Consider the following 51,970-nt stretch of genomic DNA (forward strand, 5'->3'; position numbering starts at 1 on the left):
TCCTCGGCGATGAGGGCGCCCGCAGCGAGGTCCCACGGGTTCAGGCCCCGCTCGTAGTACGCGTTCAGCTGCCCGGTGGCCACCGAGCACAGGTCGAGCCGAGCGGGCCTCCAGGGAGAGGCACCGCTCGGTTCCGTGAGCGCAGCCTGTGCGAACATCACGAATTCATAAAGGATAACCACGGCCGGCGGGATCCGGCCAGAGGCCGCCGCGCACAGGCGCGATCGGGGCACGACCCGCGGCGAGCCCCGGCGGGATCCTGCGCCGATCCGCCTCTCGGCGCACGGAATCCTTGTCGGCCCGGCCTGGGAGAGCGGTTACACCTCGTCCGCGCGCAGGCGGCGCAGCAGATCCTCCAGCTCGGCGAAGAGAGGATCCGGTGCCGCGATGAGCAGGCCGGAGCCGAAGGGCGCGCCGTCGAGTCCCGCGACCCGCGCGCCCGCCTCCTCGGCGATGAGGGCGCCCGCAGCGAGGTCCCACGGGTTCAGGCCCCGCTCGTAGTACGCGTTCAGCTGCCCGGTGGCCACCGAGCACAGGTCGAGCGCCGCCGAGCCGATGCGGCGGATGTCGCGGACCGAGCCCAGGAGCTCCTGCACCACGGCGCCCTGGCGCATCCGGCGGCCCGCGTCGTAGCCGAAGCCGGTGCCCACCAGCGCGAGCGAGAGGGAGGAGGGAGCCGAGACCTGCAGCACGACTCCGTCCCGCTCGGCTCCCCCGCCTCGGCTGGCCGTGGTCACCTCGCCCGTCGCTCCGTTCACGACCGCGCCGGCGAGCGCGGTCCAGGTCGCGGGATCCGGCTCCCCCTCCACCACAGCGATGCTGACCGCGTAGGAGGGGATGCCGTAGAGGTAGTTGACGGTCCCGTCGATCGGATCGACGACCCAGGTCAGCCCGCTCGTGCCGCCCCCCGACCCCGACTCCTCGCCGAGGAAGCCGTCGTCCGGACGCGCCTCGGCCAGGCGCCGGCGGATCAGCTCCTCGACCTCCCGGTCCGCGGCCGTCACCACGTCCTCCGGGGACGACTTCGACGCGGCGATCTCGACACCGTCCTGCCGCCGCTGGCGGGCGAGGTGCGCCGCCTCGACGGCGATCGAGCGGGCGATGGCGAGGAGGGGGGCGTTGTCGCTCATGGCCCCAGCCTAGGGATCGGGCCCATCATGGGGAGATGAGCACCCCTATCGCCCTCACGGGAGCCACCGGAGCCGTGGGCGGTCGCGTCGCGCGCGAGCTCGCCGACGCCGGTCACGCCCTCCGCCTGCTGGTCCGCGACCCGTCCCGCGCGCCCGAGCTCCCCGGGGCCGAGGTGGTGCGCTCCTCCTTCGCCGACGCGGGCGACTCGCTCGAGGGCGTGCGCCTCCTCCTGATGGTCTCCGCCTCCGAGAACGAGGAGCGCCGCGCCGAGCACCTCGCGTTCGTCGACGCAGCCGCCGCCGCGGGTGTCGAGCACGTCGTCTACACCTCCTTCGCCGGAGCCGCACCCGACGCGGTCTTCACCCTCGCCCGAGACCACGCGGCCACCGAGGACGCGATCCGCCGCTCCGGCATGGGCTGGACGTTCCTCCGCGACAACCTCTACCTCGACTTCCTGCCCGCGATGCTCGGCGAGGACGGCGCGATCCGCGGACCCGCGGGATCGGGCCGGGCCGCCGTCGTCGCGCGCGAGGACGTGGCACGCTCGGCCGCGGCGGTCCTCCGCTCCCCCTCCGAACACCGCGGAGCCGCCTACGAGCTGACCGGGCCCGAGGCCCTCACCCTCGACGAGGTCGCCGCGACACTGACGGCGGCGGGCCGCCCCGCCGTGTACGTCGACGAGACCCTCGGGGAGGCGTACGCGTCACGCCGCCGGTGGAACGCACCGGACTGGCAGCTGGACGCCTGGGTCAGCACCTACTCCGCGATCGCCGCCGGACAGCTGGAGCACGTGTCGGGCGACGTCGAGCGGCTGACCGGACGGCCGCCGCTCTCCCTCGCGGGGTTTCTGGAGCAGGAGGCGCGGGTCTGAGTCGATGGCGCGGGCCGGGCCGACAGCGCGGGCCGGGCGACCGCGGAGGCCGGGCCGACGGCGTGCGGGGTGCGACGGGACGAAGACGCCGGGCCCGGCGATCCGCCGGACCGGTGCTCCCCCGGAAAGGCACTCCGCCGGAACGGCGATCCCCCGACATGCGGAACGCCCCGCGCATCTCGTGATGCCGGGGCGTCTGCTGGGTGTTCCTGCTCGGTGGCGAGTGAGGGATTCGAACCCCCGAAGGCTACGCCGTCTGATTTACAGTCAGATCCCTTTGGCCGCTAGGGTAACTCGCCGTGGCGCACCCGACCGCGTGTTCACAACCGGAGGCGCTCAGCAAGGATACCCACGCGACCGGCGGATCGGAAATCGGTGCCGCGAGGCCTCTGTCCGCCTCCGCCGCGTAGCGGGACGCCGCCTCCGCGACCTTCCCCGCGTAGCTCCCGGCCGGGTTGTAGGCCGCGATCGCCGCCCGCCATCCCGACTCCGTCGAGAGGTCGCCGCCGGCGTCGCAGAGGTACCGGGCGGCGGTCACCGCCTGCTGGTCCACGTTCTGCGGATCCCATCCGCTCGACGCCCACGCCATCCACGTCGCCGGGATGATCTGCAGCGGACCCATCGCCCGGTCGACCTCGGCGTCGCCGTCCAGAGCCCCGCCGTCGTTGTCGGGGACCCGGTCGAAGCGCGCTCCGTCCAGGCGCGGACCGTAGATCGGCTCCGTCGGCCGCCCGTCCTCGCCCAGCTCGCCGCCGTCGATCGTGCCGTGCCTGCTCTCGACGTAGCCGATGCCGGCCAGGGTCGCCCAGTCCAACCGGCAGTCGGGGTCGACCGACGCCGTGAGGAGGGCCGTGCCCGCGTAGGCGGTGAGCGCACGCAGCGGGATGCCGCTCCCCTCGGACGCCGAGCCCAGCCACGCCTCGTCGGCGAGCAGTCGCACCGGCGTCGCCGCGGCCTGCTCGGGATCCTCCAGCACGACGGGGTCGGCCGCGACGGGAGCGGTCGCCGCGGGAGGGACGGTGGACAGGCCCTCCTCGACCGTCAGCGCGGGCGGCCGCTGGCCGCAGCCGGCCAGGAGGAGGCCTGCGAGCGGGACGAGGACGAGAACGGGGAGGCGGCGCACCCCTCAGAGGTACCAGCCGCGCCTGGGGCCGGGCTCCGCCACGCCTGAAAGCTAAACTCGGAGCCATGGCAGATTCAACGTTCGACGTCGTCAGCAAGATCGACAAGATGGAGGCGGACAACGCCCTGAACCAGGCCCACAAGGAGGTCGAGCAGCGCTACGACTTCAAGAACGTCGGCGCCTCGATCGCCTGGAGCGGCGAGAAGATCCTGATCAAGGCCAACACCGAGGAGCGGGCGAACGCCATCCTCGACGTCTTCCAGTCGAAGCTGATCAAGCGCGGCATCAGCCTCAAGAGCCTCGACGCGGGCGAGCCCTTCGCGTCCGGCAAGGAGTACCGGATCGAGGCCACCCTCAAGGAGGGCATCGACCAGGAGCACGCGAAGAAGATCAACAAGCTCATCCGCGACGAGGCGCCGAAGTCGGTCAAGTCGCAGATCCAGGGCGACGAGCTCCGCGTCTCCTCGAAGAGCCGCGACGACCTCCAGGCGACCATGGCGCTCCTGCGCGGGGCCGACCTCGAGCTCGACCTCCAGTTCGTCAACTTCCGCTGAGGAATGACGCACACGGGAGCACGCGCGTGACCGCCGGAATAGACGAGCCCGACCGGCGGGGCCGCACCGGACTCGACCGGGAGGGCCTCGACCTCGTCGGGAACCCCGACGTCGTCGTGAAGGAGGTCACCCTCCTCTCGAGCGACTGGTACGTCCTCCGCACCACCCGCTTCGACTACCGGCACCGCGACGGCAGCTGGACCAGCGAGCAGCGCGAGACGTACGACCGGGGGAACGGCGCGGCGGTCCTGCTCTACGACGCCGACGCGCGCACCGTCGTCCTGATCCGGCAGTTCCGCTACCCCGCGTACGTGAACGGCGACCTCGACGGGATGCTCCTCGAAGTGCCCGCCGGTCTCCTGGACGAGGACGGGCCCGAGGAGGGCGCCCGCCGGGAGGCGTCCGAGGAGACCGGACTCGAGGTCGGCCGGCTCGAGCACGTGTTCGACGCGTTCATGAGCCCCGGCTCGGTCACCGAGAAGCTGCACTTCTACGCCGGCCGCTACCGCGCGGGCACCCGCAGCGGAGCGTTCGCGGGACTCGCCGACGAGGGCGAGGACATCGAGGTACTCGAGCTCTCGTTCGACGAGGCGCTGACCCAGATCGGCGTGCAGATCGTCGACGCGAAGACGATCGTGCTCCTGCAGTGGGCGGCTCTGTCCGGCCCGTTCTCGCGCTGACGCGCGAGCGTCGCGGCTGCGAACGCGTCAGCGCGCGTACTCGGCGAGGGCGCGTCCGGTCAGCGTGTCCGCCGCCGCGAGCCCGACCGGAGTCCCCTCGAAGACGATCGTCCCTCCGTCGTGCCCGGCTCCGGGCCCCACGTCGATGATCCAGTCCGCGTGCGCCATCAGGGCGCGGTGGTGCTCGATCACCACGACCGAGTTCCCGGAGTCGACCAGCCGGTCGAGCAGTCCGAGCAGCGTGTCGACGTCCGCGAGGTGCAGGCCCGTGGTCGGCTCGTCGAGCAGGTAGACGGATCCGGACGAGGCCATGTTGATCGCGAGCTTGAGGCGCTGACGCTCGCCCCCGGACAGCGTGTTCAGCGGCTGTCCGAGAGTGAGGTAGCCGAGACCGACGTCGACGAGACGGGCGAGCACCGTGTGCGCCGGTCCGCTCGCGAAGAACTCCGCGGCGTCGACGATCGGCATCGAGAGCACCTCGTGGATGTTCCTCCCGCGGAGGCGGTACTCGAGCACCTCAGCGGTGAACCGCTTGCCGTCGCACTCCTCGCAGACCGACGAGACCGTCGCGGCGGGGCCCAGCTCGGTGAAGATCATCCCGGCCCCCTTGCAGACGGGGCAGGCGCCTGCCGAGTTCGCGCTGAAGAGCGCTGGTCTCACACCGTTCGCCTTCGCGAAGGCCGCCCGGATCGCGTCGAGGACCCCGGTGTAGGTCGCCGGATTGCTGCGCCGCGAGCCGCGGATCGGCGACTGGTCGGCCACCACCACGCCCGGCCGACCCGCGAGCGAGCCGTGCAGGAGCGACGACTTGCCCGAGCCGGCGACTCCGGTGACGACGGTCAGCACGCCCAGCGGGACGTCCACGTCGACGCCGCGGAGGTTGTGCGTGGAGGCCCCGCGGATCTCCACCGCCCCGGTCGGACGGCGCACGGCCTCCTTCAGCGGGACGCGGTGACCGAGATGACGGCCCGTCAGGGTGTCGGACGTGCGCAGCTGCGCCACCGTCCCCTCGAACCGCAGCTCGCCGCCGTGCGCACCGGCCCTCGGACCGAGGTCGACCACGTGATCGGCGATCTCGATGATCTCCGGCTTGTGCTCGACCACCAGGACGGTGTTGCCCTTGTCCCGCAGGCGGCGCAGCAGCTCGATCATCCGCGAGACGTCGTGCGGATGCAGACCCGCCGTCGGCTCGTCGAAGACGTACGTGACGTCCGTGAGGCTCGATCCCAGATGCCGCACCATCTTGACCCGCTGCGCCTCACCGCCCGAGAGGGTGCCCGACTCCCGATCGAGCGACAGGTAGCCCAGCCCGACCTGGACGAGGGCGTCGAGCGTCCCGAGGAGGGTCTCGACGATAGGAGCGACGGACGGCGCCTGCAGCCCGCGGAGCCACGCGGCGAGGTCGGTCGCCTGCAGCGCGGCGCACTCGGCGATGTTCCGGCCCCCGATGCGCGACTCCAGTGCCGCGCGGGTGAGCCGGCCGCCTCCGCACTCGGGACAGGCGGCGAAGGTGGCCACCCGCTCGGCGAAGGCGCGGATGTGCGGCTGCGCCGCCTCCTTCGCCAGGTAGAGGCGGGTGACCTTCACCAGGAGGCCCTCGTAGGTCATCGTCATCCCGGCGATGGCCATCTTCGTGGCCGGACGGTGGAGGAACGCGTCCATCTGCTCGGGCGTGAAGTCGGCGATCGGCACATCGGCCGGATAGAGGCCCGACTCGGCGAGGCCCTTCCAGTACCAGCCGCCGACGACGAAGTTGGGGATCGCGTCGAGAGCGCCGCCCTCGAGCGACTTCGAGCGGTCGATCAGCGCGTCGAGGTCGATGCTCGACACCCGGCCCGTCCCCTCGCACCGCGGGCACATCCCCTCCGGCAGGTTGAAGGAGAACGCACCGCTCGTGCCCGCGTGCGGATCGCCGATCCGGCTGAAGAGGATCCGCAGCATCGTGTACGCGTCGGTCGCCGTGCCGACCGTGGACCGGCCGTTCGACCCCATCCGCTCCTGATCGACGACGATCGTGGCCGACAGTCCGTCGAGCGACTCCACGTCCGGGCGAGCCGGCGACCCCATGAACTGCTGCACGAAGGCGGAGTAGGTCTCGTTGATGAGGCGCTGGGACTCGGCCGCGATGGTGCCGAAGACGAGCGACGACTTGCCGGAGCCCGAGACCCCGGTGAACACGGTGATCCTCCGCTTCGGAATGTCGACGTCGATCCCCCGGAGGTTGTTCTGGCGCGCACCGCGCACCCGGATGACGTCGTGGGGCGCGGCCGTGGTCATGCTGTCTCCGTCCAGAGCGGTGCCCGAATCCTAGAGGAGGCGCAAGGCGTCCACGCCGGAACGACGAACGGCCCTCCGGACTGCACCGGAGGGCCGTTCGGAGACCACGCGTCAGAGCGCGACCGGCTCCGCCCGCGAGATCGCGATCATGTCCTCGCGGGGAACGACCTTCACGCGCGCACGGCCCTCGGGCTCGCCGAGCGCCATCTCGTGCTCGTCCAGCCGGTGCCAGCCGTCGAGATCCGTGTAGGCGATCTCCCGCTCCTCGAGCAGGGCGACCACGGCCGCCTCCTCGGGGTGCTCGGGCGTCCACCAGGACGCCTGGTCGTTGAGCACGTGCGCGACGGTCTCCATGGCGTCGGACTTGGTGTGCCCGATGAGGCCCACCGGTCCGCGCTTGATCCAGCCGGTCGCGTACACGCCGTGGACCTGCTGGTCCTCGTCGTCCAGGACCTGGCCCTCGCGGTTCGGGATCACGCCGCGCATCTCGTCGAACGGGAGGCCGTCGAGCGGCGAGCCGAAGTAGCCGACCGCGCGGTACACGGCCTGGACCGGGACCTCGCGGATCTCACCCGTGCCGCGCACGCCGCCCTCGCCGTCCGGCTCGGTGCGCTCGTACCGGATCGCGCCGACCCGACCGGATCCGTCGTCCACGAACTCGAGCGGCTTCGCCCAGAAGTGCAGGTGGAGACGACGCGAGGCGCTCCCGACCTCACGGGTGCGCCACTGGTTGAGCACCCGGTTGATGACCATGACCTGCTTGTTGGTCGCGATGGCGGCCTCCGAAGCGGGATCGAGGTCGAAGTCCTCGTCGGCGACGATCATGTCGACGTCGCGCAGCTCGCCCAGCTCGCGCAGCTCCAGCGGCGTGAACTTCACCTGAGCGGGACCGCGGCGCCCGAAGACGTGCACGTCGGTGACGGGAGAAGCCTTCAGCCCCTCGTAGACGTTCGGCGGGACCTCGGTGGGCAGGAGGTCCTCGGCGTGCTTCGCCAGCATCCGCGAGACGTCGAGCGCCACGTTGCCGTTGCCGATGACGGCGACGGAGGACGCCTCCAGCGGCCAGGTGCGCGACACGTCGGGGTGGCCGTCGAACCAGCTGACGAAGTCGGCCGCACCGTAGGAGCCCTGGAGCTCGACACCCGGGACGTCGAGCGGAGCGTCGCGGACGGCGCCGGTCGCGAAGATCACGGCGTGGTAGTGCCGCTTGAGATCCTCGAGCGTGATGTCGGTCCCGAAGTGCACGTTGCCGAAGATGCGGATGTCGCCCCGGTCGAGCACCTCCCGCAGCGCGGTGATGATCCCCTTGATGCGCGGGTGATCGGGCGCGACGCCGTAGCGGACCAGGCCGTAGGGCGCGGGCAGGTGCTCGAACAGATCGATCGAGACGTCGTACTTCTTCTCGGCCTTGATCATGAGGTCGGCGGCGTAGATGCCCGCGGGACCCGCGCCGACGATGGCCAGCCTGAGCTTGGTCATTGCGTTCCTCCTGCCGGGGCGCCGCAGCGCACAACCGGTCTCATTCCTGCGGCGCAGGGCGCGCCGCGACGATCGGGGTCAGCCGTTGCGCTCGACGACGGTGTCGGCGAAGCGCGTCAGCGCCTTGCGGACGGAGCCGTCGGGCAGCGGAGCGAGGGCGGCGACGGCCTCGTCGGCCCACCGGTGGGCCTCGGCGAGGGTCTGCGCGGTGACGTCGTGATCGCGCAGCTGAGCGATGGCGTCCGAGATGTCGGCGCTCTGCTCCTCCGTGTGCGCGATGGCGTCGTTCGAGCGGCTCACATAGCTCTCGATGCGGGCGAGGAGAGCCGCGGCGTCCCTGTCCGAGGAGGCGCGCTCGCGCAGGCGCAGGATCGGCAGCGTCGACACGCCGGCGCGGATGTCCGTGCCGGGGTTCTTGCCGGTCTCCTCCGGCTGGGGAGAGAGGTCGATGACGTCGTCGACGATCTGGAACGCGACGCCGATCTTCTCGCCGAAGACGCGCATGGCCTCCTCGTACTCCTCCGGAGCCTCCGAGAACGCGACTCCCGTGCGGCCCGCCGCGGCGATCAGGGACCCGGTCTTGTCGGCCAGGACGGACAGGTAGTGCTCGACCGGGTCCTCGCCGTCGGTCGGGCCGACCGTCTCGTGCAGCTGCCCGAGGACGAGCCGCTCGAACGTGTCGGCCTGGAGCCGGATCGCCTTGTCGCCGAGCTCGACCATCAGCTGGTTCGCGCGGGCGAAGAGCAGATCGCCCGTCAGGATGGCCACGTTGTTGCCCCACACGGTCTGCGCCGACGGGACGCCGCGGCGCTTCTCCGCCTCGTCCATGACGTCGTCGTGGTAGAGCGATGCGAGATGCGTGATCTCGATCGCCTGCGCACCGAGCAGGACCTGCGGCGTGTTGCCGCGGCCCAGCGACGCGGCCAGGAGGGTGAGCATCGGGCGCACGCGCTTGCCGCCCGCCTCGAGGAGGTACCGGGTGGAGACGTCGGCCACGGCGTCCGCGAAGGACAGCTGCCGGACGAGACCCTCCTCGACCTGCTCCAGACCCGCGTCGATCGTGCGGGCGAGAGCCCGGTCCGACGAGGAGGAGAAGATGCGCTCGGAGAGGCCGAGCTGCGCCGTCAGAGACGGGCTGCGACGGGCGACGGGCGCAGTGGCGTTCACAGGGAAACCCTAACGTCTCGGCCTGTGCGGACCCCGGTCGTCATCGGGTCGCCGCGATCGGCTTGACGCCGCGGTGCAGCGCCACGATGCCAGCGGTCAGATCGCGGTAGGCCACGCGCTCGAAGCCCGCCGCGCGGAGCCAGGCGGCGACGACGCTCTGCTCCGGCCAGGCCCGGATGGAATCGCCGAGATAGTCGTACGCAGGATTGTTCGACGACGCGAGGCGCACGACGGCGGGCATGACCGTCGACAGGTAGAAGTCGTACGCGGCGGCCAGCGGAGCGATCGGCGGAGTCGAGAACTCGCAGATCACGACCCGGCCGCCGGGCTTCAGCACACGCAGGAACTCGGCGAGCGCCGTCCTCGGCTCGGCCACGTTGCGCAGACCGAACGAGATGGTCACGGCGTCGAACGACTCGTCCTCGAACGGGAGGTCCATCGCGTCGGCCTGGACGAACTCGATCCGGTCGTTGCCCGCCTGACGGCGACGGCCGACGGCGATCATCCCCGGGGAGAAGTCGGCTGCGACGACCTGGGCGCCCGACCGCGCCAGCGACGCGCTCGACGTTCCGGTGCCGGCCGCGATGTCGAGAATGCGCTCACCGGGAGCAGGGTTGACGGCGCGAGTCGTCGCGATCCGCCAGAGCCGGTCGTTCCCCACCGAGAGGAGTCCGTTCACCAGGTCGTAGGCGGGAGCCACGGTGTCGAACATCGAGGCGACCTCGTCGGGCCGTTTGGTGAGGTCTGCCTTCGTCACGATCCGCAAGTCTACGGCGAGACGAGGGACGGCGGCTGTGCATCCGCCGTCCCGCGCCCGGTCGGCGCGCTCCCCCCTGGGGAAGCGCCGGGACCGCCCCGCTCCGCCTCGCGCGGCGGCCCCGGACCGGATCACGGTAGCAACGGAGCCCTGCGCCCCGAGCCCCGCGGCATGGGACGTTTCATCCTCTGGCGCGGGCGTACCCTGCTGAGGTGACGCTCATCGGCGCTGGAACCCCCCTGCTGCGTGCGGAGACGACTCCACTGGACTCTCCGCCGTCGCTCCTCTCCCACTCCGACCCGAGGCGGCCCCTCCTCTGGCAGCGCGACGGCGCCGGCCTCAGCGGACGCGGCGAGGCCCTGCGCCTCGAGTTCTCGGGCCCGGAACGGCTGCGGGATGCGGCGGCGGCCTGGCGTCGGCTCTGCGACGCGGCGACGGTGGAGGACCGGGTCGGACTGCCCGGGACGGGGCTGGTCGCGTTCGGGACCTTCGCTTTCTCGAGCCGATCCGAGGCGACGAGCGTGCTGATCGTGCCGCGCACCGTGATCGGGACGCGCGACGGCCGGTCATGGCTGACGCGGATCACGATCGGCGAGGCGGAGGGACCGGATACGCCGAGCGAGGAGCCGCTGGGGGCGGAGTACCACGTGCCGCTCTCGCCGGGTGCGCTGCCGCCGGACGGGTACCGCGCGGCGGTCGCTGCCGCGGTGGAGACGATCCGGGCGGGTGAGCTGTCCAAGGTCGTGATCGCGCGCGATCTGAAGGGACGGCTCCCGCCGGGGGCGGACCTGCGTCGGATGCTGGGTGCGCTCACCGAGCGGTACCCGGACTGCTGGGGCTTCGCCGTGGACGGATTCCTCGGCGCCAGTCCGGAGACGCTGGTCGCGGTCGATCGGGGCGAGATCTCGGCGAGGGTGTTGGCCGGCACGGCCGCACGAGGCGAGGATCCCCTCGCCGACGCGGACGTGGAGGCCGCTCTGCTCGAGAGTCCGAAGGACCGCTCGGAGCACGCTTTCGCTCTCGCCAGTCTGGTCCGGGAACTCGAGCCCCACACACGGGAGCTGACGGCGGGCGCCGCCCCGTTCACGCTCCGCCTGCCGAACCTCTGGCACCTCGCGACGGACGTGCGAGGAATTCTGGACGACTCCTCCAGCGCGCTCGATCTCGTCGATGCTCTTCACCCGACCGCCGCAGTGGCCGGCACTCCGACCGCCGACGCCCTTGCGCTCATCGAGCACCTGGAGCCCTTCGACCGCGGTCGGTACGCAGGACCCGTCGGCTGGATCGACGGCAACGGCGACGGCGAGTGGGCCGTCGGACTCCGTAGCGCCGAGGTCACGGCCGAGGGCGCGGTCACGGCCTGGGCGGGCGCCGGCATCGTGGCCGACAGCGTTCCCGAGTCCGAGCTCGCCGAGACCCGCATGAAGTTCCGCCCGATCACCGACGCTCTGGCCTGACGCACGTCGGGAATCGTTGAAGCCGTCGGCTACCCGCCGCTTACCCCGCCCGGTCCCCGTCGAGCCGGGGAACCCCCGGCCGTCGTCCTGCGCCCACCGGCGGACGCCCGGGCAGCGCCGGCGGTCTGGTCGTCACCCGGCGGCCGGTCGGTGTGGTCCAGTCCGCTGTGCCGTCCGGATGGAGCAGATACGTCCAGCGGTCGCCGTGGCGCACGTGGTGGTGGGCGACGCACAGGGAGGCGAGGTTGTCGGGAGTCGTCTCTCCCCCGTTCCGCCATTCGACGCTGTGGTCGGTCTCCGTCGAGGACGCCGGCCGGGTGCAGCCCGGGAAGCGGCAGGTCTGGTCGCGGAGGCGGACCAGCAGCCTCATCCTCGGCGGCGGGAGGCGGTGGCGGCGCCCGACGGAGACGACCGCGCCGGTCTCCTCGTCGGTCAGCACGGGAGTGAAGGCGGCGTCGTCGTCGATGAGCGCTCGCACCGCCTCGGCGGGGATCGGCCCGTAGCCGTCGAGCTCGGCGGCCGCCTCGTCGTCACCTGCGGCGGTGCTCGCCGCCACGGTGACTCTCACCTCGGCCCGCAGCCCGGTCGAGGGCGCCGCGGCTCCCTCCGGAGTGGTCCCCGCCACGTCCCCGTGGCAGAGCAGGTCGGCCCACGCGTCGGCGCGGAGCTGCGCCAGCGTCCGCAGATCGCGGTCCCCTTCGGCGCCGTCCCGCAGATCCCTCGCGATGCGGTCGAGCCGGGCGAGCGCTCCGACGGCCTCGGGCGCGGGGACGTGCGCGCACACCGTCGCCATGCCGTCGATCCCGGCTGTCATCCACACCCGGCGGTCCTCACGGGCGCGAGCGTGCCGCTCGGCGAGGGGCTCGTCGTGCAGCTCCTCCCGCACCCGCGCGAGGGCGTGGCGCAGCTGCCCCGGGGTCAGCGTCTCCGCGAGGTCGACGGCCCGGTCGTCGTAGGCCGCGCGCGCCGCTGCCGGGAGGGTCGCCGCGACGGAGCAGACGAGCTGGCCGGCCTCCCAGCGCATCCTGGCGTCGGCGAGCGCGGAGCGGGTCCGCGGCAGCTCCTCCATCAGGAGCGAGGCGTGCAGCAGCTCCCTGGCGGCGGTGCGCTCGGAGACCCCGAGGGCGACGGCGAACTCCGCTCGGATCGACCGTTCGACGAGGTCCGTCGCATCCTTGCTGTCCGTCGAGGAGCCTCGGGCGAACGCGTCGGGACAGGTCAGCGCCGCGCGGTGTCCCGCGTGCAGCGCCTCCGCCGCGGTCAGGAGCACCGGGGAGGCGCTCCTCGCGAGCGCCGCCGCCCGGTCGCCGAGGGCGAGGACCTCTCCTCGCACCGTCTCCGCATCAGCCATGCCTCCAGCGAAGCAGCAGCAGACGAGCTGCGGAGCTCGAACGAGGCGTCCCCGGGAGAACAGCGTCCGACGACGACCTGTGGAGGACCGACCGACCGGACCCGTGCGGACTCAGCGCTCGAGCCGGATCTCCACGATGCCCGGCCCGTCGCCCGGCGAGGTCAGCGCCTGCTCCAGCTCGCCGCGCGTCGCCGCACGACGGTGGCCCCACCCGTAGGCGCGCGCGAGAGCCTCCAGATCGGCGTTCTGCGGGGTGAACTGCACGCGGTCGAACGCATCGGGATGCGAGCTCGATGCGACCTCGAGTCCGTCGAAGATCGTGCCGCCCCCGTCGTTCACGACGACGAGCTGCACGCGCGGGCGTCGCTCTCCGGGCGGGAGGAGGAGGCCGCCGGCCTCGTGGAGCAGAGTGAGATCGCCGAGGACCGCGCGGGTGACTCCGCCGGCTCCCTGCTCGGTCGCCTGCGAAGCCACCGCGATCCCGAGAGCCGTCGAGATCGTGCCGTCGATGCCGGCGAGGCCGCGGTTCGCCAGGACGGATATCCGCTTGCCCGGCAGGGTCCCGTCGGCGACGCGGATCAGCCGCGACGCTCCGAACAGCAGCCGGTCGTGCGGCCAGGTGACCTTCCAGACCGCGGCGACGACGAAGTCGCGGGTGAGCGGTGCCCTGATCGCGGCGAGGGCGTTGCGCGCGTAGCCGCGGCGGTCCTCGACCGACATCGACCCGGCGTCGGGGACCTCGTCCAGCTCGTCGGGGTCGACCGTCAGGGCGCGGCTCGCGGACACCCAGGATCCGACCCAGGCGCGCTCGCCGCGCTCGGGACGCGGCGACCCCTCGGGGCGGACCACGTCGACGCCTCCGACGCGGCGGGCGCGCCGGCCGGGGTTGTAGAACTGCTCGCGCACGGCGTCCACGACGATCACCTCGACGTCCTCGCGCCGCAGCAGCTCGGGGACCTCGCGGGAGAGCGTCGGGTGTCCGAGCACGATCGCCCGGCGGATGCGTCCGCCGAAGTCGGGCTCGCCGAGCAGGCCCCGCCAGGCGACGACGAGTTGCGGTCCGAAGCGGGCGCCGGAGGAGACCTCGGCGAGCAGCGGCCAGTCGCCGGCGCGAGCGATCTCCTCGGCCGCGGCGCCCGCCTTGTCCCCGGCGATGACGACCGTGAGCGGCTCACCAGGGCCGGCGGTCACGACGGCACCCGGGATCCCGGATCCGACGGCGGGCGACGAGACCGGTTCGATCCGCTCCATGTCGGGCAGAGCGGAGGAGAGCGGATCGCGGAAGGAGAGGTTCAGATGGACCGGCCCGCGGCGCGCCGCGGTGACGGCACGATCGGCGAGCGCCCGCGCGTCCTCGGGCAGGGAGGCGTCGTCCGGAGCAGCGACGTCCTCGAACAGCCGCACGGCACGCCCGTACAGCTCGCGCTGCTCGGCCGTCTGGTTCGAGCGGATGCCGCGCAGCTCGTCGGGCCGGTCGGCGGTCAGGACGATCATCGGCACGTCCGAGGCGTCCGCCTCGAGCACTGCCGGGTGCAGGTTCGCGGTCGCCGTGCCGGAGGTCGTGATCACGAGCGCCGGCATCCGGGATTCGAGGGCGAGGCCCAGCGCCAGGAACCCCGCGGAGCGCTCGTCGATCCGCACGTGCAGCCGGACGTCGCCGCGGGTCTCGAGCTCGGCCGCCACCAGGGCGAGCGCCTGCGAGCGGGAGCCCGGAGCGACGACGACGTCGCGGACGCCGAGCGCGACGAAGCGGGTGAGGAGGTCGACCGCGAATCGGGTGGAGGGGGCGACCGGCCGGTGCTCAGGCATCCCGGCGGCCGGGGCCGTCGGCCTCGCCCTGCTCGTCCATGTCGGCGAGGTCGCGCTCGAGCTGGGCGATGCGCTCTGCCTGCAGGCGCTCCTCCTCGGGGTCGCGCTCGGTGCGGAGGGTGCCGAGGAAGTCGGGGTCGTCGTCCGGAGCGGTGTAGCGGCGGCCGGCGGCGCGCTGCTTGCGAGGGCGGCCGATCCAGAACCACAGTCCCGCACCGATGACCGGGAGGATCAGCACCACCAGGAGCCAGGACCACTTCGGGATCGCCCGCACGGCGTGACGGTTGCTCATCGCGACGTCGATCACGGTGTAGACCGTGAAGACGGCGAGGGCCACGAGCAGGCCGATGACGAGGCGGATCATGGACACGAGTCTACGTCCGGCACCCCCGTCGGGGAGGGTCCGCACGGACGCTGGACAGGAGGCTCCCACGGTGCTCACGGAAGCGCGTGCAGGGGCCGACGTACACTGTCCCGGTGAAACTGAGCCGCGCGGTCGTCGTCTACTCGCTCCTGCGCCTGGCGATGTTCGCCGGCGTCTTCGTGCTGGTGTACCTGCCGGCGCGCACCTTCGTCGACTCGGAGCTGACGGCCGCGGTCACCGCGGGCTTCGTCGCCGCGATCGCGAGCCTGTCCCTCTCCTACATCCTGCTGAGGAAGCCCCGCGAGCGCATCGCGGAGGCGATCTACGAGCGCCGCAAGGACGTCCCGCGCGCCCCGACCGACGACGACGTCGAGGACGCCGCGGTCGACGCGACCCGCGACGACCGCTGAGCCGGGCGCTCCCGCCGGCGAGGGCTCCCCTCGGACGCGCGCCCGCTCGCACCAGGCCCGGCGCGCATCAGCCGGTCTCCTCCGAACCCGGCCCACCCGAGCCCGCCTCGTGCGAGCCGCCGCTCTATAACGCCAGCGCCGCCCCGAGGATGACCGCGTAGGCGAGCCCGCCCAGGCTGGTCAGCTGCAGAGCCAGGATGAGTTCCTTCGCCGTCTTCGCCGTCAAGGTGATCAGGATGGCCGGCAGGATCATCAGAAGCACGAAGAGCGTCAGCCACGCCAGCGGGTAGAACAGCGCGAGGATCACCGCGATGCCGAACGGGATCAGCACGAAGCCCGTGTAGATCGCCCGGGACACGGCCGGTCCCGCGAGGACCGCGAGGGTCCGCTTGCCCGAGAGGCGGTCGGTCGGGATGTCGCGGATGTTGTTGACCATGAGCACGGCGCAGGCGAACAGGCCCGCCGCCACGGCGCCGAGCCACGACTCCTGGTTGGTGCGGCCGATCTGCACGAACGTGGTGCCGACGGTGGCGACCAGGCCGAAGAACACGAAGACGAAGAGCTCGCCGAGCCCGAGGTAGCCGTAGGGGCGGCGTCCGCCGGTGTAGAACCAGCCGGCCGCGATCGCCGCCGCGCCGACGATCAGGAACCACCACTGCCCCGAGAGGGCGGTGAGCACGAGGCCGGCGACGGCCGCGATCCCGAAGAAGACCAGGGCGACGGTGAGCACCTGGCGGGGCTTCGCCGCTCCGGAGCCGGTCAGCCGCGAGGGTCCGACGCGGTTGGCGTCGGTGCCGCGCACGCCGTCGGAGTAGTCGTTGGCGTAGTTGACGGCGATCTGCAGGGCGAGCGAGACGGCCAGGCAGAGCAGGGCGCGCACCCAGTGCCAGCCCTCGTCGACGACCTGGGTCGCTCCGGTGCCGATGAGCACGGGGGCGACGGCCAGCGGGAGGGTGCGGAGGCGGGCGCCGGCGATCCACTCGCGGGGACCGGCGGGCTTCACGACGATCGTTCGCGGGCTGCCCCCGGGGCGGCCGCTGGAGGACTTCTTCTTGCGACTCGTACTCGACACGGAGGGAATCCTACCCACCGGCCCGTCGACGCTCGGAGCCGGTCAGCCCTGCTCGGCGAGCACCTCGAGGGCGCGGCGGTCGGGCTTCCCGGAGGCGAGGAGGGGGATGCGGCCGACGGGCAGCACGACCGCAGGAGCGGCGGCGCGCCCGAGGCGGTCGGCGATCAGGGTGCGCAGGTCGGTGAGCGCGGGAGCCTCCTCCGCCGTGACGACGACCGGGACCTCGCCCCACTGCTCGTCCGCCCGCCGCACGACGACCGCGTCGGGGACGGGCCCCTCGCGGAGCACGGCCTCGACGGCGTCGAGCGACACCTTCTCCCCGCCCGACACGATCACGCGGTCGAGCCGACCGGTCACCCGGAGGCGCCCGTCGACGATCGACCCCGCGTCGCCCGTGCGGTACCAGCGCTCCCCGTCGAGCTCGAGGAAGGCGGAGGCGCTGCGCTCGTGGTCGATCGCGCCGTCGGCGTCGAGGTAGCCCTCCGCGAGGGTCGGGCCGCCGAGCAGCACCTGCCCGTTCTCGACGCGCATCCGCACGTCGTGGAGCGGGACGCCGTCGTAGACGCAGCCGCCGGACGTCTCGCTCGATCCGTAGGTCAGGCGGATGCGCGCACCGAGGGCGGCGGCGCGGTCCCGCAACGGCTGCGGCGTCGCCTGGCCGCCGATCAGGAGCGCGTCGAACGAGCGGAGCGCCTCGGCCGCGGCCGGATCGCGCTCGGCGAGGTCCAGCAGCCGCGCGAGCTGCACGGGGACCAGCGAGGAGTACCGCCGCTCCCCCGCCGGCATCGTCCGAGCGAGAGCGAGGAAGGCCGCCGCGTCGAAGCCGCCGGCCGGGAGGACGACCGGGTCGGCCTCCGCGGTCAGCGAGCGGACGAGCACCTGCAGTCCCGCGACGTAGTGGGTCGGCAGGCAGAGCAGCCAGCGTCCCGGCCCGCCCAGCTCGGCGAGGGTCGCGGAGGCGCTGGTGAGCAGGGCCGCTGTCGAGAGCGCGACCCGCTTGGGCGGCCCCGACGAGCCCGAGGTCTCGACGACGACGGCGACGCGCTGCGGCACGACGGCATCCTCGGAGGCGGTCGCAGCGCCGGGGGCGGAGACGCGGATCGCCGGGCCGCTGCCGTCCAGGGCCGCGCGAAGAGCGAGGAGGACGGCCTCGACCGTCGCGTCGACACCGGCGAGCGGGCGGGTCACCTGCGTGCCCTCCGGCTCAGAACTGCCACGGGAACGGCGACCAGTCGGGCTCGCGCTTCTCGAGGAAGGAGTCGCGTCCCTCGACGGCCTCGTCGGTGCCGTAGGCGAGGCGCGTGGTCTCGCCCGCGAAGAGCTGCTGGCCCACGAGGCCGTCGTCCACGGCGTTGAACGCGTACTTCAGCATCCGGATGGCCGTGGGCGACTTGGTGAGGATCGTCTCGGCCCACTCCACCGCGGTCGTCTCGAGCTCGGCGTGCGGGACGACCGCGTTCACGGCACCCATCTCGTAGGCGCGCTGCGCGGAGTACTCCCGCGCGAGGAAGAACACCTCGCGCGCGGCCTTCTGCCCGATCTGGCGGGCGAAGTACGCCGAGCCGTAGCCCGCGTCGAAGGAGCCGACGTCGGCGTCCGTCTGCTTGAAGCGCCCGTGCTCGGCGGAGGCGAGGGTGAGGTCGCAGACCACGTGCAGCGAGTGCCCGCCTCCCGCGGCCCAGCCGGGGACGGCCGCGATGACGACCTTCGGCATGAAGCGGATGAGGCGCTGCACCTCGAGGATGTGCAGGCGGCCGTTCCGCGCGGAGTCGATGCCCTCGGCGGTCTCGCCGTCGGAGTACCGGTAGCCGTCGCGGCCGCGGATCCGCTGGTCTCCCCCGGAGCAGAACGCCCAGCCTCCGTCGCGCGGGCTCGGGCCGTTGCCGGTGAGGATGACGACGCCGATGCGCGGGTTCGTCCGGGCGTCCTCGAGGGCGCGGAACAGCTCGTCGACCGTGCGCGGCCGGAACGCGTTGCGGACCTCGGGCCGGTCGAACGCGACCCGCGCGATGCGGCCGGAGCGGTCGTGGTGGTAGGTGATGTCCTCGAGTGCGTCGAAGCCGTCGACGGCCGCCCAGCGGTGGGCGTCGAACAGTTCGGAGACCTGCGTGCTCATGCCACGACCCTACTGATCCGGACTGCACGGCGACTCGACACCGCTCGGGCGGACGGAAGGGGACCCCGCTGACGCGGAGTCCCCTTGCCGGTGCTCGCCCCTACTTGGCGGCGGAGGTGGTGCGGTTCTCGGCCGACACCATCCAGGCGTACTGCTCGAGGCTCTGGATGATCGCGTGGAGGAGGTCCGCGCTGGTCGGGTCCTCCTCGTCCACCTGGTCGTGGACCTCGCGCATGGTGGCGGCGGTGTTCTCGAGGCGGATCGTGACCAGGTCGACGGTCTCGGCCGTGTCGATCTCGCCGTGCGGGTACTCGGGGAGGGTGGTGGTCGCGGCGACGGTGTCGCTGCGGCCGTCCGGGATCCCGTGGAGGGCGCGCATGCGCTCGGCGATGTCGTCGCTGAACTCGCGCGCGGCCTCGATGATCTCGTCGAGCTGGAGGTGGAGGTCGCGGAAGTTCTTGCCCACGACGTTCCAGTGGGCCTGCTTGCCCTGGACGTGGAGCTCGATCAGGTCGACGAGGACGATCTGGAGGCTGTCGAGCAGCTCCTTGGAGGCCTTGAAGCCCTTCTCGGCGTTCTGGCGGCGGCTGGTCTTGGCACCGGAGCCCGCGGGGGCTTCGACGTGGCGTTCGAGGGTGGTGGTCATGGACCGTTCCTTTCTCTTGCAGTGCCGGGTGCGGTGTCCCGCCCCGAGTCTGGCTTCTTCGGCTGGACGGCGCCCGCACGCGCGGGGTGCGCGCGCTGGGCGGGGCCCGTGGTTGCAGGGATCAGATCGTGGCGACGGATCCGGAGTCGACGCGGTAGTTCGAGCCGTTCACGAACGAGGCGCGGTCGGAGCAGAGGAAGGCGATCACGGCTGCGACCTCCTCGGCCTCGCCCCGGCGCTTCAGCTCCATGTACGGCCGCTCCTCGTCGAGGAAGGACGAGATCGCCTCGTCGACCGAGGTGCCCCTCTGCTCGGCGCGCTTGGACATCATCGCGTCGGTCATCGGAGTGCGGATGAACGCGGGCGAGACCGTGTTCACGAGCAGGCCCTCCTGCGCGTAGGAGCGCGAGAGGCCCTTGGCGAAGGCGAGGACGCCCGCCTTCGCGGCGCAGTAGGGCAGTTCGTCGTCGTAGGGCTGCACGGCGTCCTCGGAGGCGGTGAGCACGAGCCGGCCCCAGCCTCCGGTGCGGAGGTCGGGGAGGAACTCGCGCACGAGCCGCACAGGCCCGAGCAGATCGACCTCGAGGGTGCTGGTCCAGCCCTCGTCGTCGATCTCGTGGAAGAGGCCCTGCGCCCCCGTGACTCCGGCGCACTGCACGAGGATGTCGATCGCGCCGACCGCTCCGGCCACGCGGCGGTGCAGCTCGGCGAGCTGCTCCGTGCTGGTGACGTCGGCGGCGAAGGCGTGCAGGCGGCCCTCCGGAGCGTCGAGCCCGGCCGCGGCCCGGTCCAGCTCCGCCTGGTCCTTGTCGGTGATCACGACGGTCGCGCCCTCGGCGAGGAGGAGCTGCGCCGTGGCCAGGCCGATGCCGGAGTCGCCTCCGGTGACGAGGGCGGTGCGGCCGGTGATCCCGAGATCCATGCTGAGGTGCTCCTTGTGGGTGCGGTGCGAGGGGGTGTTGTGGGTGCGGTGCGAGGGGTTGGTACCGGTCTACGCCCCTCGGAGCCGGCCCTCAACGGGTTGCGCGGACGCCGTCGGCGGGGTTACGCGCGGCCGACCTTCTCCGGCGCCAGCTCCTCGATGGTGATGGCCGCGTTGATCAACGCGAGGTGGCTGAGCCCCTGCGGCAGGTTGCCCCAGAAGGCCAGGTCGTCGACCGCGATCATCTCGGACATGATCCCGACGTCGTTCGGGACCGTGGCGACGAGCTCGTCCATCAGGGCGACCGACTCGTCGTGCCGACCGACGCAGGCCAGGGCGGAGGCGAGCCAGAACGAGCAGGCCACGAACGGGTGCTCCTCGCCCTCCATGCCGGAGTAGCGGAACAGCAGCGCGCCGCGGCCGAGCTCCTTCACCAGGGCGTCGATGGTGGAGATCATCCGCTCGCCGCGCTCGTAGCCGCTGGGCGCGTGCAGGAGCACCGAGGCGTCCAGCTCCTCGCTGCCCGGGTACATCACGTAGGAGCCGAGCTCCTCGGACCAGCAGTGCTCCTCGATCCACTCGCGGATGCGGTCGCGCTCGAAGCGCCAGCGGTCGGGGCTGCCCGCGACCTGGCCGAGCTCCGCCAGGTGCACGGCTGCGTCGAGCGCCTGCCAGCAGCCCATCTTCGAGGAGGTGTAGTGCTGCTCCTCCTCCAGCTCCCACATGCCCGCATCGCGGTTCCGCCACAGGTCGCAGGTGGTGTCGGCGACGCGGGCGAGGAGCCGACCGGTCTGGATGTCGAGGACGTTGCCCTCGTCGACGTAGATGCGGCAGATGTCGAAGAGGTCGCCGAAGACGCCCAGCTGCAGCTGGCTCTGCGCTGCGTTGCCGGCGACGACCGGGCCGATTCCGGCGTAGCCCGGGACGTCGAACTCCTCCAGGACGGTCGGCATGGAGCCGTCGAGTCCGTAGAAGATGTGCAGGTCCGGCCCGTGCTCCTTGATCGTGCGGAGGAGCCAGGACAGCGCGGCGTGCGTCTCCTCGCGCAGGCCGAAGCGCACCAGCGCGTGCATCGTGTACGCGGCGTCGCGCACCCAGGCGAAGCGGTAGTCCCAGTTCTTGCCGCCGTTGGGCGACTCCGGGAGCGACGTGGTCGCGGCCGCGGCGATGGCTCCTGTGGGCGAGTAGATCAGCAGCTTGAGCGCGAGGGCGCTGCGCTGGACGGCCTCGGACCACGGGCCGTCGTAGGAGAACTCCTCCGACCAGTCCTGCCAGCTGCGGATGGTGCGGTCGATGCCGCGGTCGACGTTCTTCGCGACCGGGAAGTGCAGCGGCTCGTCGTGCGTGGCCGACACGACCAGGACGTGCCGCACGGCGTCCTTCCCCGCGGTCACGACGAAGGAGCCCGTCAGCTCGTCGCCGGCGCCGGAGGGTGCGTCGTCGCCGTCGGGCCCGTGCTCCTGCCCGGTGACGCCGATGGTGATGTCTCCGGCGCGGATGAGCGAGCGGCCGTCGGCGTTCTGGATCCACGGGGAGAACCGGCCGAGTCCCGTTCCGGGACGCACGGCCCACCGCATCCGCACCTCGCCGTCGACACCGTCCACGCGGCGCGCGAGCTCGGCCCACGGGAGGCGGCCCGCGATCCCGGTGACGAGCGCGTCCGTCACGCGGACGGTGCCCGACTCGGTGGTGAAGGTGGTCTCGAGGACGTTCGTGTCGCGGATGTAGGCGCGCGACACCTCGGCGGGCTCCTCGGGGGTTAGCTCGACGCAGCCGCCGGACTCGGCGTCGATCAGGGCGGCGAAGGCGGGGGTGGAGCCGAGGTCCGGGACGGGCATCCAGTCGACGCTGCCGTCCTTCGCGATCAGGGCGACCGTGCGACCGTCTCCGATCGCGGCGTAGTCGCGCAGGGGCCTGGTCGAGCGGGGTGCAGCCATCCCCTCACCGTAGGGCGCGGGCGGTGCGCCGATTCGGGCTTGCGGGCGGACGGGCTTGCTTGTAGCGCCCGGTCAGGTCGTGGCGACTCCGCCGTACTCCTCGAGGCGGTCGGTGAACTCGCCGCGGTCCTCGTCCTGGAGGACCCCGTTCGCGTACCCCGCCAGGAACGCGCCCTGCGGGTCCGGCGAGAGGCCTACTCCGTCGAGCATGTCGGCGACCAGGCCGGTCGGATCGGCGTCGAGGTCGACGAGGCCCAGCTCGATCGCGGGCACGAGGTCGGCGGAGGAGCGCGCGGTGACGATCCAGAGCGCGGCCGAGGCCTCCTCGTCCGAGAGGTCGCCGTCGAGCTCGTAGCCCGCCTCCGACCACTCCTCGGGGGTGTCGGCCACCTCGACGTCGTCGAAGCCGAGGGGCGCGAGCGCTGCGGTGAAGCGGTCGACCGCCGCCTGCCTGTCGGCGTCGGTCGAGACGTCGGCGGCGGCGTACTCGGTCGCCGAGATGTAGTCGTAGAGGAGGGAGGGCCCGCCGTAGGCGTTCTGCGACTGCTCGTAGTACTCGTCGTCGGCCGAGGTCCACTCCTCGGGGACGGCGCCCTCGACGGCCGCGACGGCCTTCTCGGCACTCGCGCGCACGTCCTCCGCGGACGGCTGGCCGAGGATCGTCGCGGCGTCGCCGTCCTGGTAGCCGGGGTAGTCGTAGAGCGGATCGGACGGGTCCCCGCTGCCGAACGGGTCGTCCGTCGGGTCGCCGAACGGCTCGGACGGAGCGCTCGTCGACGCGCTGCCGGCGGCGGAGTCGAGCGCGCCGCCCACTCCGACGGCGACGAGCGTGCCGAGCACGCCGGTGTAGACGACGCCCACGAGGAGGCTCGTGCCCAGCGCGATCCAGGCGCCCCTGCCGAGCGGGCGGTGGGAGGGGACGGAGCCCTGCGTCGGGCCCGGGGCGGGCGCGGGCGGCGGGCTCATCGGCATCTGGCTCATCGCACTCCTCCGGACTCCAACGGCAGCCTCGTCAGTCTGGCACCTCGGCGGTCGCTCGGAGGAGGGACCCCGGGGGCTTGCGCGCGCGTCGCCGACCTCCTGCGCCCGGGTGGCCGCCGCGTGGCCCCGGCCGGTGGACAATGGCCGGATGGACGACGTCGTGCCCGCCTCCCCGCTCCCCTCCCTCGGCGAGATCGACGCGGGACTCCGCGTCGTCGCTCTGCCGCTCCGCACCCGCTTCCGCGGCGTCGACAACCGCGAGATCGCGCTCGTGCGCGGCCCCGAGGGCTGGACCGAGTTCTCGCCCTTCCTCGAGTACGGCGCGGAGGAGTCGGCGGCGTGGCTCCGGGCGGCGATCGACTACGGCTGGAGCGAGCAGCCGGCACCGCTGCGCGACCGCATCCCGGTGAACGCGACCATCCCGGCCGTCGCACCGCACGAGGTCGCCGCCGTGCTCGCGAGCTACCACGGCTGCCGCACGGCGAAGGTGAAGGTCGCCGAGCGCGGCCAGACGCTGGCCGACGACGTGGCCCGGGTCGTCGAGGTCCGCCGCCTGCTCGGTCCGGAGGGCCGGATCCGCGTGGACGCGAACGGCGGCTGGAACCTCGACGAGGCCGAGCACGCCGTCCACGCCCTCGCGGAGTCCGACCTCGAGTACGTCGAGCAGCCGTGCGCGAGCGTCGACGAGCTGGCGGAGCTGCGCTACCGGGTGAAGTACATGGGCATCCCGATCGCCGCCGACGAGAGCGTCCGCAAGGCCGCCGATCCGCTCGCCGTCGCCCGGGCCGGAGCCGCGGATCTGCTGGTCGTGAAGGTCCAGCCGCTCGGCGGGACGCGCCGGGCGCTGGCGCTCGTCGCCGAGGCGGGGCTGCCGGCGGTGGTCTCGAGCGCGATCGACAGCTCGGTCGGACTCGCCATGGGCGCCGCCCTGGCCGCGGCGCTCCCCGAGCTGCCCTTCGACTGCGGACTCGGCACCGCGTCCCTCCTCGCCGCGGACGTCACGGAGCGGCCGCTGCGGCCGGTCGACGGCGGCATCCCCGTCGGCCGCGTGGAGGTCTCGGAGGAGCTCCTCTCCCGTCACGCCGTGTCGCCGGAGCGGCTCGCCTGGTGGCGGGCACGGCTCCGCGACTCCTACGCGCTGCTCTGATCGTCGGCGGCGGGCGCCGCGTCGGAGGAGCGGCAGAATGGGAGCGTCGGCCGCCGGTGCCCGACGCGTCCCCCACCCTCGAGCATCGGAGCACCGTGAGCGCATCGACCGTCCCCGTCTTCCTCGACTGCGACACCGGCATCGACGACTCGCTCGCCCTGGCGTACCTCCTCCGCTCGCCCCGGGCCCGCCTCGTCGGGATCAGCACGGTCAGCGGCAACACCGACGCCCGCCGGGCCGCCGTCAACAGCCTCGGCCTGCTCGCGCTGGCCGGCCGCGGCGACGTGCCGGTCGCCGTGGGGGCGCACCACTTCCTCGAGGAGGACTACGCCGGCGGATCTCCGCACGTGCACGGCGACGACGGCATCGGCGGGGTCGCGCTGCCCGAGGGCGGCGAGCCGGTCGACGAGGATCCGGCCGACCTCCTCCTCCGTCTCGCTCGTGAGCACGAGGGCGAGCTGCGGCTGGTCGCGATCGGCCCGCTGACGAATCTCGCGCTCGCCCTCCGTGCGCACCCGGAGATCGCGTCCCTCGTCCACTCGGTGACCGTGATGGGCGGAGCCGCGCTGGTCCCCGGCAACGTGACCGCCGTGGCGGAGGCCAACATCTGGCACGACCCTGCGGCCGCCGCCGAGGTCGTCGCGGCCGACTGGGATCTGACGCTCGTGCCCCTGGACGTGACCATGCGGCACCTGCTGACGGAGGAGGACCGCGCCGTCCTGCTCGCGTCGCCCGATCCCCTCGCGCAGGCCATCGGGCAGGCGCTCGACTTCTACTTCGACTTCTACGTCGGCCACTTCGGCGAGCGCACCGCTGCCATGCACGACCCCATGGCCGCCGCGATCGCCGTCGACGCCGTCGCCCTCACCTCCGCCCCGCGCGTCCACGTCACTGTCGACGCCACCCACGGCCCCGGCCGCGGCCAGACCGTCGCCGACCTCCGCGGCATCTACCGCGGCGTCCATCCCTCCGACGCCCGCACCCGCGTCGTCCTCGCCCTCGACGCTCCTTTCGCCCCCCACCTCATCGACGTCGTCACCGCCGTCTGACCCGTCCGAGGCCGCCCGAAGCCCGTCCGTGCCCCCGGCCGCGACACGCCCGCTCCTCGATCAGCACGCACCGACCCGGCGCTTCCGTACACGGGAACTCGACAGGCTCGCTCCGAGCGTTCGTGTCAGGGGATCTCGATACTCGCGCTGCTCACTACTCGATCAGCATGTCCCGTCGACCGCCGTCCCCCCGCCCTCCCGCGAAGCGCAGCTCCCCAGAACCCGACCGCGCAGCGGAGCGCTCCCCCACGGCGACCGCTCCCCCACGGCGACCGCACCCCCACGGCGATCGCGAAGCGGAGCCCACCCACCTCGGCGACCGCGGAGCCCACGCTGACCCGACCGCGAAGCGGAGTCCACCCACCACCGCGACCGCGAAGCGGAGCACTCCCCCGCGGCGAACGCGAAGCGGAGCCGTCCCCAGTGCGCGTCCTGGTGGGCGGTCGGCGGGGCCTGGTGGGGTCGATCGCAAGGCGGAGGCGTCGGGCGTAGCGGCGCTACGTTCGTCGCCGACAACGCCGCGAGCGGCCCCGCCAGGCCCCGCCGATCACATGCCGGTGTCGAGGCCGGAGTAGGCGTGGAGTCCCTTGAAGAACACGTTGACGACGCCGAAGTTGAACATGACGGCGGCGAAGCCGACGATGGCGAGCCAGGCGGAGGGGGTGCCGCGCCAGCCGCGTGTGGCGCGGGCGTGGATGTAGCCGGCGTAGATGGTCCAGATGATGAAGGTCCAGACCTCCTTGGTGTCCCAGCCCCAGTAGCGGCCCCAGGCCTTCTCGGCCCAGACGGCGCCGGCGATGAGCGTGAAGGTCCAGAGGATGAAGCCGAGGATCGTGACGCGGTAGGCGAGGTTCTCGAGGGTGAGGGAGCTGGGCAGGGTGCGCAGGAAGCGGAGGACCGAGCGGGGGCTGTCGCCGGAGGATTCGCGGCGGGCCTGGAGGAGCTGGGTGACCGAGAGCGCGAAGCCGAGGGCGAAGAACGCGGTGCCGAGGATCGCGACGAGCACGTGGATGACCAGCCAGTAGGACTGGAGTGCCGGCGGGAGCGGGACGACGGCGACGTAGTAGTTGACGGTCGCGATGCCGAGGAGCACCAGGACGAGGCCGGTGATGAACGCTCCGAGGAAGCGGAGGTCCCAGCGCAGCTGGACGGCGAGGAAGACGCCGATGATGATGAGCGTCCCGGTCATCGAGAACTCGTACATGTTCGCCCAGGGGACGCGGCCGGCGGCGACGCCGCGGAGGACGGTCGCGCCGAGGTGGAGCACGAAGCCGAGGAGCGTGAGCGAGAACCCGATGCGCATGGTCTTCGAGCGGGCGGGGGCGCGGTAGACCTCGTCCTCGACGCGGCTGCCGATGCGGGAGAGCGTCGCGGTGCGTCCGGAGCCTGCGGCGGCGACGGTGGCCTTGCCGCTGGCCGCGCGGTCGGCGGCGGCCGCGGAGGCGACGCGCTCCGCCTCCTGGACGACCTCGATCGACTCGCCGTCGGCCAGGGAGGCGCGGCGGGCGAGGTCGATCGCGAAGAAGACGAACGCCATGGCGTAGATGCCCATGGCGGAGGAGAGGCACAGCACCGAGTACTGCGAGAGGGTCGCGATCACCTCCTCAGGGTAATCGCTCGCCGCCCCGCCCGCCCCTTCGCGCTTGCACAGACTCGGCCCCTGCCCAGCCGGGCGGCGCCTGTGGAGGGGCCTCCGGGGCGTCCGGGAGGCGGGTCAGTCGAGCGGGGCGTGCCGGTCGGCGATCGTCCGCACGGCGCGCACCAGCTGGGGGTCCTCGCCGCGGGCGAGTCCCGCGTACTCGAGGAGGAGGCCGCCGTCGTCCTGGGCGGTCGCCTTCACCCACACGCGGCGCCGCGGGACGAACAGCGAGGTGAGGAGTCCGGCGAGCACGAGGATCGCGAAGAGCAGCACCCAGCCCTGGGTCGCGTCGTGGTGGATGTCGAACGAGGCGAAGCGCTTGACGCTGTCGGTGCCGATCCGCGTCGGGTCGGCGCCCGTGTTGTCGAAGGTCACGCTGCCGAGCCCGTTCGGGAGCTCGGCCGTGTCGCCGGGCTTGAGGGTAATTGGCGCGACGCCGGTGGTGCCGCCGGTGAGCCGGGTCAGCGAGTCGGTGTTGAGCACGTAGACGGACGTGGGCACTCCCCCGTCGAGGCCGAGGTCGCCCGCGAAGACGTTCAGCGAGAGCACGGGGTACTGCAGGTCGGGGAAGATCGACGTCGACGCCCCGGAGGCCAGCGTGTCCTGCGTCGGGTAGAAGAATCCGGTGAGGCCCAGCTGCTCGGAGAGCCCGTCCGGCACCTTGACGACGCCGACGGAGGTCAGGTTCGCGTCCTGCGGGAGGAACGGCACCGAGTCGGTGAAGATCGCCCGGCCGGAGGGATCCCGGACCGTGATCGTCGGCGCGTAGCCGTTGCCGAGGAGGTAGACGTTCGTGCCGCCGATCGCCAGCGGGTCGTTGACCTTGATCGTGCGGTCCTCGGTGCCCCCGCCGCGCTCGGAGGTCGTGACGTTCGCGGTGAAGTCGACGGGCTGGCCGAGCGCCGACTGGTTCTGCTCCTCGTACTTCACGTCGAGGCTGTCGAGGGTCAGCTGGTACGGGTCGAGCTGGCTGCTGTCGAAGAAGCGGCCGGGGTTGAAGGAGTCGTAGGCCGCGAGGTTGTTCGCGAACCCCTGGGAGCCCTCGACCAGCACGCGCTGCCCGCTGTAGCCGAATCCGCCGCCCACTCCGACGGCGACGAGGATGCCGACCAGGGCGGAGTGGAAGACCAGGTTGCCGGTCTCGCGGAGGTAGCCGCGCTCGGCCGAGACGCTCGACCAGCGGCCGCGCGGGTCGTCGTAGCGCTCGACGCGGTAGCCCGCACGGCGCAGGACGGAGTGGGCGGAGGCGACGGCCTCCTCCTCCGTCGCGCCCTCGACCTCGCGGACGGTGTAGCCGGCGAGGCGCTGCAGGCGTGCCGGGGTGCGCGGCGGCCGCGATCGCATCGCCTGGAAGTGGTGACGCGTGCGCGGGACGATGCAGCCGATCAGGGAGATGAACAGCAGCAGGTAGATGCTCGAGAACCAGGCGGAGGTGTAGGTGTCGAACGCCTGCACCCTGTCGAGCAGGGGCGCGAGGTCGGGGTTGTCGACGAAGTACTGGGTCACGCCGTTGGGGTCGGAGGAGCGCTGCGGCACGAGCGATCCGGGGACCGCCGCGATCGCCAGCAGCAGCAGCAGGAACAGCGCCGTGCGCATGCTGGTGAGCTGGCGCCACATCCAGCGGAGCCAGCCGGTGAACCCGAGCGCCGGCTGCGTGACGGTGCCGTCGGAGTCGTAGTGGTCGGCGGGGCGGAAGGAGGCGTCCTTCCTCCGCTGCGCGGCCTCGTCGGGGCGGCGCGTGCTCTCCTCGGGCTCAGATCGCCGGCTGGAAGCCATCGATCACCGCCGAGAGGGATCCGTAGACGAGGGTGTTCCAGATGCCCGTGACCATCAGGACTCCGATCAGGACGAGGGCGGCGCCGCCGAGGACGTTGACCACGCGGATGTGGCGCTTCACGAAGGCGAGCGTGCTGGTCACCCAGCTGAAGCCGAAGGCGACGAGGAGGAAGGGGATGCCGAGTCCGAGGCAGTAGACCAGGGCGAGGAGGGCGCCGCGCCAGGGCGAGCCCACGCCGTAGCTGAGGGCGAGGATCGAGCTCAGCGTCGGGCCGAGGCAGGGCGTCCAGCCGACGCCGAAGACGATGCCGAGCAGCGGCGCTCCGATCAGCCCGGTGGCGGGACGGATCCCGGGCCGGAGCGTGCGCTGGAGGAACGAGAACTGCCCGATGAAGACGAGCCCCATCGCGATCACGACGAGCCCGAGGACGCGGGTGATCAGGTCGGTGTACTGGCGCAGCCAGAAGCCGACCGTGCCCGCCGCCGCCCCGTAGAGGACGAACACCAGCGAGAATCCGAGCACGAAGAGGAGGACCCCCAGCACGACCCGGCGGCGTCCGCGGGCCGCCCGCTCGTCGGCGTCGGTGAATCCGCCGACGTAGGCGAGGTAGCCGGGCACCAGCGGGAGCACGCAGGGCGACGCGAAGGACACGAGCCCGGCCAGGAGCGCGATCGGCACGGCCAGCAGGAGCTGACCGCTGACGACGATGTCGCCCACGCCGCTACTCCTCCTCGGCGAGCGTGTCGCCCACGAGGGTCGAGAGGATCGACGCCTCCTGGAGCTGGCCGAGGATGCGCGACGCGACGCGCCCCTCCCTGTCGAGGACGAGCGTCGTGGGCACGGCGTTCGGCGGGACGGTGCCGGTGAAGGCGAGCTGCACCGACGAGTCGGTGTCGACGATGGAGGGGTAGCCGAGCCCGAAGGTCTCGGCGAAGGCGGCCGCGGTGGGGGCCTGATCGCGCACGTTGACGCCGACGAACGACACGCCCTTGTCGGCGAACTCCGTGTTCACCGTCTCGAGGTCAGCGGCCTCGGCGCGGCACGGGGCGCAGCTGGCGTACCAGAAGTTGACGACGACGACCTGCCCGGCGAGGTCGGCGGAGTCGATGGTGGCGCCGGTCTCGTCGGTGCCGGAGAAGACGATGGGGTCGCCCCGGTCGGCGGCGGCGATCTCGGTGACGGTGCCGTCCCCCGAGATGTAGCCCTTGTTGCTGCCGTTGCGGTACTGGTCGGCGAGCGGATCCTCGGAGCAGCCCGTCAGCGCGAGCGCGGCGGCCAGCGCGAGGACGCCCGCTGCGCGGAGCCGCCCCGTCCGGCGCATCAGACCGCTCCCACGTCGGTGGCCAGGCCCTGCAGGCCGGCGGCCGGGTCGGAGTAGCCGACCTCGACGAAGCCGTCCCCGCGCCGCTCGAGGGTCGTGATGCTCGAGAGCGCGCAGCGGCGCTTGCGCGGATCGTGGAAGAGGCGCTCGCCGGCGAGGGCGCGGTGGACCGTCCAGATGGGGAGCTGGTGGCTGACGATCGCGGCGTCGCCCTCCTCCGTGCTCTCCCACGCCGACTCGATCGCCGCGTACATCCGCGCCGAGATGGAGAGGTACGGCTCGCCCCAGCTGGGCTCGAAGGGGTTGCGGAGCCAGGGCCAGTGCTTGGGGTTCCGCAAGGCGGAGCTGCGCGCGGCGAGGGACTTCCCCTCGAAGCGGTTGCTCGGCTCGATCACCCGCTCATCGGTGCGGATCTCGAGCTCGAACGCCTGCGAGATCGGCTGCGCGGACTCCTGCGTGCGCTGGAGCGGCGAGGCGATCAGCGCCGTGACGTGGCGACGGCGCTCGAGCAGGTCGTCGGCGGCGGAGCGGGCCATGCGGTGGCCCAGATCCGAGAGCCGGAAGTTCGGGAGTCGCCCGTAGAGGACCCGGTCGGGGTTGAACACCTCGCCGTGCCGCACGAGATGGATCTGATCGGCAACCACGAGCGTCAAGTGTACGGAACGCGGCGTGGGGGAACGCCGGGAAAAGGGTCGCCTGAGCCGGACCTGAGCGGAGCCTCAGCGCCGCGCCGAGACCGCCGCCGACAGCCGCCGCACGAGCGGTCCGGGCAGGTGCCGCACCACGGCCATCGGGACTCCGAAGCGCACCGACGGCACCGAGACGACGGAACCGCGCGCGACGTCGCGGAGGAACTCCTCGACCACTGCGTCCGCATCGAGCCAGAGGAAGGAGGGGATGGAGGAGGTGTCCATCGCCGCCCGCTCGTGGAACTCGGTGCGCACCCAGCCCGGGCAGAGCGCGGCCGAGCGGACGCCGGTGCCGCGCAGCTCGACGGCCAGCGACTGCGCGAAGGCGGTCGCCCACGCCTTCACCGCGGAGTAGGGGCCGAGGTGCACGAAGCCCGCGACGCTCGACACCGTGAGGATCGCGCCGCGGCCGCGGGTGGTCATCGCCTCCGCCGCCGCACCCGAGAGCACGGCGACCGAGCGCACCATCACCTCGAAGGCGTGGTCCTGGGCGGCGACGTCCGGCTCGGCGAAGGTCCCGTCGATCCCGAAGCCGGCGTTGTTGACGAGGACGCGGACCGGACGGGCCGGATCGACGAGCCGCGCGCGCACGCGCTCGACCTGCTCGCGGTCGCCGAGGTCCGCGGGCAGGACCTCGACCGCCGCGGCGCCGAGGCCGCGCAGTCCGGCCGCCGCCTCCTGGAGGCGCTGCTCGCTGCGGGCGACGAGGACGAGGCTCCAGCCGCGCCGCGCGAACGCCCGGGCGAAGGCGAGGCCGATGCCGGAGGACGCGCCGGTGATCAGTGCGGTGCTCATGCGCGCAGGAGGGCGGCGAGGCCGTCCTCGCTCACGACGGGGATCCCGTAGTCGCGGGCATTCCTCGCCTTGCCGGACAAGGAGTTGGGATCGGCGGCGACGACCAGCTTGACCTTCTTCGTCACTCCGGGGTGGGCGATCAACCCGCAGTCCTCGAGGACGGTCGTCCACTCCTGGCGGGTCCGGCGCATCTCCCCGGTCAGGACGACGAGGTCGCCCGGCTCGAGCGAGAAGCGGTCGACGACGGGCGCGGGCTGTTCGACGGCGTCCCGCGGCTCCGTGGCCGCGACGAGCCGCTCGTGATCGATGCCGAGCAGATCGGCGACAGTCGCGAGGTCCATCAGCTCGTCGTCGGCGAGGACGCCGTCCGACCAGGCGACCGCGGTCAGGTCGTCGAAGTAGCGGTCGTGGAGGACGCGCACGACCGCACGACCGATTCCGAGGTCGTCGGCCGCGGTGACCAATTCGCGCTCCTCGTGCGCCGAGATGACGCGGTCCAGGAGGCAGCGGTCCAGGAGGGCGAGGTACTCGCCGTGCTCCACGGGTCCGGAGTGGTCGGGCATCCGCTGGACGACGCGCTCCAGGAAGGAGGCGGGAGCCACGGCGGTCGCGGGTCGGGGCGTCCACAGTGTGCGCCTCCGCGGAACAGGAGGCCAGCCGTAGGCGAGTGCCTCTCTCAGGTGATCGTCCCAGCGGTCGCGACCACCGGAGACGGCGATGTACTCCGCGAGCAGGCGGCCCGTGGCGGTCGCATCGACGACCGCTCGGTGAGCGTTCTCCAGCGGGATGTCGAACGCGGCGCAGCAGTCGGCGAGCGAGCGCCCCGCACCCGGCAGGAACTCGCGTGCGAGCTGCATCGTGCACAGCAGCATCTCGCTCGAGAGTGTCGTCTCGACGCCGAGTCGGGCCAGTTCCGCTGTCAGGAACCGCCGCTCGAAGCTCGCATTGTGGGCGACGACCACCCGGCCGTCGAGATGTACCAGCAGATCGGAGGCGATCGCGGCGAAGGACGGTGCGTCGAGTATCTCGCGCGCCGAGATGCCGTGGATCCTCTGCGCGCCGAGATCGCGGTCCGGGTTCACGAGCGTCTCGAACGCCGCCTCGAAGCGCCCCTCCGCATCGAGATGGACGACAGCGACCTCGATGACGCGGTCGCCCCGCTCGGGACGGACCCCCGTCGTCTCGAAGTCGATGACCGCGAATCCCAGTCCCGCCATGGCACATCCCCCTCGGATCCTCTCGAGCCCGCGCGCTCGCTCCGCGATGCTAGCCCGACGCCGGAGCACGCAGGGGGACCGACTGCACCCCCTTTCGTGCCGCGCCGGAGGCCGCGGGCCGGCGCGTGCTCCTGCTCCGCGCCCGCCCGGCGGCCCCCGAGTAGACTCCCCTACCGTGACCGACGAGACCCGCCTCCCCCGAACCACTGTCAAGAAGCTCGCCGCGCTCGAGGACGGACCCGTCCGCGTGTCCGGCTGGGTCGAGACCGTGCGCGACCAGAAGAAGGTGCAGTTCGTCGTCCTGCGCGACGAGTCCGGTGCCGTGCAGCTGGTGAACCCGGCCGTGCGCGAGGCCGTCGAGGGCGACGACGCGTCGGCTGCGCGCCTCGCGATCACCGAGGAGATCTCCGGCCTCGCCCAGGGCTCCTTCATCACCGTCACCGGCGCGCTCAAGCACGACGAGCGCGTGAAGCTCGGCGGCATCGAGGTCAAGCTCGAGACGCTCGAGGTCGTCGCCGCGTCGATCCCGGAGGCGCCGATCGCGCCCGACTCCGGCATCGACAAGCGCATGGACTGGCGCTTCCTCGACCTGCGCCGTCCCGAGCAGAACCTCATCGCCCGTGTGCAGACCACGTTCGAGCACGCGCTGCGCACGTACTGGATCGAGCACGACTTCATCGAGATCCACACCCCGAAGCTCATGGCGAGCGCCTCGGAGTCGCGGGCCGAGCTCTTCGAGGTCGAGTACTTCGAGACGAAGGCCTACCTGGCGCAGAGCCCCCAGTTCTTCAAGCAGATGGCGCAGCCCGCCGGCTTCGGCAAGGTCTTCGAGGTCGGCCCCGCCTTCCGCGCCGACCCGAGCTTCACCTCGCGTCACGCGACCGAGTTCACGAGCGTCGACGCCGAGGTCTCCTGGATCGACTCGCACGAGGACGTCATGGAGCTGCACGAGCAGCTGATGGTCGCCGGCCTCACCGCCGTCGTCGAGAAGCACGGCGCCGAGGTCAAGGCGCTCTTCGACATCGACCTGACCGTCCCGACCACGCCGTTCCCGCGCATCCCGCTCGCCGAGGCCAAGCGCATCGTCGCCGAGCGCGGCTACGAGGTGCCCCGGGCCGACGACGACATGGACCCCGAGGGCGAGCGCCGCATCGCGGCCTACGTGCAGGAGGAGTTCGGGCACGACTTCGTGTTCCTCACCGACTACGCGTCGAGCATCCGGCCGTTCTACCACATGCGCCGCGAGGGCGACGGGACGATCACCAACAGCTACGACCTCATCTACAACGGCGTCGAGATCTCGACCGGAGCCCAGCGCGAGCACCGCGTCGACGTCCTCGTCGAGCAGGCCCGCGAGAAGGGCCTGGACCCGGAGGAGCTCGAGTTCTACCTCGACTTCTTCCGCTACGGCGTCCCGCCGCACGGCGGCTTCGGCATGGGGCTCTCGCGCGTGATCATGCTGATGCTGAACCAGGCGAACCTCCGCGAGGTCACCTACCTGTTCCGCGGCCCGACCCGCCTGCTGCCCTAGGCGCGGATCCCGGTCGCGGGAACCCCGGACCATCGAGACCGCCGCGGACGGCGGGTCCCCCTCGATGCGCCGGGGTTCCCTCGCGCCAGCCGCTAGGGAACCGGCAGCACCACGAGGTCGAGGTAGTCGGCCAGGCACGCCACCATGTCCACCGCGTCGCGCTCGAGCAGCCACTGCAGCTGCACGCCGTCCCAGAGCGCGATGATCGACGCCGCCACCCGCTCCGGATCGGACCCCTCGCGCAAGCGCCCGGCGGCCTGGAGCTCGCGCAGCTCGGCCGCGTACTCGCTGCGGAGGCGGCGGAACCGCGCGGCGAAGAAGTCGCGCCCCGGGTGCTCCTGCGTCGTCGACTCGCCGCAGAGCACGGCGTACAGCTCGATCACTCCGGGCGCCGTCTCGTTGTAGCGGGTCTGCCGCAGGATGCCGGCGACCAGCCCCTCCTCCGGGTCCGGCGGCGAGGAACCGTCGCCCGTGATCAGGTCGCGGTGCTCGAGGACCGCGAAGAGCAGGTCGGTCTTCGACGGGAAGTAGTGCAGGAGGCTCGTCTGGCTGAGCCCGACGCGGTCGGCGACCTCCTGGAGGGAGCCGCGGGCGTAGCCCCGCGCGGCGAAGACCTGGTGGGCGGCCTCGATGATGGCGCGGCGGCGCTCGGCCGACTTCGCGTACGGGCCGCGTCGCCTCGTCGCCTCCGCCATCGACCCCTCCTCCGCACTGGAGGCGCCTCGCCGTGCCCCTCGAACGGCCAGCGTAGCGGCGGCGGAGGAGCAGTGCCGCCAATTTCGAGTACCTACTCGAATTCGTGGTAGCGTCCCGATCATCGCCGGGTGAGACTCCCCGGCTCTCCACCACGACGAAGTGAGGGAAGATGCATCCGTTCACCCGGAGACAGCTCATCGCCGCCGGTCTCGGCACCGCGGCACTCGGGAGCCTGACGGCCTGCGCGACACCGGGCACCGTCTCGGTCAACACGGCGCCGACGATCGCCCCGGCCACCGGCCCGGTCCGCCTGCAGTACTGGGGCTGGCTGAAGGACCTGCAGAAGGTCTGCGACGTCTGGAACGCCTCGCACCCCGAGATCCAGGTCGAGGCCGTCTGGATCCCCGGCGGCAACGCGGGCGGCTACCAGAAGCTCTACTCGGCCCTCGCCGCGGGCGGCGGGCCCGACCTCGGCCAGGTCGAGATCCGCTCCGTCCCCGAGTTCATGCTCGTCAACGGCCTGGTCGACCTCACCCGGTACGGCGTCGAGCAGTATCGCGACCTGTACGACCCCACGCTCTGGGGCCAGGTCAGCTACACGGGCGGCGTCTACGGCATCCCGCAGGACAGCGGCCCGATGGCGCTCTTCTACCAGCCCGAGGTGTTCGGGAAGGTGGGTGCGGAGCCGCCGACGACCTGGGACGACTGGGCCGCGGTGGCGACGGAGCTGCGCGGAGCCGGCTCCTACATCGACTGCTTCCCGCTCGCCGACGCCTCGGTCTTCGCCGCGTTCGCGACGCAGGCCGGCGCGCAGTGGCTGCGCCCGGAGGAGGACGGCTGGGTCATCGACATGACCGACGACGCCACGACGCGCGTCGCCTCCTTCTTCGACACGGCCATCGACCAGGACCTGGTGCAGACCGGCTACGGCGCCTACTCCCCCGCGTGGTTCGCGGCCGCGGCGAAGGGCGGGATCGCCTCCTGCGCCACCGGCAGCTGGGGCGACGCCCTGCTCGAGGGGGTCAGCGGAGGCTCGGGCAAGTGGCGCGCGGCTCCCATGCCCGTCTGGGGCGACACCGGCTTCGGCTCGAGCTTCCTCGGCGGATCGACCGCGGCGGTGTTCTCGAGCAGCAAGCACCCGGAGGAGGCGATCGAGTTCGCCGTCTGGATGACCACCACGCAGGAGGGCATCGACGCGATGATCGCCAACAGCGGCATCGGCTGGTCTCCCGCGGTCGGCGAGATCGGCACGGCCCGCAAGGGTCCGAGCGACTTCTTCAGCGGGCAGAACTACAACGAGGACGTCCTCGTGCCCGCATCGAAGGAGCAGAACCCGGACTGGTCCTGGTGGCCCGTCACGCAGCAGTCCTTCAACATCCTCAGCGACGGCTTCCGGAAGAAGGCGTCCGGGCTCTCGCTCGTGGACGCGGTCGCCGAGGCGGAGCAGCAGATCATCACGGTCTTCGAGAACAAGGGCCTGAGCATCAGGAGGGCCTCCGCATGACCACCACGACCTCCCCCGCCGCCGCCGCGGTCGCGGCCACCACGCGGACGCCGGGCGCGCCCCGGCGCAGCCGCGCGGTCGCCCGCGCCCCGTGGATCCTCCTCGGACCCTTCCTGGCCCTGTTCGTCCTCACGTTCATCGTCCCGATCGTCGTCGCCGTCGGCTCCAGCTTCACGAAGGTGACGCGCTCCGGCCTCTTCGGCGAGGCCGGGGTCACCAGCGGGTTCGCGGGCTTCGACAACTACGCGCAGGCCCTCGCCGACGGCAACTTCATCGCCTCCATCGGGCGGATGTTCCTCTTCGGCATCGTCCAGGTGCCGGTGATGATCGCCCTCTGCACCGTCCTCGCGCTGATGCTCGAGTCGGCGTCGGCGAAGTTCCCCGGCTTCTTCCGGGCGGCCTACTTCCTCCCCTACGGAGTGCCCGGAGTCATCGCGACGATCCTGTGGTCGTTCCTCTACGTGCCCGGCCTCAGCCCGCTCATCGACGCGGCGAACGTGGTCGGGCTCCAGCCCGACTTCCTCGGTGCGGACACGGTGCTCTGGTCGATCGCGAACATCTCGCTCTGGAGCTACACCGGCTACAACATGCTGATCATCGTCGCCCAGCTCAAGGCGATCCCGGTCGAGCTCTACGAGGCGGCGAAGGTCGACGGCGCCTCCACCTGGCGCGTCGCCCGCAGCATCCAGCTGCCGCTCATCCGCCCCGCGCTGGTGCTGACGACGATCTTCTCGATCATCGGAACGCTCCAGCTGTTCGCCGAGGCGCAGGTGCTGAAGACGGTCGCTCCGGCGATCGACAGCCAGTACACGCCGAACCTCAGCGCGTACACCACGGCCTTCGCCTACAACGACTACAACGTCGCCGCCGCCCAGGCCGTCCTGATCGCGCTGGTCGCGTTCCTGCTCTCCTTCACGTTCCTCTCGATCTCGAACAGGAGGTCGTCATGAGCCGCACCGAGACCCCGCCGACCACGACCACCGGAGTCGTCACCGCCGACCGCCCCGTGAAGGCCGGACGCGGGCCCGACCGCTCGGCCGGCCGCAACCGCGCCTCGACCATCATCGTCACCGCGATCCTCGTCGTCGTGGCGGTCTACTTCCTCATCCCCGTCTACTGGGTCGTCGTCGCGGCGACCAAGACGACCGAGGACCTCTTCGCCACCTACGGCTTCTGGTTCGCCCCGACGTTCGCGCTCTGGGACAACCTGACGCAGGTGCTGACCTACGGCGACGGCATCTTCGTCCGCTGGTTCCTCAACTCCGTCCTCTACGCCGGAGTGGGCGCCCTGCTCGCGACCTACCTCGCCGCGGCGGGCGGCTACGCGCTGGCCAAGTACGAGTTCCGCGGCAGCAGGCTCGTGTTCGGGACGATCCTCGCGGGCGTCCTGGTGCCGGGCACCGCGACCGCTCTGCCGCTGTTCCTGCTCTTCAGCCAGATGGGCATCGCGAACACCTACTGGAGCGTGCTGATCCCCTCGCTCGTCTCGCCGTTCGGGCTGTTCCTCTGCCGGATCTACGCTCAGGCGACCGTGGACACCGCGATCATCGAGGCGGCGCGCATCGACGGCGCCGGGGAGCTGCGGATCTTCCACACGCTCGGGCTGCGCATCCTGACTCCCGCGCTGGTCACCGTGTTCCTCTTCCAGCTGGTCGGGATCTGGAACAACTACTTCCTGCCCCTGGTGATGCTCTCGGACACGAACCTGTTCCCGATCACACTGGGACTGAACAACTGGCTCGGACAGGTCGACCGCCTGCCCGAGTTCTACGAGCTGACGACCGGCGGCGTCCTGCTGTCGATCATCCCGCTCGCCATCGCCATGATCGTGCTGCAGCGCTTCTGGCGCGGCGGCCTGACGGAAGGCTCCGTGAAGTGACGACTCCCCCGACGACCTCCCACTACCTGACGGACACCGGGCCGGGCTCCGGCCGCCGCCGGGCCCCCCGCTCGTGGCTGCACACCGACGCCCCGGCGCTCCCGCTGGACGGGGAGTGGCGCTTCCGCCTGCTTCCCGCCGCTCCGGGGACCCCGGGCGGCGCCGGCGTGCTGCCGGAGGGCGAGGGCGTGGACGCCGTCGGGGACGAGTCGTTCGACGACTCCGGCTGGGATCTGATGCCGGTGCCCTCGCACTGGGTGCTGCAGGGCGACGGGCGCTACGGACTGCCGGCCTACACGAACGTGCAGTTCCCGTTCCCGACCGAGCCGCCGTTCGTGCCGGACGCGAACCCGACGGGCGACTACCGCCGCACTGTCGTGGTTCCGGAGGAGTGGGACTCCGCCGAGGCGGTCGTCCTGCGCTTCGACGGGGTCGAGTCCCGCTACCGCGTCTGGGTCAACGGCGTCGAGATCGGCATCGGCTCCGGCAGCCGGCTCGCGCAGGAGTTCGACGTCACCGGCGTCGTCCGCCCGGGCGAGAACCTCGTCGTGGTCCGCGTGCACCAGTGGTCGGCCTCGAGCTACGTGGAGGACCAGGACCAGTGGTGGCTGCCGGGGATCTTCCGCTCGGTGCACCTGCTCGCGCGCCCCGTCGGCGGTATCGAGGACGTGTGGCTGCGCTCCTCCTTCGCCGGCGGCGCGGGCCGCATCGAGGCGGAGGTGACCGCCGCGGCCGACGCGTTCCCGCTGACGCTGCGCGTGCCCGGGCTCGGGATCGAGACGGTCTGGGCCTCGGCGGAGGAGATCGCCGCGATCGAGGTCCCCGAGGTCGAGCCGTGGTCGGCGGAGGCTCCGCGCCTCTACGACGCGACGCTCGCCTCCGCCGGCGAGACGGTCTCGCTGCGGCTCGGCTTCCGCACGGTCGAGATCCGCGGCGACCGCTTCCTGGTCAACGGCGAGCGCGTCGTCTTCCATGGAGTCAACCGCCACGAGACGCACCCCGACCGCGGTCGAGCGTTCGACGAGGACTCCGCCCGCGAGGACCTCGCGATGATGAAGCGCTTCAACGTGAACGCCATCCGCACCAGCCACTACCCGCCGCATCCCCGTCTGCTCGACCTCGCCGACGAGCTCGGCTTCTGGGTGGTCCTCGAGTGCGATCTCGAGACCCACGGCTTCGAGCGGGTCGGCTGGGCGGGCAACCCCAGCGACGACCCCGCCTGGCGAGAGGCCTACCTCGACCGCATCGAGCGGACCGTCGAGCGCGACAAGAACCACCCGAGCATCGTGCTCTGGTCCCTCGGCAACGAGGCGGGCACCGGCGCGAACCTCGCCGCGATGTCCGCCTGGGTGCACGGCCGCGACCCCGAGCGCCCCGTCCACTACGAGGGCGACTACACCGGCGCGTACACCGACGTGTACTCGCGGATGTACTCCTCGATCCCCGAGACCGAGCGGATCGGCACCGACGGCTCGCTCACTCCGCTGCTCGGCTGCTCCCCCGGCGAGTCCGCTCGGCAGCGCTCCAAGCCCTTCCTGCTCTGCGAGTACGTGCACGCGATGGGCAACGGCCCGGGAGCGATCGACCAGTACGAGGACCTCGTCGACCGCTTCCCGCGGCTGCACGGCGGCTTCGTCTGGGAGTGGCGCGACCACGGCCTGCGGGCGCGCACGCCGGAGGGCGTCGAGTACTACGCGTACGGCGGCGACTTCGGCGAGGTGGTGCACGACGGCAACTTCGTGATGGACGGCATGGTGCTCTCCGACGGCACGCCCAGCCCGGGCCTCTTCGAGTGGAAGCAGATCGTCGCTCCGGTGCGCCTCACGGTCCGCGGCGACGGCGTCGTCATCGAGAACCGCCGGCACGACGCCTCCACCGCCGATCTGCGCTTCGCGTGGCGGGTCGAGCGGGACGGGCGGGTCACCGCGGAGGGAGTGCTCGACGCCCCGGTCATCGCGGCCGGCGACGCCGTGCACGTGGAGCTCCCCCCGCTCGAGGTGCGCCCCGGCGGCGAGACCTGGCTCACCGTCGACGCGGTCCTCGACGCCTCGACCGCCTGGGCGGAGGATGGCCACGTGCTCTCCACCGGTCAGCACCTCCTCGCCGCGCCGTCGGCGGTGCCCGCGTGGACCCGCGCCGTCCGCGCCGCTCCGCCCCTCGAGGGCGGCGCGCTCGGAGTCGCGCGGTTCCGCGACGGCCGGCTCGCCTTCCTCGCCGGCCTGCCCGTCGACGGACCGCGCGCCGAGCTCTGGCGCGCCCCGACCGACAACGACGAGGGCGCGGGCTTCCCCGGCTACGTCACCGGCGACCCGTACGACGGCGACGGCCGCGGGCTGCCGGCCCCCTCCTCCGCCGCCCGCTGGCGCGAGGCCGGACTCGACCGCCTGGTCGGCCGCGTGCAGGAGGTGGACGCCTCCGCCGGGCTCCGCCGCGTGACCCGCTTCTCGGCCGCGGACTTCGACGCGGGACTCCTGATGGAGGAGCGCTGGAGCGTCGACGGGGAGAGCACGGTCCTCCGCGTCGACCTCGTGCCGACCCGGGGCTGGGACTCCGTCTGGCCGCGGCTGGGCATCCGGATCGACCTGCCCGCGTCGATCGACGGCGCGGAGTGGTTCGGCACCGGCCCGCTCGAGTCCTACCCCGACAGCCTCCGGGCCGCGCGGGTGGGGCGCTTCACGGCGGAGATGGACCGGCTGACGACTCCGTACGCCCGCCCGCAGGAGAGCGGTCACCGCAGCAGCGTGCGCGAGCTGACGCTGACGGAGGCGGGCTCGCCCCGGCTCCGCATCGAAGCCGCGCGCGACCTGCACGGGCGCCTTCCCGGCTTCACCCTGGCGCGGCACACGCCGCAGGAGATCACGGCCGCCGCGCACCCGCACGAGCTGCCGGAGTCGGAGCGCGCGGTCCTCGTGATCGACGCCGCCCAGCACGGCCTGGGCTCCCGCGCGTGCGGTCCGGACGTGTGGCCCGACTTCCAGCTGCGGCCGGAGGCGCGGACGATCCTCCTCCGCTTCACCGCGGCCGGCTGAGCGCCGGGAGAGGACGAGGGAAGGCCCGCGGGATCGCGTCCCGCGGGCCTTCCCTCGTCCTCCGGACGCGTCAGTCGCTCTGCGTGCGCGGCAGCGGTCCGCCGATGAAGAGGTCCGTGTTCATGCGCCGGCGGCGCATCACGACCAGGACGGCCGCGCAGGCGACGAGCGACGCGGCGACCGCGCCGCCGCCGATCATCAGCGCGGTGGTCGGCGTGATGCCGGCCGGTCCCGCCGAGGCGGCCGTGCTGATGAAGGCGGTGCGCGCGGCGCTGATCGCGGTGCCGCAGACCTGCTGCGCCTCCCACGGTGCGGCCGTGGTGTCGCTGTCACGGTAGGAGACGGTCACAGCTGCTGTGCGGTGCGACTCGCGGCCGAAGGCGACGACGCAGTAGACGGAGGGGTCGGGGTCGGCGATGACCGCGTCGCCCAGCGCCAGCTCGGCCCAGCCGATGGAGTCGGACTGCACGGCGACGTCGCCGGCGGCCAGGTCGGCGCGGGACCCGGAGGTCTCGAAGGCGCCCACGGCGACCTCCTCGTCGGCGTCGAAGCCCCAGACGGCGCCGCGGGGCGCCTCGGTGCTGCCGTCGCCGAGCTCGCGCGGCTCGAGCAGGAGGCCGTTGCCGGTGGAGGGCGCCAGCCGGAAGACGACCTTGGCGGCGGAGCCCTGGTCGCCCGTGAGGTCGACCGTGAAGGCGCCCGACTTGGTGATCAGCGCGGTCGGCACGGTCGCGGTGCCGCTCCCCGCCTCGAGGGTCAGCGGGGTCTTGGTGCCGTTCGGGTCGCGGAGGACCGCGGAGACGGCCTCGCCGCTCGCGAAGCCGGTGTACGAGAAGCCGACGCCGTAGAAGCGGGCGAGCTCGACGGTGAGCGCCTCCGGCTGCACGGCGAGCTCGCGGGTGAGGAAGACGTCCGCGGTCGCGGCACCGGCCGCCGGCTTCGCGCCCTCGGTCGAGGTGCCGAGCTCGGTGCGTCCGGGGGCCGACGCCGCCGGAGTGACGGCGCCCGCACCGGAGGAGCCGGCGGTGCCGGACGTGGTGGTGCCGGTTGTGGTGCCGCCGCCGGAGGTGCCGCCGGACGTCGCTCCGCCGGTGGTGCCGCCGCCGGAGCCGGAGCCGCCGGAGGACGATCCGCCGCCGGTGGAGGGCTGACCGCCGCCGGAGCCGCCCTGCTGGCCGCCGCCGGTCGAGCCGCCGCCGGTCGAGCCGCCGCCGGTCGAGCCGCCGCCGGTCGAGCCGCCGCCGGTCGAGCCGCCGCCGGTGGATCCACCGCCGGTGGAGGGCTGGCTCGGCTGCTGGGGCGCGGGGTCGACCGGTGCCGGATCGACCGGCGCGGGGTCCACGGGCGCGGGGTCGACGGGAGCGGGCTGCTCGGGTTCTGCCGGCTCCTCGGGCACTCCGGGAACGGACGGCTCCTCGGGGACGCCGGGAACGGGGTCGGAGCCGCCGTCGCCCGGCTGCTCGGGATCCTCCGGCACGCCGGGGATGGTCGTCGCGGCCGGCTGCTCGACCGTGGTCGAGACCGTCGAGGCGGAGGGGGCCGCGACGGCCGCTCCGGGGAGGGCCAGGCCGAGCACGAGCGCCGCGAGAGCGGCGGCGGGCAGGGCGAGTCGGCGGGATGACGGCATGGCGGTTCCTTCCTCCACGGGCGACGATCTGCGTCCGCGCACGGAGGAGCGCACTCCCCCCTCACGAGGGTAAGGGCGAGAGGCGAGCTATCGCGAGCCGTCCTGTCCCCCGTCAGAGGGACGTCGCGGTCGTGCTTCCGTCCGGACGGCCCGGTCGAAGCTCACCCGCGATCGAGGAGGGCCCGCCGGAGCCGCGCGGGATCGACCCGCCAGAAGGTGTGCACGCGCCCGTCGATCAGCACCACCGGGATCTCCTCGACGAAGCGCTCGTGCAGCTCGGGATCGTCGAGGATCGACACCTCCGAGACGGCGACCGACGCCTCGCCGCCCAGATCGGCGACCACCTGCTCGACCACGGTCCGCGCGTCGTCGCAGAGATGACAGCCCGGCTTGCCCACGAGCGTCAGCTCCACGTCCACCATGCGGTCAGTGTACGGCGGCCCCGGCGACGGGCGCCGAGACGGCGAGCGCCGCCGGGATGATCCGTGAACGCAGACGAGCGCCCGACCCCGGAAGGGCGGACGCTCGAGTGGGAAGAGGCGCGAGCCTACTTCTTGTTGCGACGCTGGTGGCGAGTCTTGCGAAGCAGCTTGCGGTGCTTCTTCTTCGCCATACGCTTGCGACGCTTCTTGATGACAGAACCCACGAAGACCTCACAACGTTCAGGGGGTCGACCGCCCGACGGGCGGCCGCTTACGAAAAACTGGCTCCCGCGAGCTTACACGACCCGGGGCTCCACCGTTTCCGGCTCCTCGGCGCCCCTCACTTGCGGATGCGCAGCGCCTCCGCCACCTTCGTCGCTCCCTCGCTGACGCCCCGCTGGATGTCCTGCACCACGGTGCTGACCTGGTGGGTGCGCTCGGCGAGCGCCCGACCCAGCGACTCCGCCCGGGCCGCGGTCGGAGCGTCGAGCAGGGCGCCGGCCGCCTCGTCCTCGGCGAGGAAGGGCAGCAGCCAGTCCTCGACCTCCGCCAGCGGCGCGTACTCGAGCGCGTAGAAGCGGTGCTGTCCGCTCTCGCGCACCGTGACGAGGCCGGTCTCGCGCAGCACCTTGAGGTGCTTCGAGACGGTCGGCTGGCTCAGCTCGAGGCGCGCCACGATCCGCGACACGCTCATGCCCTCGGCCGAGCCGTCCCGCCGCTGCTCGAGCAGCAGGGCGAGGATGTCCCGGCGGGTCCCGTCCGCGATCACCCCGAAGATGTCAGCCATGCGCCCAGGCTAGTCAGCGCCCCGGGGGCCCGGCACCGAGCGGGTAGCATGGCCGCGATCGAGTGGAGGATCCGCCGTGGTGGTTCGGCAGCAGTTCCGCAGCCCCGTGGGCGTCTCGCCCGTCTCCCCCTGGTCGGGTTTCGAGCGGGCCCGCGACCTCATCGACGACTTCGCCGGACGCTCGCCGTCCCGCTTCGCGATCCTCATCTTCTCGGCGCTCGTGCTCGTGTTCACCCTGCTGTTCTCGCTGCCGGTGTCGAGCACCACGGGCACCGTCACTCCGCTGCACGACGCCTTCTTCACCGCGATGTCGGTGATCTGCGTGACCGGCCTCGCGACGGTCGACATGGCGACGCACTGGTCGGCGTTCGGCCACTCGATCATCTTCGTCGGCGTGAACATCGGCGCTCTGGGAGTGCTGACGCTCGCCTCGATCATGGGCCTGGCGATCTCGCGCCGCCTCGGGCTCCGGGCGAAGCTCATGGTCGCCAGCGACTCGAACCCGCTGCGGATCCACTCCGGCCCCGTCGCCGAGGGCCAGGCCGTGCGCCTGGGCGAGATCGGCGGACTGCTCGCCACCGTCGCGATCAGCGCCGCCGCGATCGAGATCATCGTCGCGCTGCTGCTGTTCCCGCGGATGCTGATCGACGGGATCCCGATCGGCGAGGCCGTCTGGCACTCCTTCTACTACTCCGCGATGGCGTTCACGAACACCGGCTTCGCCCCGAACGCCGCGGGACTCACCCCCTTCGAGGACGACTACTGGTTCCTCGGCATCCTGATGCTCGGCGTCTTCCTCGGCTCGATCGGCTTCCCCGTCATCTACGCCTTCTCCCGCGGCTGGCGGCGCCCGCGCAAGTGGTCGGTGCACGTGAAGCTGACGCTGGTCACCTCCGTGATCCTGCTCGTCGCCGGGGCCGTCCTCTACATCGTGCTCGAGTTCGACAATCCGAGGACCTTCGGCAGCCTCGATGCGGGAGACACCGTCTTCCAGTCCTTCTTCCTCTCGACGATGACGCGGTCGGGCGGCTTCTCGACGATCTCGGTCCCCGACCTCAACGGCTCGAGCCTGCTCGTGACGGACATGCTGATGTTCATCGGCGGAGGATCGGCCTCCACGGCCGGCGGGATCAAGGTCACGACCCTCGCGATCCTGTTCCTGGCCGCGTTCGCCGAGGCCCGAGGCAACAACGACATGGAGGCGTTCGGCCGCCGGATCCCGAACGACGTCCTCCGCCTGGCCGTCTCGGTCGTGCTGTGGGGCGCGACGACGGTCGCCGTGTCGAGCGTCCTGATCCTGCACATCACCAAGGCCTCGCTCGACCACGTGCTCTTCGACGTGATCTCGGCCTTCGCGACCTCCGGGCTCTCGACGGGGCTCACCGCGGAGCTGCCGCCGTCCGGGGTCTACATCCTGGCGCTGACGATGTTCATGGGCCGCGTTGGTACCGTGACTCTCGCCGCCGCGCTCGCCGCGAGCCAGCGGAGGCAGTTGTTCAGACGACCGGAAGAGAGGCCCATCGTTGGTTGACCGCATCAGGTACGACGCCCCGGTGCTGGTGATCGGCCTCGGGCGCTTCGGAGCCGCCACGGCCGGCCAGCTCGACCGCCTCGACCGCGAGGTCCTCGCCATCGACGCCGACGCCGGTCTCGTGCAGAAGTGGTCGGAGCGGGTCACCCACGCGGTGCAGGCCGACGCCCGCTCGCTCGACGCCCTCGCGCAGATCGGCGCGCAGGACTTCCAGGTCGCCGTCGTCGCGGTCGGCTCCTCCATCGAGGCGTCCGTGCTGATCACTGCGAACCTCGTCGACCTCAAGATCCCGCAGATCTGGGCGAAGGCGATCTCGCGCTCGCACGGCAAGATCCTCGAGCGGATCGGCGCGAACCACGTGATCTACCCCGAGGCGGAGGCGGGCGAGCGCGTCGCGCACCTGGTCTCGGGCCGCATGCTCGACTTCATCGAGTTCGACGACGACTTCGTGCTCGCGAAGATGTACCCGCCCAAGCCGATCCGGGGGCTGACGCTCACGGAGTCGGGCGTGCGCCGCAAGCACCGCGTGACCGTCGTCGGCGTCAAGAGCCCGGGCAAGCCCTTCACCTACGCGACCGAGCAGACCGTCGTCTCGAACCACGACCTCATCGTGGTCAGCGGCACCCCCAGCGACATCGAGCGCTTCGCGGCCCTCGGCTCCTGACCCGCGCCCCCTCCCTCCTCCTCTGCGGGATGCCGCTCCGGTACGCCCGCTCCGGGTGTCGCGTATCCGGGCGGCGTCTCGCGGAGAGGAGGGCGGAGTCAGGAGGCGGCGAGCTCGCGGGCGCGGGCCAGCGCGGCGTCGGTCGCCCGCGTGAAGAGGGCGGCGAGGTCGGCCTCCTGCAGGACCGCGACGGCCCGCTCGGTGGTGCCCTTCGGGCTCGTGACCCGCCGGCGCAGCTCCGCGGGCTCCTCGCCGGAGTCCGCGAGCAGCTCGGCGGCGCCGCGGAACGTGCCGACCACCATCGTCGACGCCTGCTCCGGAGTGAAGCCCTTCGCGACAGCGGCCGCGATGAGCTCCTCGATCAGCAGGAACACGTAGGCGGGCCCCGAGCCGGAGATCGTCGAGAGCGCGTCGAGCTGCGACTCCGGCACCTCGACCACCTCGCCGACCGTCTCGAACAGGCGGCGCACGAGCGCCAGGTCCTCGTCGCCGGACCGCGTGCCCGCGCTGAGGCCGGTGACGGCGCGGCCCACGACCGCGGGAGTGTTCGGCATCGAGCGGAGCACGGCGACGGACGCGGGCAGGTGCCGCTCGAACGTGGCCGCGGTCACGCCGGCGGCGACGGAGACGACGACCGCGCCCGGGGCGAGCGCGTCGGCGATCTCGTCGAGCAGGTCCGGCACCATGTGCGGCTTGACGGCCACGAGCACGATCGCCGCGCCCTCGACCGCGCGCCGGTTGGCCTCCGGGTCGTCCGCGGTGGCGAAGGCGGTGACCACCGGGTGGCCGTCCCACGCGGCGGCCTTCGCGGAGTCGCGGTTGGTCACCCGCACGCCCCCCTCGACGCGCACGCCGGGAGCCAGCAGGCCCTGGAGGATCGCACCCCCCATCGAGCCGAGGCCGAGGACGGCGATGGACGGGAGCAGGACGGGCGCATCGGTCACGCCGCTCATCCTACGAAGAGCCCGCGGCAAGGGGGTCCGGGTGCGGTCCGGGGCCTCGTAGGATGGCCCGACCATCCAGCGGCGAGCCCGAGGAGACCACGTGAGCGCATCCGGAGGCGGCACCGCGATCATCGCGGCGCTCGCGGCCAACCTCGGCATCGCCCTGACGAAGTTCGTCGCCTGGTTCTTCTCCGGATCCGCCTCCATGCTCGCCGAGGGCGTGCACTCGCTCGCCGACTCCGGCAATCAGCTGCTCCTGCTGCTCGGCGGCCGCAAGTCGCGGAAGGCCGCCGACGAGGAGCACCCGTTCGGCTACGGACGGGAGCGCTACGTCTACGCCTTCGTGGTGTCGATCATCCTGTTCTCCGTCGGCGGCGTCTTCTCGCTCTACGAGGGCATCGAGAAGATCGCCGAGCCGCACGAGCTCGAGAACGCCTGGCTGCCGATCCTGGTCCTCGTGATCTCGATCTGCCTCGAGGGCTACTCGCTGCGCACCGGCGTGAAGGAGTCGAACCGGGTCCGCGGCTCGCAGTCCTGGTTGCAGTTCATCCGCCGGGCGAAGGCGCCGGAGCTGCCGGTCGTGCTCCTCGAGGACGTCGCCGCGCTCACCGGTCTGACGTTCGCGCTGCTCGGAGTCGGGCTGACCGTGATCACCGGCGACTCGGTCTACGACGCGATCGGAACGATCATGATCGGCACCCTGCTGATCGTGGTGGCGATCGTGCTGGGCGTCGAGACGAAGAGCCTGCTGGTCGGAGAGGGGGCGACTCCCGCCGACGCCGCCTCGATCCGCGCCGCGCTCGAGGCCGGGCGCGACGTCGAGCGCGTCATCCACATGCGCACGCTCTACCTCGGACCGGACGAGATCCTCGTGGCCGCGAAGCTCGCCTTCCCGGCCGCCGAGACCCTCGAGCACGTGGCCGCCGGGATCGACGCCGCGGAGAAGCGGATCCGCGAGGCCGTTCCCGCCGCCACCACGATCTACCTCGAGCCCGACGTCGACCGCGGACGCGCGGGATCGGCGGCGGCCCGTCCGGCCGTGACGGAGGCGGAAGGGACGGCCGCTGCGGTCGCTCCGGCCGCCTCCGCTCCGCCCGCCGCCTCCCCGCCGGCCGCGCCGCACGGGAGCGCCTGAGATGCGCCGGGCCCTGGCGATCGTCAACGAGCGCGGTGCCGGGCTCGGCGCGCTCGAGCCGATGCTGACCGAGCGGGGGTTCGCCGTCGACGCCGTCGCAGGGACGGACCTCGACGCGATCGACATCCTCGCCCCCGACCTCGTCGTCACGCTCGGCTCCAGCGCCGGCGTCTACGAGACCTCGCGGCACCCCTTCATCAGCCCCGAGATCGCGCTCCTGCAGGACCGGATGCACCACCGCCGTCCCACGCTCGGCGTCTGCTTCGGAGCGCAGCTGATCGCGGCCGCCCTGGGCGAGTCCGTCCATCCCGGATCGGCCCGCGAGGTCGGCTTCCGCCCGGTCGTGCTCACGGAGGAGGGCGTCGGCTCCCCGCTCCGGCACCTCGCCGACGTCGACGTGATGCAGTGGCACGGCGACACCTTCGCGCTGCCGAGCGGAGCGGCGCTGCTGGCGTCGTCACCGACGGGCGAGGTGCAGGCGTTCGCCGTGGAGGACTGGCTCCTCGGCGTGCAGTTCCACCCCGAGCTGACCGGCACGATGGCCGCGCAGTGGCTCGAGGGCGACGGGGAGTGGGCAGGAGCGGCGGGCTACGACGCCGCCGTGCTCGCCGAGGACGTCGCGGCGGAGCGCTTCGAGCGGATGCACGCGGTGACGCGGCTCGCGCTGACGGAGTGGCTGGGCGCTCCGAGCTGAGGGGTTCGGCGGCGCTCGGCGTCAGCGGCGGTCGGCGTCAGCGGCGGTCGGCGAAGAAGTCGAGCAGGAGCCGCGAGCACTCCGCGGCGCGGACCCCGGGGTACACCTCGACCACGTGGTTGTGCCGGCGGTCGCGGAGGAGGTCGTGCACGGATCCGGAGGCGCCCGCCTTCTCGTCCCACGCACCGAAGACGACGCGGTCGATCCGCGCCGCCAGGATCGCTCCGGCGCAGAGCACGCACGGCTCGAGCGTGACCACCAGCGTGCAGCCCTCGAGATGCCAGTCGCCGCGGGCCTCGGCCGCCGCGCGGATCGCGACCACCTCGGCGTGCGCCGTCGGATCCCGCCGCAGCTCGCGCTCGTTGCGCCCGAGCCCGAGCACCGCACCCTCCGAGTCGAGGACCACCGCGCCCACGGGGACGTCGCCCCAGCCCGCGGCCCGCCGCGCCTCGTCGAGCGCCAGGCCCATCCACTCCTCGGAGCGGCGGGGGACGCGGAGATCGCTGTCGCGCATCGCTCCCCCTCCTGCGGCGGCCCGCTGCGGCCGGTGGGGCGCCGCTCCGGCCAGTAGATTGAGCTTATGCGCGTCCACGTAGCCGACCACCCGCTGATCACCCACAAGCTCACCGTGCTGCGTGACAAGCGCACCCCCTCCCCCACCTTCCGGCAGCTCGCCGAGGAGCTGATGACGCTCCTCGCCTACGAGGCCACCCGCGGCGTCCGCACCCGCACCGTCACCATCGAGACCCCCGTGACGCAGACCACCGGCCTCGCGCTCAGCGACCCGCAGCCGCTGGTCGTCCCGATCCTCCGGGCCGGCCTCGGGATGCTCGAGGGCATGGTCAAGCTCATCCCGACCGCCGAGGTCGGCTTCCTGGGCATGGCACGCAACGAGGAGACGCTCGAGCCGACCACGTACGCGGAGCGCCTGCCCGACGACCTGTCGAACCGCCAGTGCTTCGTCCTCGACCCGATGCTCGCGACCGGCGGCTCGCTCGTCGCGGCCATCCAGTTCCTCTTCGACCGGGGAGCGGTCGACGTCACCGCCGTCTGCCTGCTCGCCGCCCCCGAGGGCCTGGCCGCCGTCGAGAAGGCCTTCGGCGACCGCGACGTGACCATCGTCCTCGGCTCCCTCGACGAGAAGCTCAACGAGCTCGGCTACATCGTCCCCGGCCTCGGCGACGCGGGCGACCGCCTCTACGGCCTCGCGGGCTGAGCCCGCCGGCCCCCGGACGAGCGGGCCTCGCGTCGCACCCCGGAACAGGGAGCCCCGCTGAGCCGTGCCGGTCGGCCGGCGCAGCGAGGGTCTCGACAGCCCCCACCGCGACCGTCCGGCAAAGCCCGTCCTGCGGATCGAGCAGCCCGCGCAGCGGGCGCATCGAGGTCCCCAATCACGGCGCGCGCCTCCTCCCGAGCACCGGAACCACCCCCGACGCGCCGTCCATCCCCACGGAAGTGTTGACGCCGTGCACCGGCCTCCGCTTTACTGACGGACATGAGTGACACCCTGCACGCCCCGACCTCCCTCGAGGCCATCGGGAATGCCGGCATGATGATGGCCGGTGGCCCCGTCATGTGCTGTCGAATGTGTGCATGAGGAACTGACCTCGCCGGATCCCCGCACCGCCTCCGCCCGCTGATCGTCACGATCGGCTGAGCGTCCGAGGCGCGGACGATCCCCTGGATGCCCCGCATCCGTCTCTGCCGCCACCGTGCACCGCGGGCCGGCTCGATCGCGCACACCCGGATCCGCACCCTCGGACACTCGTCCCGGATCCGACCAGCCAAGGACTCGTCATGACCCTTCTCCACACCCGCACCGTCACCGCCGCCACCTCCACCGAGGCGCCCCGTCTCCAGCCGGTCGCCGACGCCGCGCCCGCAGCACCCCGCCTCCGCGCCGTCCCCCAGGGCACCGAGGCCCGCGGCTTCGCCCTCTACGTCGGCATCGACGAGGCCAAGGCCCGCGCCGCCGGAGTCGACCTCGGCCGCCTGGTCGAGGAGCTCAAGCGCGTCACGGCGCAGCTCGCCCCCGACGCCGAGACCTACGCCTCCGTCGCCCTCGCCCCGCAGGGCGCCGGCGGCCGCGACGTGGACGTGGTCCGCCTCGCGCTGCAGGACCCGGCCGCCGTCGCCAAGCGCCGCTCCGACGCCGAGCCCGACCCCGACCGTGCACCCGGCGGCGTCGTCATCGACATCTCCCGCAAGCGCGTCATCCTCGACGAGGAGACCACCCCCCTCACCTACAAGGAGTTCGAGCTCCTCCAGTACCTCGTGCTCCGCGAGGGCCGCACCATCGAGCGCGCCGAGCTCATCGCCTCGCTCTGGGGCGCCGCGGACGACGACGCGCCGAACGAGCGCACCATCGACGTCCACGTCCGCCGCCTCCGCGCCAAGCTCGGCCGCTACGAGGAGATCGTGCGCACCGTCCGCGGAGTCGGCTACCGCTTCGACCGCCACGCCGACGTCGCCATCCGCTACGCGTCGACGCCGTCGCCGGATCTGTTCTGAACTGTGAGGAGAGCGCTTGCGCTCTCCTCAGCGCGGTCGGCTTCGCGAGGGGTCGCGATTCGGAGAGCGGGTCGCGACCGGCTAGCGGGAAACGCTGACACGCGTTTCCCGCGTTCGCCTCGAGGGCGGAACGTCCTCTCGACCTCCGGAGATGTGCGCGCACCGCCCCTACCCTGGAAAGGGCTGCTCGGCGGCCTGCTGTGTGGCCGAGGCCGTGGGGGGCGGGGCGCGCCTCGGCCACACAGCAGGCCGCCGAGCAGCCCTTTCCAGGGTAGGGG

The 51,970-nt window shown here is 72.4% G+C and carries 47 protein-coding genes, 1 tRNA gene and 1 pseudogene; 18 read left to right on the forward strand and 31 right to left on the reverse strand.

What is annotated here, in order from left to right; translation table 11 throughout:
• Both C5C71_RS17965 and C5C71_RS12355 read right to left on the reverse strand, forming a co-directional pair.
• A pseudogene (locus C5C71_RS17965) lies at positions 1 to 104 on the reverse strand (inositol monophosphatase family protein); the annotation flags it as partial.
• A gap of 213 nt (positions 105 to 317) precedes the next feature.
• On the reverse strand, positions 318 to 1,130 hold the full coding sequence (locus C5C71_RS12355; protein WP_104247938.1) for an inositol monophosphatase family protein: 813 nt from the start codon (positions 1,128 to 1,130) through the stop codon (positions 318 to 320).
• 35 nt (positions 1,131 to 1,165) lie between these two features.
• Here C5C71_RS12355 and C5C71_RS12360 point away from each other — a divergent pair, with 35 nt between their 5' ends.
• Positions 1,166 to 2,002, forward strand: coding sequence for an SDR family oxidoreductase (locus tag C5C71_RS12360; RefSeq protein WP_104337794.1), 837 nt, complete (start codon positions 1,166 to 1,168; stop codon positions 2,000 to 2,002).
• Positions 2,003 to 2,219: 217 nt separating this feature from the next.
• Here C5C71_RS12360 and C5C71_RS12365 read toward each other — a convergent pair.
• A tRNA-Tyr gene (locus C5C71_RS12365) sits at positions 2,220 to 2,301 on the reverse strand.
• Between the two features lie 889 nt (positions 2,302 to 3,190).
• Between C5C71_RS12365 and C5C71_RS12375 the strand changes: the two genes are divergently transcribed.
• Positions 3,191 to 3,679, forward strand: a complete 489-nt coding sequence (locus C5C71_RS12375; protein WP_104223606.1) for a YajQ family cyclic di-GMP-binding protein — start codon at positions 3,191 to 3,193, stop codon at positions 3,677 to 3,679.
• Positions 3,680 to 3,705: 26 nt separating this feature from the next.
• The gene (locus C5C71_RS12380) at positions 3,706 to 4,359 is read left to right on the forward strand and encodes an NUDIX domain-containing protein (protein WP_104337796.1); all 654 of its coding nucleotides are present in this window, start codon (positions 3,706 to 3,708) and stop codon (positions 4,357 to 4,359) included.
• A 27-nt stretch (positions 4,360 to 4,386) separates the two neighbouring features.
• Here C5C71_RS12380 and C5C71_RS12385 read toward each other — a convergent pair whose 3' ends face one another.
• From C5C71_RS12385 to ubiE, 4 genes are all read right to left on the reverse strand, one after another.
• Complete coding sequence (locus tag C5C71_RS12385) at positions 4,387 to 6,636, reverse strand: excinuclease ABC subunit UvrA (protein ID WP_104326254.1); 2,250 nt, start codon at positions 6,634 to 6,636, stop codon at positions 4,387 to 4,389.
• A 111-nt stretch (positions 6,637 to 6,747) separates the two neighbouring features.
• The gene (locus tag C5C71_RS12390) at positions 6,748 to 8,115 is read right to left on the reverse strand and encodes an FAD-dependent oxidoreductase (RefSeq protein WP_104257164.1); all 1,368 of its coding nucleotides are present in this window, start codon (positions 8,113 to 8,115) and stop codon (positions 6,748 to 6,750) included.
• Positions 8,116 to 8,193: 78 nt separating this feature from the next.
• Entirely contained in the window at positions 8,194 to 9,282 is a 1,089-nt protein-coding gene (locus tag C5C71_RS12395) for a polyprenyl synthetase family protein (RefSeq protein ID WP_104233415.1), read from the reverse strand.
• Positions 9,283 to 9,322: 40 nt separating this feature from the next.
• The gene (gene ubiE, locus C5C71_RS12400; protein WP_104226060.1) at positions 9,323 to 10,039 is read right to left on the reverse strand and encodes a bifunctional demethylmenaquinone methyltransferase/2-methoxy-6-polyprenyl-1,4-benzoquinol methylase UbiE; all 717 of its coding nucleotides are present in this window, start codon (positions 10,037 to 10,039) and stop codon (positions 9,323 to 9,325) included.
• A gap of 212 nt (positions 10,040 to 10,251) precedes the next feature.
• On the opposite strand from ubiE, the gene C5C71_RS12405 reads away from it, so the two are divergent.
• Positions 10,252 to 11,496 carry an isochorismate synthase MenF gene (locus C5C71_RS12405; protein WP_374954292.1) on the forward strand — a complete coding sequence of 415 codons (1,245 nt, stop codon included), beginning with the start codon at positions 10,252 to 10,254 and terminating at the stop codon, positions 11,494 to 11,496.
• A 40-nt stretch (positions 11,497 to 11,536) separates the two neighbouring features.
• Here the strand turns inward: C5C71_RS12405 and C5C71_RS12410 are convergent, their stop codons facing one another.
• From C5C71_RS12410 to C5C71_RS12420, 3 genes are all read right to left on the reverse strand, one after another.
• Positions 11,537 to 12,847, reverse strand: coding sequence for an HNH endonuclease signature motif containing protein (locus tag C5C71_RS12410; protein WP_104225906.1), 1,311 nt, complete (start codon positions 12,845 to 12,847; stop codon positions 11,537 to 11,539).
• 111 nt (positions 12,848 to 12,958) lie between these two features.
• Positions 12,959 to 14,656 (reverse strand): 2-succinyl-5-enolpyruvyl-6-hydroxy-3-cyclohexene-1-carboxylic-acid synthase, encoded by a 1,698-nt coding sequence (gene menD / locus C5C71_RS12415; protein WP_104337797.1) that lies wholly within the window; start codon positions 14,654 to 14,656, stop codon positions 12,959 to 12,961.
• Positions 14,649 to 15,020 carry a PLD nuclease N-terminal domain-containing protein gene (locus C5C71_RS12420; RefSeq protein ID WP_104225908.1) on the reverse strand — a complete coding sequence of 124 codons (372 nt, stop codon included), beginning with the start codon at positions 15,018 to 15,020 and terminating at the stop codon, positions 14,649 to 14,651. Before C5C71_RS12420 ends, menD begins: the two co-directional genes overlap by 8 nt.
• Before the next feature lie 113 nt (positions 15,021 to 15,133).
• On the opposite strand from C5C71_RS12420, the gene C5C71_RS12425 reads away from it, so the two are divergent.
• Positions 15,134 to 15,430 (forward strand): DUF4229 domain-containing protein, encoded by a 297-nt coding sequence (locus C5C71_RS12425; RefSeq protein WP_104239140.1) that lies wholly within the window; start codon positions 15,134 to 15,136, stop codon positions 15,428 to 15,430.
• A gap of 124 nt (positions 15,431 to 15,554) precedes the next feature.
• Here the strand turns inward: C5C71_RS12425 and C5C71_RS12430 are convergent, their stop codons facing one another.
• The 7 genes from C5C71_RS12430 to C5C71_RS12460 form a co-directional block, all read right to left on the reverse strand.
• The gene (locus C5C71_RS12430) at positions 15,555 to 16,502 is read right to left on the reverse strand and encodes a 1,4-dihydroxy-2-naphthoate polyprenyltransferase (protein WP_374954293.1); all 948 of its coding nucleotides are present in this window, start codon (positions 16,500 to 16,502) and stop codon (positions 15,555 to 15,557) included.
• Positions 16,503 to 16,544: 42 nt separating this feature from the next.
• Positions 16,545 to 17,690, reverse strand: a complete 1,146-nt coding sequence (locus tag C5C71_RS12435; RefSeq protein ID WP_104337799.1) for an AMP-binding protein — start codon at positions 17,688 to 17,690, stop codon at positions 16,545 to 16,547.
• 16 nt (positions 17,691 to 17,706) lie between these two features.
• The gene (locus tag C5C71_RS12440; protein ID WP_068255374.1) at positions 17,707 to 18,618 is read right to left on the reverse strand and encodes a 1,4-dihydroxy-2-naphthoyl-CoA synthase; all 912 of its coding nucleotides are present in this window, start codon (positions 18,616 to 18,618) and stop codon (positions 17,707 to 17,709) included.
• Between the two features lie 100 nt (positions 18,619 to 18,718).
• Entirely contained in the window at positions 18,719 to 19,264 is a 546-nt protein-coding gene (locus C5C71_RS12445; protein ID WP_104223596.1) for a Dps family protein, read from the reverse strand.
• A 121-nt stretch (positions 19,265 to 19,385) separates the two neighbouring features.
• The gene (locus C5C71_RS12450; RefSeq protein WP_104266734.1) at positions 19,386 to 20,186 is read right to left on the reverse strand and encodes an SDR family NAD(P)-dependent oxidoreductase; all 801 of its coding nucleotides are present in this window, start codon (positions 20,184 to 20,186) and stop codon (positions 19,386 to 19,388) included.
• Positions 20,187 to 20,308: 122 nt separating this feature from the next.
• Positions 20,309 to 22,123 (reverse strand): glycoside hydrolase family 15 protein, encoded by a 1,815-nt coding sequence (locus C5C71_RS12455; RefSeq protein WP_104317666.1) that lies wholly within the window; start codon positions 22,121 to 22,123, stop codon positions 20,309 to 20,311.
• A 72-nt stretch (positions 22,124 to 22,195) separates the two neighbouring features.
• Positions 22,196 to 23,104, reverse strand: a complete 909-nt coding sequence (locus C5C71_RS12460) for a hypothetical protein (RefSeq protein WP_104337800.1) — start codon at positions 23,102 to 23,104, stop codon at positions 22,196 to 22,198.
• 148 nt (positions 23,105 to 23,252) lie between these two features.
• Between C5C71_RS12460 and C5C71_RS12465 the strand changes: the two genes are divergently transcribed.
• Both C5C71_RS12465 and C5C71_RS12470 read left to right on the forward strand, forming a co-directional pair.
• The gene (locus C5C71_RS12465) at positions 23,253 to 24,251 is read left to right on the forward strand and encodes an o-succinylbenzoate synthase (RefSeq protein WP_104337801.1); all 999 of its coding nucleotides are present in this window, start codon (positions 23,253 to 23,255) and stop codon (positions 24,249 to 24,251) included.
• Between the two features lie 95 nt (positions 24,252 to 24,346).
• Positions 24,347 to 25,300, forward strand: a complete 954-nt coding sequence (locus tag C5C71_RS12470) for a nucleoside hydrolase (RefSeq protein ID WP_104337808.1) — start codon at positions 24,347 to 24,349, stop codon at positions 25,298 to 25,300.
• A gap of 547 nt (positions 25,301 to 25,847) precedes the next feature.
• Here C5C71_RS12470 and ccsB read toward each other — a convergent pair.
• The 7 genes from ccsB to C5C71_RS12505 form a co-directional block, all read right to left on the reverse strand.
• Positions 25,848 to 26,852 carry a c-type cytochrome biogenesis protein CcsB gene (gene ccsB / locus C5C71_RS12475; RefSeq protein ID WP_104224871.1) on the reverse strand — a complete coding sequence of 335 codons (1,005 nt, stop codon included), beginning with the start codon at positions 26,850 to 26,852 and terminating at the stop codon, positions 25,848 to 25,850.
• A 162-nt stretch (positions 26,853 to 27,014) separates the two neighbouring features.
• Positions 27,015 to 28,715 carry a cytochrome c biogenesis protein ResB gene (locus C5C71_RS12480; RefSeq protein WP_104337802.1) on the reverse strand — a complete coding sequence of 567 codons (1,701 nt, stop codon included), beginning with the start codon at positions 28,713 to 28,715 and terminating at the stop codon, positions 27,015 to 27,017.
• Positions 28,693 to 29,433, reverse strand: coding sequence for a cytochrome c biogenesis CcdA family protein (locus tag C5C71_RS12485; protein ID WP_258060562.1), 741 nt, complete (start codon positions 29,431 to 29,433; stop codon positions 28,693 to 28,695). The genes C5C71_RS12480 and C5C71_RS12485 overlap by 23 nt, the downstream gene beginning before the upstream one ends.
• A gap of 4 nt (positions 29,434 to 29,437) precedes the next feature.
• Positions 29,438 to 30,037 (reverse strand): TlpA disulfide reductase family protein, encoded by a 600-nt coding sequence (locus C5C71_RS12490; RefSeq protein ID WP_104337803.1) that lies wholly within the window; start codon positions 30,035 to 30,037, stop codon positions 29,438 to 29,440.
• Entirely contained in the window at positions 30,037 to 30,681 is a 645-nt protein-coding gene (locus tag C5C71_RS12495; protein ID WP_104224864.1) for a histidine phosphatase family protein, read from the reverse strand. Before C5C71_RS12495 ends, C5C71_RS12490 begins: the two co-directional genes overlap by 1 nt.
• Before the next feature lie 75 nt (positions 30,682 to 30,756).
• Positions 30,757 to 31,521 carry an SDR family oxidoreductase gene (locus C5C71_RS12500; protein ID WP_104224863.1) on the reverse strand — a complete coding sequence of 255 codons (765 nt, stop codon included), beginning with the start codon at positions 31,519 to 31,521 and terminating at the stop codon, positions 30,757 to 30,759.
• Positions 31,518 to 32,738, reverse strand: a complete 1,221-nt coding sequence (locus C5C71_RS12505) for an exonuclease domain-containing protein (RefSeq protein WP_104337804.1) — start codon at positions 32,736 to 32,738, stop codon at positions 31,518 to 31,520. Before C5C71_RS12505 ends, C5C71_RS12500 begins: the two co-directional genes overlap by 4 nt.
• Positions 32,739 to 32,913: 175 nt before the next feature.
• Between C5C71_RS12505 and aspS the strand changes: the two genes are divergently transcribed.
• Positions 32,914 to 34,269 (forward strand): aspartate--tRNA(Asn) ligase, encoded by a 1,356-nt coding sequence (gene aspS, locus C5C71_RS12510; RefSeq protein WP_244229585.1) that lies wholly within the window; start codon positions 32,914 to 32,916, stop codon positions 34,267 to 34,269.
• A gap of 92 nt (positions 34,270 to 34,361) precedes the next feature.
• Here the strand turns inward: aspS and C5C71_RS12515 are convergent, their stop codons facing one another.
• The gene (locus C5C71_RS12515) at positions 34,362 to 34,964 is read right to left on the reverse strand and encodes a TetR/AcrR family transcriptional regulator (protein WP_258059340.1); all 603 of its coding nucleotides are present in this window, start codon (positions 34,962 to 34,964) and stop codon (positions 34,362 to 34,364) included.
• Positions 34,965 to 35,134: 170 nt separating this feature from the next.
• Between C5C71_RS12515 and C5C71_RS12520 the strand changes: the two genes are divergently transcribed.
• From C5C71_RS12520 to C5C71_RS12535, 4 genes are read left to right on the forward strand one after another with little or no spacing between them, the layout of a single operon-like run.
• Positions 35,135 to 36,469: an ABC transporter substrate-binding protein gene (locus C5C71_RS12520; protein WP_104337805.1), complete on the forward strand. Its 1,335-nt coding sequence runs from the start codon at positions 35,135 to 35,137 to the stop codon at positions 36,467 to 36,469.
• Positions 36,466 to 37,419 carry a carbohydrate ABC transporter permease gene (locus C5C71_RS12525; RefSeq protein ID WP_104225918.1) on the forward strand — a complete coding sequence of 318 codons (954 nt, stop codon included), beginning with the start codon at positions 36,466 to 36,468 and terminating at the stop codon, positions 37,417 to 37,419. The genes C5C71_RS12520 and C5C71_RS12525 overlap by 4 nt, the downstream gene beginning before the upstream one ends.
• Positions 37,416 to 38,348, forward strand: a complete 933-nt coding sequence (locus C5C71_RS12530) for a carbohydrate ABC transporter permease (protein ID WP_104225919.1) — start codon at positions 37,416 to 37,418, stop codon at positions 38,346 to 38,348. Before C5C71_RS12525 ends, C5C71_RS12530 begins: the two co-directional genes overlap by 4 nt.
• Positions 38,345 to 41,377 carry a glycoside hydrolase family 2 TIM barrel-domain containing protein gene (locus C5C71_RS12535; RefSeq protein WP_219814193.1) on the forward strand — a complete coding sequence of 1,011 codons (3,033 nt, stop codon included), beginning with the start codon at positions 38,345 to 38,347 and terminating at the stop codon, positions 41,375 to 41,377. The genes C5C71_RS12530 and C5C71_RS12535 overlap by 4 nt, the downstream gene beginning before the upstream one ends.
• Before the next feature lie 70 nt (positions 41,378 to 41,447).
• On the opposite strand, the gene C5C71_RS17640 is transcribed toward C5C71_RS12535, so the two are convergent.
• The 4 genes from C5C71_RS17640 to C5C71_RS12555 form a co-directional block, all read right to left on the reverse strand.
• Positions 41,448 to 43,004, reverse strand: a complete 1,557-nt coding sequence (locus tag C5C71_RS17640) for a hypothetical protein (protein WP_181065708.1) — start codon at positions 43,002 to 43,004, stop codon at positions 41,448 to 41,450.
• A 161-nt stretch (positions 43,005 to 43,165) separates the two neighbouring features.
• Positions 43,166 to 43,426, reverse strand: a complete 261-nt coding sequence (locus tag C5C71_RS12545; protein WP_104224855.1) for a glutaredoxin family protein — start codon at positions 43,424 to 43,426, stop codon at positions 43,166 to 43,168.
• Between the two features lie 125 nt (positions 43,427 to 43,551).
• Positions 43,552 to 43,650: a 30S ribosomal protein bS22 gene (locus C5C71_RS12550; protein WP_003792170.1), complete on the reverse strand. Its 99-nt coding sequence runs from the start codon at positions 43,648 to 43,650 to the stop codon at positions 43,552 to 43,554.
• A 116-nt stretch (positions 43,651 to 43,766) separates the two neighbouring features.
• Positions 43,767 to 44,213: a helix-turn-helix transcriptional regulator gene (locus tag C5C71_RS12555; RefSeq protein WP_104224854.1), complete on the reverse strand. Its 447-nt coding sequence runs from the start codon at positions 44,211 to 44,213 to the stop codon at positions 43,767 to 43,769.
• A gap of 160 nt (positions 44,214 to 44,373) precedes the next feature.
• Between C5C71_RS12555 and C5C71_RS12560 the strand changes: the two genes are divergently transcribed.
• Positions 44,374 to 45,744, forward strand: coding sequence for a TrkH family potassium uptake protein (locus C5C71_RS12560; RefSeq protein ID WP_244229642.1), 1,371 nt, complete (start codon positions 44,374 to 44,376; stop codon positions 45,742 to 45,744).
• Positions 45,737 to 46,408, forward strand: a complete 672-nt coding sequence (locus C5C71_RS12565; RefSeq protein WP_068255410.1) for a TrkA family potassium uptake protein — start codon at positions 45,737 to 45,739, stop codon at positions 46,406 to 46,408. The genes C5C71_RS12560 and C5C71_RS12565 overlap by 8 nt, the downstream gene beginning before the upstream one ends.
• A gap of 98 nt (positions 46,409 to 46,506) precedes the next feature.
• On the opposite strand, the gene proC is transcribed toward C5C71_RS12565, so the two are convergent.
• Positions 46,507 to 47,298, reverse strand: a complete 792-nt coding sequence (proC, locus tag C5C71_RS12570; protein WP_374953059.1) for a pyrroline-5-carboxylate reductase — start codon at positions 47,296 to 47,298, stop codon at positions 46,507 to 46,509.
• Positions 47,299 to 47,452: 154 nt separating this feature from the next.
• On the opposite strand from proC, the gene C5C71_RS12575 reads away from it, so the two are divergent.
• Positions 47,453 to 48,487 carry a cation diffusion facilitator family transporter gene (locus C5C71_RS12575; RefSeq protein WP_104249769.1) on the forward strand — a complete coding sequence of 345 codons (1,035 nt, stop codon included), beginning with the start codon at positions 47,453 to 47,455 and terminating at the stop codon, positions 48,485 to 48,487.
• Between the two features lies 1 nt (position 48,488).
• Positions 48,489 to 49,181, forward strand: coding sequence for a gamma-glutamyl-gamma-aminobutyrate hydrolase family protein (locus C5C71_RS12580; RefSeq protein WP_104337806.1), 693 nt, complete (start codon positions 48,489 to 48,491; stop codon positions 49,179 to 49,181).
• 37 nt (positions 49,182 to 49,218) lie between these two features.
• Here the strand turns inward: C5C71_RS12580 and C5C71_RS12585 are convergent, their stop codons facing one another.
• Entirely contained in the window at positions 49,219 to 49,695 is a 477-nt protein-coding gene (locus C5C71_RS12585; RefSeq protein ID WP_219812140.1) for a nucleoside deaminase, read from the reverse strand.
• 66 nt (positions 49,696 to 49,761) lie between these two features.
• Here C5C71_RS12585 and upp point away from each other — a divergent pair, with 66 nt between their 5' ends.
• Positions 49,762 to 50,397: a uracil phosphoribosyltransferase gene (gene upp / locus C5C71_RS12590; RefSeq protein WP_104224850.1), complete on the forward strand. Its 636-nt coding sequence runs from the start codon at positions 49,762 to 49,764 to the stop codon at positions 50,395 to 50,397.
• Positions 50,398 to 50,978: 581 nt separating this feature from the next.
• A complete protein-coding gene (locus C5C71_RS12595; RefSeq protein WP_104224849.1) occupies positions 50,979 to 51,692 on the forward strand; it encodes a winged helix-turn-helix domain-containing protein in 714 nt (237 codons plus the stop codon).
• Positions 51,693 to 51,970: the final 278 nt, after the last annotated feature.

Origin of the sequence: Rathayibacter sp. AY1C1, from assembly GCF_002932105.1 — a bacterium.
GTDB lineage: Bacteria > Actinomycetota > Actinomycetes > Actinomycetales > Microbacteriaceae > Rathayibacter.

Bases quoted from the DNA above. Each gene is read 5' to 3' on its own strand.
- C5C71_RS12355 (WP_104247938.1), bottom strand. From the start codon at position 1,130: ATGAGCGACAACGCCCCCCTCCTCGCCATCGCCCGCTCGATCGCCGTC.
- C5C71_RS12360 (WP_104337794.1), top strand. From the start codon at position 1,166: ATGAGCACCCCTATCGCCCTCACGGGAGCCACCGGAGCCGTGGGCGGT.
- C5C71_RS12375 (WP_104223606.1), top strand. From the start codon at position 3,191: ATGGCAGATTCAACGTTCGACGTCGTCAGCAAGATCGACAAGATGGAG.
- C5C71_RS12385 (WP_104326254.1), bottom strand. From the start codon at position 6,636: ATGACCACGGCCGCGCCCCACGACGTCATCCGGGTGCGCGGTGCGCGC.
- C5C71_RS12390 (WP_104257164.1), bottom strand. From the start codon at position 8,115: ATGACCAAGCTCAGGCTGGCCATCGTCGGCGCGGGTCCCGCGGGCATC.
- C5C71_RS12410 (WP_104225906.1), bottom strand. From the start codon at position 12,847: ATGGCTGATGCGGAGACGGTGCGAGGAGAGGTCCTCGCCCTCGGCGAC.
- menD (WP_104337797.1), bottom strand. From the start codon at position 14,656: ATGCCTGAGCACCGGCCGGTCGCCCCCTCCACCCGATTCGCGGTCGAC.
- C5C71_RS12420 (WP_104225908.1), bottom strand. From the start codon at position 15,020: ATGATCCGCCTCGTCATCGGCCTGCTCGTGGCCCTCGCCGTCTTCACG.
- C5C71_RS12440 (WP_068255374.1), bottom strand. From the start codon at position 18,618: ATGAGCACGCAGGTCTCCGAACTGTTCGACGCCCACCGCTGGGCGGCC.
- C5C71_RS12445 (WP_104223596.1), bottom strand. From the start codon at position 19,264: ATGACCACCACCCTCGAACGCCACGTCGAAGCCCCCGCGGGCTCCGGT.
- C5C71_RS12450 (WP_104266734.1), bottom strand. From the start codon at position 20,186: ATGGATCTCGGGATCACCGGCCGCACCGCCCTCGTCACCGGAGGCGAC.
- C5C71_RS12455 (WP_104317666.1), bottom strand. From the start codon at position 22,123: ATGGCTGCACCCCGCTCGACCAGGCCCCTGCGCGACTACGCCGCGATC.
- C5C71_RS12460 (WP_104337800.1), bottom strand. From the start codon at position 23,104: ATGAGCCAGATGCCGATGAGCCCGCCGCCCGCGCCCGCCCCGGGCCCG.
- C5C71_RS12465 (WP_104337801.1), top strand. From the start codon at position 23,253: ATGGACGACGTCGTGCCCGCCTCCCCGCTCCCCTCCCTCGGCGAGATC.
- ccsB (WP_104224871.1), bottom strand. From the start codon at position 26,852: ATGGGCATCTACGCCATGGCGTTCGTCTTCTTCGCGATCGACCTCGCC.
- C5C71_RS12480 (WP_104337802.1), bottom strand. From the start codon at position 28,715: ATGGCTTCCAGCCGGCGATCTGAGCCCGAGGAGAGCACGCGCCGCCCC.
- C5C71_RS12490 (WP_104337803.1), bottom strand. From the start codon at position 30,037: ATGCGCCGGACGGGGCGGCTCCGCGCAGCGGGCGTCCTCGCGCTGGCC.
- C5C71_RS12500 (WP_104224863.1), bottom strand. From the start codon at position 31,521: ATGAGCACCGCACTGATCACCGGCGCGTCCTCCGGCATCGGCCTCGCC.
- C5C71_RS12505 (WP_104337804.1), bottom strand. From the start codon at position 32,738: ATGGCGGGACTGGGATTCGCGGTCATCGACTTCGAGACGACGGGGGTC.
- C5C71_RS12515 (WP_258059340.1), bottom strand. From the start codon at position 34,964: ATGGCGGAGGCGACGAGGCGACGCGGCCCGTACGCGAAGTCGGCCGAG.
- C5C71_RS12520 (WP_104337805.1), top strand. From the start codon at position 35,135: ATGCATCCGTTCACCCGGAGACAGCTCATCGCCGCCGGTCTCGGCACC.
- C5C71_RS12525 (WP_104225918.1), top strand. From the start codon at position 36,466: ATGACCACCACGACCTCCCCCGCCGCCGCCGCGGTCGCGGCCACCACG.
- C5C71_RS12530 (WP_104225919.1), top strand. From the start codon at position 37,416: ATGAGCCGCACCGAGACCCCGCCGACCACGACCACCGGAGTCGTCACC.
- C5C71_RS17640 (WP_181065708.1), bottom strand. From the start codon at position 43,004: ATGCCGTCATCCCGCCGACTCGCCCTGCCCGCCGCCGCTCTCGCGGCG.
- C5C71_RS12545 (WP_104224855.1), bottom strand. From the start codon at position 43,426: ATGGTGGACGTGGAGCTGACGCTCGTGGGCAAGCCGGGCTGTCATCTC.
- C5C71_RS12555 (WP_104224854.1), bottom strand. From the start codon at position 44,213: ATGGCTGACATCTTCGGGGTGATCGCGGACGGGACCCGCCGGGACATC.
- proC (WP_374953059.1), bottom strand. From the start codon at position 47,298: ATGGGGGGTGCGATCCTCCAGGGCCTGCTGGCTCCCGGCGTGCGCGTC.
- C5C71_RS12580 (WP_104337806.1), top strand. From the start codon at position 48,489: ATGCGCCGGGCCCTGGCGATCGTCAACGAGCGCGGTGCCGGGCTCGGC.
- C5C71_RS12585 (WP_219812140.1), bottom strand. From the start codon at position 49,695: ATGCGCGACAGCGATCTCCGCGTCCCCCGCCGCTCCGAGGAGTGGATG.
- upp (WP_104224850.1), top strand. From the start codon at position 49,762: ATGCGCGTCCACGTAGCCGACCACCCGCTGATCACCCACAAGCTCACC.
- C5C71_RS12595 (WP_104224849.1), top strand. From the start codon at position 50,979: ATGACCCTTCTCCACACCCGCACCGTCACCGCCGCCACCTCCACCGAG.